Raw genomic sequence first — 56470 nt, forward strand, 5'->3', positions numbered from 1 at the left:
GAGCATGCCGAGCAGCGCGTCCAGGGCGGCGGCGCGTTGGAGGGCGCTGGCGAGGAGGGCGAGGTCGGTGGGGCCGTTGCCGAGTTCGCGGACCGGGCGGCGGGCCGGCGGGGCGCCGAGCTGGAGCGGGTCTATGGCGACGACGGTGGGCCGCAGGGTGGCGGTGCGCGGGATGCGGCCGCTGATCCGGGCGGTCTGGAAGGCGGTGACGCCGCCGTCCGGGAGGCGGAGGTAGCCGCGGCCGGGGGTGTCTTCGGGCAGGGCCGCCGCGTCGCCGAGGTGGATCAGCAGGTCGGAGTCGGCCGGGTCGTCGGTGCGCAGGGCGATCCGGAGCAGCGCGGCCTCGTCCACCTCGGTGCCGGCGCTCTCCTCCGGGCGGCCGGTGGCGACGGCGAGGTGCACGCCGAGCGGTCCGCCGCGGCGGGCGACGGCGGCCAGCGCGCGGGTGAGCGGGCGGCCGGCGGCGGAGGTGGGGGAGAGCAGCGCGTCGTAGTCGTCGACGACGACGACCAGCCGGGCGGGCGCGGCGGCGGGTCCGGTCGGGCGGGGGCCCTCCGCGCTGCGCGGCGGGATGATCCGGGGTGTGGTGGCCGCGCCGCCGCCGACGGCGGCGGGTACCGGGACCCTGGGGTGCTCCGCGTGCGCCTCCCGCCCGTCCGGGCCCTGTTCGTCGAGGATCCGTGCGGCGTGCCAGGAGGCGAAGTCCAGCCCGTCGAACAGCCGCTCCCGCAGGGCGAGTTCGTCCTCCAGTGCCTCGGCGGCGAGCAGTGCGGCGCGCGGGTCGGCGGCGGCGTTCACCCGGCCGGTGACGTGCGGCAGGTCGGTGCAGCCGTCGAGGCCGTCCTGGCCGTCCGGGGTGGCCCGGCCCTCGATGATCGTGACGGTCAGCCGCTCGGGCCGTTCGGAGACGGCGAGCGAGGCGACCAGGGTGCGCAGCAGTTCGGTCTTGCCGGAGCCGCGGGCGCCGCCGATCAGCAGGTGCGGGCCGCCCGGGTCGGGGGAGGGGAGGGTGAGTTCGGGGTCGGCCAGGTCGAGGGTGCAGAGCTCGTCGCGGGTGGTGCCGAGCAGGGCGGTGGCGGCGCCGATGCCGCCGGCGTGCGCCTCCCAGCGGGCGGACAGCTTGGCCGGGGTGACGGTGTCGAGCTGGAGCAGGTCGAGCAGCCGCAGGACGTCGGGCAGCGGGCCGCGGGCGGCCGGGACGGCCTCGCGCAGCGGGGCGAGGACGCGGGCCAGCCGTTCGGCCCAGGCGTCCGAGACGGCGTCCAGCGAGACCTCGTGGAGGGCTTCCCGGCCGCGGGCGACCGGGCGGTTCAGCGAGAGCTGGGTGCCGACCTCGCCGGTGATCAGGGCGGTGGCGCCGAGGCCCCGGGGGAGCAGTTCGGGCTGCTCGGCGAGGCAGATCGGGAAGATGCCGACCGCCGGGCCCTGGCGCAGCAGCAGGTCGAGTGCCTGGCGGGCGGCTTCGGTGGCCGGCCGGCCGGCCACCACGACCACGGTCGCGGGGTGGCCGCCGAGGCCGCTGGGGCCGCTGAGCCGGGCGGTGAGCTCGGTCAGCCGGGCGGTGGCCTGTTCGTCGTCGAGGCCGATCAGCAGTCGGCAGTCCTGGCCGTCGACCGGGCGCAGGTGGGGCAGCCACAGGGCCCAGGCCCAGGTGTCGGCGCGCTCCTCGGCGGTGCGGGTCTGGTCGGCGTCGACCACGACCAGGCTCAGCCCGGTCGGCGGGTGCAGCGCGGCGAGCTGGGCGACGACGGCGCGGGTGAGCGCGTCCAGGCGCTCGCGCGGGCCGCTGAGGCCGAGGCTGCCGGCGGTCTGGAGGTCGAGGGTGACCGGGACGGCGGGCAGCGTGGTGCCGGGTGTGGTGCCGGGGCCGCCGGGGCGGTCGGCGGTGCCCAGGCGCAGGGTGAGCGCGTCGGGGTGGCCGGGGCCGCGTTCCCAGAGGCGGGGGCCGGGGCCGACGGCGTTGAGCAGCAGGGTGGCGAGGTCGGGCCAGCGTTCGCGCTGGGCGGCGGTCTGGCGCAGCCGCACCGCGGCGTGGTGGCGTTCGGCGCTCTCCTGGCCGGGCGGTTCGGCGGTGCGGCCGGGCAGCAGGGAGAACAGGCCGCGGCCGCGGCCGGGGGCCGGTTCGGGGGCGGTGGGCGGCTCGACCACGGGCGGCGCGGGCCGGGCCGGGCCGGGGGCGGCGAGCTGGAGGTGGCCGTTGCCGTCCGGCAGGGCGGCGCGGGTGGTGCCGGCGGCCTCGGCCGGGTCGGGGGCGGTCACCTGGAGGGTGGATTCGCCGATCCGCAGCACGGCGCCGGGCTCCAGCGGGACGGCGGCCTCCGGCGGTCCGGGCGGGACGAGGCGGCCGTCCAGCGTGGTGCCGTTGGTGGAGCCGAGGTCGCGCGCGGAGACCCGGCCGTCCTCGGCGAGGTGCAGGGAGAGGTGGAGCCGGGAGACGTCCGGGTCGTCGAGCGGGACGTCGGCCTCGGCGGAGCGGCCGACCCGGATCTCCCGGCCGTGCAGCCGGTGCACGCCGCCGGCGTCGGGGCCGCCGACCACGCGCAGTTCGGCGGCGGCAGGGGCGTCGTCGGGGTCGTCGGCGGTCGGGTCGGGCTCGTTCAGGCTGAGGACGGCGCCGTCGAGCAGCGGGGGGTGGCCGAGCAGGGTGTGCTCGTCGACCCGGTGCGCCCCGGCGTACAGGTGCACGTGGGTGGCGGCCCGTGGCCCGCGCACGCCCACGGCGCCGGCGAGCGCACCCGCGATGGCGCCGAGTGCGGTGCCGACGGGCGCGGTGACCAGCACGTCCACGTAGGGGATGGCGGAGCCGGCGGCGGCCGGGCCGCTGCGCGGTCGGAGGACGGTCAGCCGGATCTGCATCTCGCCCGCGGGTCCCTTCTGCTGATGTGAACCTGGTACCGCTGCCCGGTGCCGTGGGCACCGTTGGGCCACACGAGTGGCGAGTGTCCATCCTGCCATCCGTCGAGGACGGTCCGCGCACGGTACCGGATTTGACGATCTTGCGATCGGCACCGTGACGGGGCGACGGGGAGTCAGGGCCGACCGCCTCCTCGCGGGGTGCCCGGGACCTTCCCTAGGGGATGTCCCCCAACCCTTCCCCAGACCGTACGGATGGCCTACCGGCCACCCCGAAAACCCGAACCGGCACCGTTAGAGTGGCCGCAGACACGGGCCCGGCAGGCTCACCGCACCGGCGGAGGAGCGCCCCGCGCGGGCGGCACGGCGAGGAGTGCGACAGGTGCGGCCAGTCGGCAGCAAATATCTGCTGGAGGAGACCCTCGGACGGGGTGCGACCGGGACCGTCTGGCGCGGCGTGGTGCGCGAGGACGCGCAGGTGCCGGGCTGTGCGCCCGGGCAGCGGGTGGCGATCAAGGTGCTGCGCGAGGAGCTGGCCGCCGACCCCGACGTGGTGATGCGCTTCCTGCGCGAGCGCTCGCTGCTGCTGCGGCTGACCCACCCCAACATCGTCCGGGTCCGGGACCTGGTCGTCGAGGGCGAGCTGCTGGCCCTGGTGATGGACCTGGTGGAGGGCCCCGACCTGGCCCGCTACCTGCGTGCCAACGGCCCGTTCAGCCCGATCGCCGGCGCCCTGCTGATGGCCCAGGTCGCGGACGCGCTGGCGGCCAGCCACGCGGACGGGATCGTCCACCGCGACCTCAAGCCGGCCAACGTGCTGCTCGCCTCCACCGTGGTGGACGGCGCCGAGCGGATGCACCCGCTGCTGACCGACTTCGGCATCGCCCGGCTCGCCGACTCCCCGGGCGTCACCCGCACCCACGAGTTCGTCGGCACGCCCGCCTACGTCGCGCCGGAGTCCGCCGAGGGCCGCCCGCAGACCTCCGCGGTGGACGTGTACGGCGCCGGGATCATGCTGTACGAGCTGGTCACCGGCCGGCAGCCGTTCCAGGGGGACAGCGCGCTCGCCGTGCTCCAGGCCCACCTGGCCCACGAGCCGCAGCGGCCCAGCACGATGCCCGAGCCGCTCTGGACGGTGATCGAGCGCTGCCTGCGCAAGGACCCGGCCCAGCGGCCCGGCGCCACCTCGCTGGCCCACGCGCTGCGGGTGGTCGCGGCCGGCGTCGGGGTGCACGCCTCCCCGCCGGCGGTGGACGAGGCGCTGGCGGTCGGTGCCCTGCTGCTGCCGGACCCGCAGCCGACCGCGGTCCCCACCACGATGGCGCCGATGTCGCCGATGGCGACGATGCCGGGCGCCGTGGCCCCGGGCACCGAGGACCGCACCCAGGTGCTGCCGCCGACCCCGGCCGGGTCGTTCGACCCGGCCGCGGCGACCCGGGTGATGGGCACCCAGCCGTCGCCGGCGCCCCCGCAGGGCGCCGCGGACCGCACCCGGGTGATGCCGCCCGTCGCGGTGCCGCCGCCCCCGCCCGTCGCGCCGCCGCAGGAGGAGGCGCCGCACCCGTGGCAGACCCAGCTGCGCGCGGCGCGGGACCGCAACCAGCAGACCCAGGTCGGCTACTTCGGTCCGGAGGACTACGAGGGCCACTCGGAGCCGCAGGTCGCCCCGCCGCCCTACCAGGCCGGCCAGGGGGGCCACGCCGGCCAGGGGCACCGGCCGGGCCAGGGCGCCCCGGGCGGCCCCGCCGGGCCGCAGCAGCCCGGCGGCTACCGCCAGTCCCCGCCCCCGCCCGGCTACGCCCAGCGTCCGCCGGTGGCCCCGCCGCCCTACCAGGCGGGCCGGGGCGGCCAGGGCGGTCAGGGGGGCCAGCGGGGCCAAGGAGGCCAGGGCGGCCAGGGCGGCCAGGGCGGCCGTCCGCAGCCGCCCGGTGGCTACCGGCAGGCCCCGTCCGGGTACGGGCAGTCGCAGGGCGGCTACCCGCCGCCGCCCGCGCCCGCCCCGGTGGCGCGCCGGGCCGAGCCGCCCGCGCCGCAGTACCGGGAGGCCCCGCCGCAGCGCCGCGAGGAGCCGCCGGCACCGGCCCGCCGCGAGCCCGCGCCGGCCCGTGAGCCGCGTCCGCGCAGCCGCAACCGGATGTACATTCCGGGGCTCGGCTGCCTCAAGGGCTGTCTGATGGTGCTGCTGGTGCTCGCCGTGGCGGGGCTGGCGCTGTGGAACTTCACGCCGCTGCCGCAGTACTGGGACAACGTCGTGGGCTGGTTCGACTCGGCGCGCGACTGGGTGAACGGCCTCGTCGGCAGCTAGCGCCGCCGCGGGCCGGGGCCGGAGCCGATCCGGGCCCCGGCCCGCCCCGGGCGGCAATTTTGACGCTATGTCGACAATTCGCGAGATTTCTCGGCCGGGACTCCCGCTCCGGGCCCCTCGGGCGGCCCGCGCAGGGCCTCCGGGCGCGTAGGTTGGTCGCTGTTGTCCCGCCCCACCGAGCGCGCCGGACCCCCGGAGCGCTCCCGCGCCGCCCACGGAGCAGCATTGGCACGCAAGATCGGCAGCCGGTACACCGTCCACCAGGTGATCGGCCGGGGTTCGGCCGGCACGGTCTGGCTCGGTGAGGGGCCCGACGGCCCGGTGGCGGTCAAGCTGCTGCGCGAGGACCTCGCCGCCGACCAGGTGCTGGTCGGCCGCTTCGTCCAGGAGCGCACCGCGCTGACCAGCCTCGACCACCCCCGGGTGGTCGGCGTGCGCGACATGGTGGTGGACGGCAGCGACCTCGCCCTGGTGATGGAGCTGGTCCAGGGCACCGACCTGCGCTCCCGGCTGGAGCGGGACGGCGCGCTGCCGCCGCAGACCGCCGCCTCGATCATCGCCGACGTCGCCGACGGCCTGGCCGCCGCGCACGCGGCCGGCATCGTCCACCGCGACGTCAAGCCCGAGAACGTCCTGCTCGACCTCGCCGCCGCCCCCGGCCCGGGCGGCGCCCCGCGCGCCAAGCTCACCGACTTCGGCGTGGCCCGCCTGGTCGACGCCCCCCGCCGGACCCGGGCCACCCGGATCATCGGCACCCCCGACTACCTCGCCCCCGAGATCATCGAGGGCCTGGAGCCGCGCGCCGCCGTCGACATCTACGCCCTCGCCACCGTGCTGTACGAGCTGCTGGCCGGCTTCACCCCCTTCGGCGGCGGCCACACCGGCGCGGTGCTGCGCCGGCACGTCACCGAGCAGGTGCCGCCGATCCCCGGCCTGCCGGACGGGCTGTGGCGGATCATCTCCGAGTGCCTGGCCAAGGCCCCCGCCTCCCGGCTGCGCGCCGCCGAGCTGGCCTCCCGGCTGCGCGAGCAGCTGCCCTCGCTGGCCGGCCTGCCGGTGCTCGCCGTGCCCGGCCAGGGCCGGGCCCCGGTCGAGGAGCAGCTGACCCCCGGCGAGGCCGTCTACGCCGAGATCGACGCCGGCCCCGGCATCCACAAGCGCCGCCGCGGTCCGGCCGTCCCGCTGGTGCCGGGCGCCGCCCCGGACTCCACCCGGGACACCCACACCAGCCTGCGCCGCCCGTCCGCCGACGAGCTGGCCGCCTACGCGCTGGAGTCCCGCGCCCAGCGCGCCGCCCCGGGCCACCGCCGGGACCGCCAGGCCCTGCTGCGCCGCCGCCGGATGCTGGCCGTCCTGATCGCCACCGTCCTGCTGCTGGCGGGCGCCGCCGCGGCCTGGACGGCGTTCGCGGCCACCGTCCCGGACGGCGGCCACCCGGCCCGTCCGGCGGTGTCGGGCACCGGCCCGCGGGCCCCGCAGCCGGAGCCGCCGGCGCGGCCGTGACGGCGGCCGTGACCCCCGGGGAGCCGGGGGTGTCGTCATGACCACTCCCGGAACCATTACCCTGGGGGCGTGGCAGCCGTCGATCCTTCCGAAGAGCTCAAGAACCTCGATACGACCATGGGGTCGATCGAGGCCGTCCTCGACCTGGACAAGATCCGGGCCGACATCGCGGTCCTGGAGGAGGAGGCAGCCGCCCCCACCCTGTGGGACGACGTCGCGAACGCGCAGAAGGTGACCAGCCGGCTCTCCTTCCTCCAGGGCGAACTGCGCCGGGTCGAGGGCCTGCGCAGCCGCATCGACGATCTGGGCGTGCTGTTCGAGCTCGCCGAGGCCGAGGACGACGCGGACACCCGCGCCGAGGCCGAGACCGAGCTCGTCTCCCTCCAGAAGGCCGTCGAGGAGCTGGAGGTCCGCACCCTCCTGTCCGGCGAGTACGACGCCCGCGAGGCGCTGATCAACATCCGTGCCGAGGCCGGTGGCGTGGACGCCGCCGACTTCGCCGAGCAGCTCATGCGCATGTACCTGCGCTGGGCCGAGCGGCACGGGTACCCCACCGAGGTGTACGACACCTCGTACGCCGAAGAGGCCGGCATCAAGTCCGCGACCTTCACCGTGAAGGCGCCGTACGCCTACGGCACCCTCTCGGTCGAGCAGGGCACCCACCGCCTGGTGCGGATCTCGCCGTTCGACAACCAGGGCCGCCGGCAGACCTCCTTCGCCGGCGTCGAGGTCCTCCCGGTCGTCGAGCAGTCCGACCACGTCGACATCGACGAGGGCGAGCTGCGGGTGGACGTCTACCGTGCCTCCGGCCCCGGTGGCCAGGGCGTCAACACCACCGACTCGGCGGTGCGCATCACGCACATCCCGACCGGCATCGTGGTCTCCTGCCAGAACGAGCGCTCGCAGATCCAGAACAAGGCGTCCGCGATGAACGTCCTCCAGGCCAAGCTGCTGGAGCGGCGCCGCCAGGAGGAGAAGGCGGCGATGGACGCGCTCAAGGACAGCGGCAGCTCCTGGGGCAACCAGATGCGCTCCTACGTGCTGCACCCGTACCAGATGGTGAAGGACGTCCGCACCGCGTACGAGGCCGGCAACCCGCAGGCCGTGCTGGACGGCGACATCGACGGCTTCATCGAGGCCGGGATCCGCTGGCGCAAGCAGCGCGAGACCAGCGCCGAGTAACGGCCGACATCGACGAAGGGCCCCGACCGCAGCGGTCGGGGCCCTTCGTCGTACGCGTCGTGGGTCGTCAGGCCAGTGCCTGCCGGGCGATCAGCGCCACCGCGAGCAGTCCGGCCAGCAGGGCCAGCAGCATCGCGGGGGAGAGCGCGGCGAACGGGCTCTGCTGCTCCTGAAGCCGGGCCCGGTTGGCCCGGCACACCGGGCAACGCCCGTCGCTGACGCGGCCGTTGCAGTTGGCGCACACCAGATGGTCGCAGGTCATGCGATCTCCTCCTCGCTGCTACAGCCAACGCACCGGACGGGGCTTTGGTTCCATGCACTGCCCTGTACGGGGGAGCGGCCGTGACACGGTCGCCCACCTCCACTCTGCCAGGTTCCGGCAGTTCCGGCTTCCGGGCTGTGAGATGCCTCGCAATATTCGGGGCATAAGCGGACATTCTCCCGCAGAGTCCGGCCGTTGTCACGGGCGGCCCCTGCGGGCCGGTCGCCGATTCGCGTATGGTCCCAGACCGGGAGCAGCCCACCGCGCTCCTTTCGCCCGCCCATGGACCGGGCCTCCGGGGCGGATCGACCGAGGACTGGCGCCGCCTAGGATGGCCTCCGTGATGCAGCCGTGATCAGATTCGACAACGTCTCCAAGACCTATCCCAAGCAGAACCGTCCCGCCCTGGACAACGTCTCGCTGGAGATCGAGAAGGGTGAGTTCGTCTTCCTGGTCGGCTCGTCCGGCTCGGGAAAGTCCACCTTCCTGCGCCTGTGCCTGCGCGAGGAGCGTCCCAGCACGGGCGCGGTGCACGTACTGGGCAAGGACCTCGGCAAGCTGTCCAACTGGAAGGTGCCGCACATGCGCCGCCAGCTGGGCACCGTCTTCCAGGACTTCCGCCTGCTGCCGAACAAGACGGTCGCGCAGAACGTCGCCTTCGCCCTGGAGGTGATCGGCAAGCCCAAGAGCGCCATCAACAAGGTGGTGCCCGAGGTGCTGGAGCTGGTCGGCCTCGGCGGCAAGGAGGACCGCATGCCGGGCGAGCTGTCCGGTGGTGAGCAGCAGCGCGTGGCCATCGCCCGCGCCTTCGTGAACCGTCCGATGCTGCTCATCGCCGATGAGCCCACCGGCAACCTCGACCCGCAGAACTCGGTCGGCATCATGAAGCTGCTCGACCGCATCAACCGCACCGGCACCACGGTGCTGATGGCCACCCACGACCAGGCCATCGTCGACCAGATGCGCAAGCGCGTCATCGAACTCGACAAGGGGCTGCTCGTCCGCGACCAGGCCCGCGGCGTCTACGGATACCAGCACTGACCGACCAGCGCTGACCCGTGGGGCCGCCGGCCCGACCCGCCAGACCAGAGCAGTACCGACCCTGGAGTTGTATCCCGCATGCGTGCCCAGTTCGTCCTGTCGGAGATCGGTGTGGGTCTCCGACGCAACCTGACCATGACCATCGCGGTCGTGGTCAGCGTCGCGCTCTCCCTCGCCCTCGCCGGTTCCTCGCTCCTGGTCCGCGACCAGGTGAACTCCATGAAGGGGTACTGGTACGACAAGGTCGAGGTGAGCATCTACTTCTGCACGAAGGCGGACGCCCGCAACTCGCCCCAGTGCGACAAGGGCGCGGCCACCGACCAGCAGGTCCAGGACATCAAGGACCAGCTGGACAAGATGACCTCGGTGGTCCAGTCGTCCACCTACGAGAGCTCGCCCGAGGCGTACAAGCACTGGAAGGAGATGAACCCGGACAACCCGCTCATCTCCGTCCTGGGTCCGGACGCCATGCCGCAGTCCTGGCGGGTCAAGCTCAACGACCCGACCAAGTACGACGTGATCCAGAGCGCCTTCGCCGGCAAGCCCGGCGTCAAGTCGGTCGAGGACCAGCGGAAGATCCTGGAGAACCTGTTCGGCCTGCTCAACGGCCTCCAGACGGCGGCCTTCGTGATCATGGTGCTGATGCTGTTCGTCGCCCTGCTGCTGATCGTCAACACCGTCCGGGTGTCGGCGTACAGCCGGCGGCGCGAAACCGGGATCATGCGCCTGGTCGGTGCCTCGAACTTCTACGTCCAGATGCCCTTCATCGCCGAGGCGGCCTTCTCGGCGCTGCTGGGCGCGGCGATGGCCTCCGGACTGCTGATCGGCGGGCACTTCTTCGTCCAGAACTGGCTGGCCGACCGGGTGCAGTTCATCCACTTCATCGGGCTCGGCTCGGTGCTCGCGGTGATACCGCTGCTGATCGTGGTGGGTATGGGCATGGCCGGCGTCGCGGCCTTCTTCACCCTGCGCAAGTACCTCAAGGTCTGATTCCCGCAGGCCCGACGGCCCCGTACGGCACTGCGCCGTACGGGGCCGTCGGCGTTCCGCGGTCCACCGTTGCGGTTCGTCCCGCGCGCGGCGGTGTCTACACTCCGGTGCCATGCTGCAAACTCCGCGCAGGGCCCGCCAGGTGACCGTGCTCAGCCTGGTGTTCGGCGCCGTGCTGCTGGCCGGCGCGGCCACCGGCGCCTGGGGCGACCCGGGCGACCCGCCGCACCGGTCCTCCGCCGACACCGCCCGGGCCGCCGGCGGGCTCCCGGCGGACCCGGCCGGTGCCACCCTGTCGGAGCAGCAGGCCGAGCACCTGCTGGCGGCCGGCGGCGACCGCTGGGGCGCGTACTACAGCGCCCAGGAGTACGCGGAGTTCAGCCAGGGGCTGGACGGCCGCTACCCGGGCGTCGGCCTCTCGGTCGGCCGCGGCCAGGACGGCGTCACCGAGGTCTCCCAGGTCGCCCCCGGCGGCCCGGCCGCCGCGGCCGGGATCGCCCCCGGCGACCGGCTCGTGCGGATCGGTCAGGACCAGGCCGACCACCTGCCGGTCACCGAGGTGGTCGCGCGGCTGCGCGGCCGGGGCGAGGAGCGCCGGGCCGGCTCCGAGGTCACCCTGGCGGTCCGGCGCGGCGGGGCGGAGGAGCGCGAACTGCGGCTGCGGCGCGTGCTCCTGGACAGTCGGCAGGTCACCGCGGAGCAGCTGGGCAAGGGCGTGCTGCGGGTGACCGTGCGCGCCTTCACCAGCGGCGTGGCCGACCAGGTGCGCGCCGCGCTGCGCGCCCCGCACACCGGCGTGGTGCTCGATCTGCGCGGCAACTCCGGCGGGTTGGTCGACGAGGCGGCCGGCACCGCCGGGATCTTCCTGGACGGCGGAACGGTCGGCTCGTACCAGGAGCGCGGCGAGACCAGGGAGTTGACCGCCCCGCCCGGCGGCGACCAGCGCACCCCGCTGGTGCTGCTGGTGGACGGCGGCACGATGAGCGCCGCCGAACTGCTCGCCGGGGCCCTCCAGGACCGCAGCCGCGCCGTGGTGGTGGGCTCGCGGACCTTCGGCAAGGGCACCGTCCAGCAGCCCAGCCGGCTCGCCGACGGCGCCGTGCTGGAGCTGACCGTCGGCCGCTACTACACCCCGGCCGGACGCTCCCCGGACGGTACCGGCCTGACGCCCGACGTCCCGGCCGGTTCGGGCGAGGAGGCCGACGAGCTCGCCCTGCGGGTCCTCGCGGGGCTCGGCACCCGTGCCTAAAGCAGCTGCCCCATCCGGCCCCGAAGTGCGAGAATGACCGGGTTATGGCAAAGGAAACCGGACAGAAGCTGATCGCGCAGAACAAGAAGGCGCGACACGAGTACACGATCCTCGACACCTACGAGTGCGGCCTGGTGCTCACCGGCACCGAGGTCAAGTCGCTGCGCGAGGGGCGGGCCAACCTGGTCGACGGCTACGCGTACATCCAGAACCACGAGGCGTGGATCGACAACGTCTTCATCCCCGAGTACACCCAGGGGACGTGGACCAACCACGCGGCCCGGCGCAAGCGCAAGCTGCTGCTGCACAGGATGGAGATCCAGAAGATCGAGACCAAGGTCCGCGACGCGGGCCACACCCTGGTCCCGCTCTCGCTGTACTTCAAGGACGGCCGGGTGAAGCTCGAACTGGCCCTCGCGGTCGGCAAGAAGCTCTACGACAAGCGGCAGACCCTGCGCGAGAAGCAGGACACCCGCGAGACGGCCCGCGCCGTGGCGGCGGCCCGGCGGCGCCAGAGTTAATCGGCTGGACCCCCGCTGGTCGCCTCGCGTAGTATGGCGCCAGCAACAAGGACGGTCACCGTCCGAGCTGTTTCTCAACAAAACATGGGGATGATCGGTTTCGACAGGGGATGTTGAAACAGGGGAAGCGAGCCGAGGAACGCGGCAATGATCTCGTTAACCACGTGTCGCAAAAAAATAATCGCCAACTCTAAGCGCGATTCCCAGCAGTTCGCTCTCGCTGCCTAATAAGCACCGATAGCGCTTGGGTGTCAGACCGGGGAGTTCCCGACCCGGACCCTGGCATAATCTAGGGAACTCAACCGTCCGCCCGGGCTGCGAGGGTGGATGGGAAATCAAACAGCAGCTGGGCCTGTTGGCGGCTTGTCCGTGTGACCGCCAGGGCCGAGAAAAGCACAGCGGACTGCGCTCGGAGAAGCCCTGAATTAACTCCACTGGACCCGGGTTCGATTCCCGGCATCTCCACCACCCCATGTTGACTCGAAGGGCCGCCCTCCGCTCCGCGGAGGGCGGCCCTTCGATTTTTGTACGTTCCGGAGCAGCGCGGCCCGGGGGTCGCGGCGTAGGATCATCCGTCCGCTCGTTTTCCGGAGCGGGATTCCGCCGCAACCACCGAGGCCATGCAGAGCAACACGCCCACCACCCCCGCCACCGACCACGAGACCGTCCGCGCGCGCGAGATCGCCGGTGAGCAGCAGCACCTCGACACCGTCTACCACCGGTTGGAGGAGAAGCTCGCCGAGGCCGAGTACATCCTGGAGGACGCCGCCAAGCGGGTCCAGGTCGGCACCCCCGGCGCGCTCGCCGAACGCGACGCCCAGGTCTACCGGGCCGGCGCCCACCTCCACCGACTGAACAGCGAGTTCGAGGACTTCCTGTTCGGCCGGATCGACCTCCAGCGGGCGGACGCCCCGGAGGAGCACGGGATCCCGTCGGACACCCCGCTCGACCCGGCCGACCCGGCCGTCGCCGAGACCCTCCACATCGGCCGACTGGGCGTGCTGGACGCCGAGTACGGACCGCTGGTCATCGACTGGCGCGCGCCCGCCGCCGCCCCCTTCTACCGCGCCACCCCGGTCGAACCGGGCCGGGTGATCCGTCGCCGGGTGATCCGCTCCAAGGGCCGCAAGGTGATCGGCGTCGAGGACGACCTGCTGCGTCCGGACCTCGCCCCGACCCTGGACGGCGAGGAGCTGGCCGTGGTCGGCGACGGTGCGCTGATGGCCTCGCTGGGCCGCGCCCGCAGCCACTCGATGCGCGACATCGTCTCCTCCATCCAGAAGGAGCAGGACGAGGTGATCCGCGCCGCCGCCGCGGGCGCCACCCTGGTCACCGGCGGCCCCGGCACCGGCAAGACCGCCGTGGCCCTGCACCGCGCCGCCTACCTGCTCTACCAGGACCGCCGCCGCTACGCCGGGGGCATCCTGGTGGTCTCGCCGACCCCGCTGCTGGTGTCCTACACCGAGGGCGTGCTGCCCGCGCTGGGCGAGGAGGGCCAGGTCGCCATCCGGGCGGTCGGCTCGCTGGTGGACGGCATCGAGGCCGGCACCTACGACACTCCCGAGGCGGCCCGGGTCAAGGGCTCGGGCCGGATGGTGCAGCTGCTGCGCCGGGCCGCCCGCGCGGCGCTGGAGCTGGGCGCGCCGCAGGAGCTGAAGGTCGTCGCCCGCGGCGAGGTGCTGAAGCTGGACGCCTCCCGGCTGAAGGCCGTGCGCGGCAACGTGGTGGGCTCCGGCGGCACCCCGCTGAACCTGCTGCGCCCGCGGGCCCGCCGGCTGCTGCTGGACGCCCTGTGGCAGCAGGCCACCAGGGACCTGCCGAAGCCCGCCGACCACTACGCCCGCGAGCAGCGCCAGGAGGAGAAGGAGTCCTTCGACGAGTACGTCTCGGACGAGGCGTCGTTCCTGGACTTCCTGGACGCCTGGTGGCCGGCGCTGAGCCCGCGCCGGGTGCTCGGCACGCTGCGGCAGCACCGGCACACCAACCGGATCGCCCGCCGCGCCGTCACCCCGGACGAGGCCAGGCTGCTGGCCGCCTCCTGGCGCCACCTGTCCGCGGAGGGCGCGGGCGCGCTGTCCGCGCACGACGTCGCGCTGATCGACGAGCTCCAGGTGCTGCTGGGCGAGCCGGCCCGCCCGAAGGTCCGCGAGGTGGACGCGGTGGACCTGCTGAGCGGCCTGGAGGAGGTCACCACCTTCGCCGACCGCTCCACCCGCCAGCGCGACCGCCAGCCGGTCGAGCGCAGGGAGTACGCGCACATCATCGTGGACGAGGCGCAGGACCTCACCCCGATGCAGTGGCGGATGATCGGCCGCCGGGCCCGGATGGCCACCTGGACGATCGTCGGCGACCCGGCGCAGTCCTCCTGGCCGTTCCCGCAGGAGGCCCAGGCCGCACTGGACGACGTGCTCTCCGGCAAGCCGCGCCGCCGCTTCACGCTGACCGTGAACTACCGCAACCCGGCCGAGATCGCCGAGGTCGCGGCGAAGGTGCTGGCGCTGGCCGCGCCGGGCACCCCGTCACCGAGCGCGGTGCGCCGCGTCGGCGTGGAGCCGCGCTTCGCGGCCACCACCGACCCCTCGCCGGAGGCCTTCGGCGAGGCCGCCCGGGCCGAGCTGGAGCGGCTGCTGACCGAGGTGGACGGCACCGTGGCGATCGTGGTGCCGATGGACCGCCGGGACGAGGCGGCCGGCTGGGCCGAGGGCCTGGGCGGGCGCGTGGTGGCGCTGGGCAGCCTGGAGGCCAAGGGCCTGGAGTACGACGCGACCGTGGTGGCCGACCCGACCGGCATCGCCGGCGAGTCGGAGGCCGGGCTGCGGGTGCTGTACGTGGCGCTGACCCGCGCGACCCAGCGGCTGACCGTGCTCTCCGGTCCGGACGACCTGCCGGACGCGGACGGCGTGCCCGCGCTGTTGCACGGCTGACGGCCCGTCGGGTCCCGACGGCACTCGTCGGGACCCGACGGAAGAAGGCCCCTCACCGGACGGTGAGGGGCCTTCAGACGTTTACGACACCGACCCGCCATGCTCGCCTCGCGGCAAGTGGTCCCTCGAAGGGACGAAGGTTGGGCCCGGGGGCTTGGATCGAGCCGGTGTCCCGTCCAATGTAACGCATCGGCCGGGAGAGGCAAGGAGTGAGCGGCGGGGACCGGCGGCCATTGGGCGGGATTGTCGGGTCCGCACACTCAATGAACGTTATTTCTGGCTACCCCTTGGAAGGTGCGACGATCGAGGTCTAGCATGCGCGGGCGATGCCTTCAACAAAATGTTGAGCCTGCGGGACAGACGGAAGAAGGAAGCGTCGATGGCGACGGTGCCCAGTGTCTCCAACTCGATCACGGTACGGCTGGAGGTCCCGGCCCGGGGCAACGCCGTCAGTGCGATCACCACGGCCGTGGAGTCCTCCGGCGGGTCGGTGACCGGTCTCGACGTCACCGCCTCCGGCCTGGAGGCGCTGCGGATCGACGTCACGGTGGCGGCTTCCTCGGTCGCGCACGGCGAGGAGATCGTCGAGAAGCTGCGCGCGATCGACGGCGTGTCGATCGGCAAGGTCTCGGACCGCACTTTCCTGATGCACCTCGGCGGCAAGATCGAGATGTCCTCGAAGCTGCCGATCCGCAACCGTGACGACCTCAGCATGATCTACACCCCCGGCGTCGCCCGGGTCTGCATGGCGATCGCGGAGAACCCCGAGGACGCGCGCCGCCTGACCATCAAGCGCAACAGCGTCGCCGTGGTCACCGACGGCTCGGCGGTGCTGGGCCTGGGCAACATCGGCCCCGAGGCCGCGCTGCCGGTCATGGAGGGCAAGGCGGCCCTGTTCAAGCGCTTCGCCGGGATCGACGCCTGGCCGATCTGCCTGGACACCCAGGACACCGACGAGATCGTCGCCATCGTCAGGGCGATCGCCCCGGGCTTCGCCGGGATCAACCTGGAGGACATCTCCGCGCCGCGCTGCTTCGAGATCGAGGCCCGGCTGCGCGAGGCCCTGGACATCCCGGTCTTCCACGACGACCAGCACGGCACCGCGATCGTGGTGCTGGCCGCCCTCACCAACGCGCTGAAGGTGGTCGGCAAGCGGATCGCCGACATCCGGGTGGTGATGTCGGGCGCCGGCGCCGCCGGCACCGCGATCCTCAAGCTGCTGATGGCGGCCGGCGTCGAGCACGCCACCGTGGCGGACGTGCACGGTGTGGTCCACCTGGGCCGCGGGGACCTCAACGAGAACCTGCGCTGGATCGCCGAGCACACCAACCGCTCGGGCCGCACCGGCAGCCTCAAGGAGGCCGTGGCGGGCGCCGACGTCTTCATCGGCGTCTCGGCCCCGAACGTCCTGGACGGCGACGACCTGGCCACCATGGCGGAGGACTCGATCGTCTTCGCGCTGGCCAACCCGGACCCGGAGGTCGACCCGGCCATCGCCCGGCAGACCGCCGCCGTGGTCGCCACCGGCCGCAGCGACTTCCCGAACCAGATCAACAACGTGCTGGTCTTCCCGGGCGTCTTCCGCGGCCTGCTGGACGCCCAGAGCCGCACCGTCAACACCGAGATGATGATCGCCGCCGCCCGGGCGCTGGCCACCACCGTGGCGGACGACGAGCTGAACGCGAACTACATCATCCCGAGCGTGTTCCACAAGGACGTCGCCAAGACCGTCGCCTCCGCGGTGCGCGAGGCGGCCCTGGCGGGGGCCCAGGAGGACCCCGCGCCGGCCCGTCCGACCCCCGGCATCGTCGGCACCCTGGACACCGCCGCGTTCCCCGTCGTCAAGCTCTGACGACCGGGTCGGGCGACGTGTCACAGATCGCTCAAATGTACGAATGAGGGCCATACCCGCCCAGCCCGCCCCGAACCCTTGCGACACAAGGGCGAGGGGCGTGTTTGGGCTTGTCAGTCCTAGGGCGTACCGTAGCCCTGCACGGGGCAGGCGTGTCCGACAAGTACGGAACGTCCCCCTGGTCTTCCGGCGTGTCGTCCCGACCGCCGCCCGCGCCCGGTCCGCCGGAGCCGACGGAGCGTCACACCTCCAGCGAGCGGGCGATGTTCGGGTGGCTCGCCCGGGGCCCGATTGGCTTTCTCGGGGCCGGTCGGGGCAGGATTCGTATCCAGGCGGGCGGGTGGGCCTTCGACGGCTCCGGCGCGCGGCATCGGGTACGGACCCGGCCTGCGACCACGCATTGCCTGCATGAGCACAGTGTGCGGACCTGCGGCCCATCCGGGTGCCCCCCGGTGGGAGCACCGATGGGCCCCCGCGCACCGCAAGCGAACAGACCACAGGAGTACACATGAACCGCAGTGAGCTGGTGGCCGCGCTGTCCGAGCGCGCCGAGGTGACCCGCAAGGACGCCGACGCCGTTCTGGCCGCCTTCGCCGAGATCGTCGGCGAGGTCGTCGCCAAGGGCGACGAGAAGGTCACCATCCCCGGTTTCCTGACCTTCGAGCGCACCCACCGCGCTGCCCGCACCGCCCGCAACCCGCAGACCGGCGAGCCGATCCAGATCGCCGCGGGCTACAGCGCCAAGGTGAGCGCCGGCTCGAAGCTGAAGGAAGCCGCCAAGGGCGCTGCCTGAGCCACCCCTTGAACGCCCGAGAGGCCGGGCTCCCCGCTGGGGAGCCCGGCCTCTCGCCGTTGGGACCGGACCGTCAGGCGTCGACCAGCTGCTCGCTGGGCAGCTCGACGTGGGCGCCCAGGTCGCGCAGCTTGTCCATGAAGTTCTCGTAGCCGCGGTTGATCAGGTCGATGCCGTGCACGGTCGAGGTGCCCTCGGCCGCCAGCGCCGCGATCAGGTACGAGAAGCCGCCGCGCAGGTCCGGGATGACCAGCTCGGAGCCGATCAGCTTGGACGGGCCGGAGACGACCGCGGAGTGCAGGAAGTTGCGGGCGCCGAAGCGGCACGGCGTGCCGCCCAGGCACTCGCGGTAGAGCTGGATGTGCGCGCCCATCTGGTTCAGCGCGCCGGTGAAGCCGAGCCGCGACTCGTACACCGTCTCGTGGACGATGGACAGGCCGGTGGCCTGGGTCAGCGCGACCACCAGCGGCTGCTGCCAGTCGGTCTGGAAGCCCGGGTGCACGTCGGTCTCCAGGGCGATCGCCTTGAGCTCGCCGCCCGGGTGCCAGAAGCGGATGCCCTCGTCGTCCACCTCGAAGGCGCCGCCGACCTTCCGGAAGGTGTTCAGGAAGGTCATCATCTCCAGCTGGCGGGCGCCGCGGACGTAGATGTCGCCCTTGGTGGCCAGCGCCGCGCAGGCCCAGGAGGCCGCCTCCAGGCGGTCCGGCAGCGCGCGGTGGTTGTAGCCGTTCAGCTCGTCCACGCCGGTGATCAGGATCGTCCGGTCGGTGCCCAGCGTGATGATCGCGCCCATCTTCTGCAGCACGCAGATCAGGTCGACGATCTCCGGCTCGATGGCCGCGTTGCGCAGCTCGGTGACGCCCTCGGCGAGGACGGCGGTGAGCAGCACCTGCTCGGTCGCGCCGACCGAGGGGTAGGGCAGCTCGATCTTGGTGCCGCGCAGCCGCTGCGCGGCGACCAGGTAGGTGCCCTGCGGGTGCTTCTCGATGGTGGCGCCGAACTGGCGCAGCACCTCGAAGTGGAAGTCGACGGGGCGGCCGCCGATGTCGCAGCCGCCGAGGCCGGGGATGAAGGCGTGGCCGAGGCGGTGCAGCAGCGGGCCGCAGAACAGGATCGGGATCCGCGAGGAGCCGGCGTGCGCGTCGATGTCGGCGACGTTGGCGCTCTCGACGTGCGAGGGGTCGAGGATCAGCTCGCCGTCCTCGTCACCGGTGCGCACGGTCACGCCGTGCAGCTGCAGCAGGCCGCGGACCACCTTGACGTCGCGGATGTCCGGGACGTTGCGCAGTCTGCTGGGGCCCTGCCCGAGGAGGGCGGCGACCATGGCCTTGGGCACCAGGTTCTTCGCACCGCGGACGCGGATCTCGCCTTCGAGCGGATTTCCGCCATGGACCAGCAGGACGTCGTCGGTCATCGTTCTCGCAATCCGGGGTGCCAGAGGAGTCGGAAAGGGCGGCTCCGGGAGAGAGCCGGTGGTGGACCGTTCGTACGGGCGCGTTCGGGCCCCCGGCGAAACCGAGTCGGCACCGTATGGGCGTCCACCAGACGTAGATGGTAGTAGGCGCTCCGTTGGTTCCCGTGAGCCTCTCCCGTGATGGTGCTCTCTCCGGGCCCGCGCCCGCCCCCCGGTGCGGCCGTACGGGTGTTCGTCCGGCGTGGGGGTTTCCGGGTGTTGCGGTGTCCGAGCGGTGCCGTTCTGCGGGATCATGTGGGCATGACGGCGGCCCATTCGCACGGAGGCCGGTCCCACACCGGCTGTCTGCTCGTCGCGACGCCCCTGCTCACCGACCCGAACTTCGCGCGGGCGGTGGTGCTGCTCCTCGACCACGACGTCGAGGGGGCGCTCGGCGTGGTCCTCAACCGGCCGACGCCGGTCGAGGTGGGAAGCGTGCTGGACGGCTGGAACAGACTCGTCGGACAGCCGGCCGTGGTGTTCCAGGGCGGCCCGGTGGCGCTGGACTCGGCGCTCGGCCTCGCGGTGGCACCGGGGGAGCCGGGCACCGGCGAGCCGCTCGGCTGGCGCCGGGTGCACGGCGCGATCGGCCTGGTGGACCTGGAGGCGCCGCCCGAGGTGCTGGCCGGGGAGCTGGGCAGCCTGCGGATCTTCGCCGGGTACGCCGGCTGGTCGCCGGGGCAGCTGGAGGCGGAGCTGGAGAGCGGCGCCTGGTACCTGGTGGACTGCGAGCCGGGGGACGTCTCCAGTCCCGAGCCGGAGCGGCTGTGGCGTGCGGTCCTGCGCCGCCAGCGCGGCCCGCTCGCCCTGCTGGCGACCTACCCGGACGACCCCACGATGAACTGAGCCGACCGGCCCCGCGCCGCGACACTGGCCGGGTTTCCGGAGGCCCCCATAGACTTGGCACCCATGAGCACTCTTGAGCCCGAGCGCGGCCTCGGCACCGGCACCCTGGTCGAGCCCGTCCCACAGGTGTCCCACGGGGACGGCGACCACGAGCGCTTCGCGCACTACGTCCAGAAGGACAAGATCATGGAGAGTGCCCTCTCCGGGTCTCCCGTGGTGGCGCTCTGCGGCAAGGTGTGGGTGCCCGGGCGCGACCCGAAGAAGTACCCGGTCTGCCCCATGTGCAAGGAGATCTACGACGGCATCGGCAAGCCGCAGGGCGGCGACGGCGACAACAAGTAGTCCGCGGCGCCGCGCACAACGCCGTTTTGCATAGCACCAGGGTTTCCCCGGTGGTCTATGCCAATCGTCGGGGCGTGGGCAGGATGTCGGAATGGACCTCATTCCCGCACCGTCGAGTGCCGTTCGCCGCCCGGACGAGGACTACCCGCTCGACTCCGCCACCACGCTGACCGCACCCCCCGCGCTGGCCGACGCCGAGCGCTGGCTGCGGACCACACTGTCCGCCGCCACCGGGCTGCCGCTCGGCCCGGGCCGGCCGGGTTCGGGCATCGAGCTGGTCGAGGACCGGACGCTCGCCGCCGAGGCGTACCGGATCACGGTGCGCCCCGGCCACGCCCTGCTCGCCGCGGGCGGCCCGGCCGGAGCGCTGTGGGGCGCGCAGACCCTGCGGCAGTTGCTCGGGCCGGACGCCTACCGCCGCTCGCCGCTGCGCCGCGAGGGCTGGGTCCTGCCCGGCGCCGACATCGCGGACGCCCCCCGGTTCGGCTGGCGCGGCGCGCTGCTCGACGTCGCCCGGCACTTCCTGCCCAAGTCGGACGTGCTGCGCTTCGTCGACCTGCTGGCCGCGCACAAGCTCAACGTGCTGCACCTGCACCTGACCGACGACCAGGGCTGGCGGGTGGAGATCAAGCGCTACCCGAGGCTGACCGGGCGCGGCGCCTGGCGGGAGCGCTCGATGGTCGGCTACCGGGCCGGGCAGCGCCGCGACGACCGCCCGCACGGCGGCTACTACACCCAGGACGACCTGCGCGAGATCGTCGCCTACGCGGCCGCCCGCGGGGTCACCGTCGTCCCGGAGATCGACCTGCCCGGCCACACCCAGGCCGCCGTGTCCGCCTACCCCGAGCTGGGCAACACCGACGTGGTGGACACCGCCGCGCTCGGGGTCTGGACCGACTGGGGGGTGAGCCACAACGTGCTCAACGCCTCCGAGGAGACCCTGCGCTTCTTCGAGGGCGTGCTGGAGGAGGTCCTGGAGCTCTTCCCGTCCGAGTTCATCCACCTCGGCGGCGACGAGTGCCCCAAGGAGCAGTGGAAGGACAGCGCCGCCGCGCAGGCCCGGATACGCGAGCTGGGCCTGGCCAACGAGGACGAACTGCAGAGCCACCTCATCCGGCACTTCGACGGCTGGCTGGCCGACCGCGGCCGCCGGCTGATCGGCTGGGACGAGATCCTGGAGGGCGGGCTCGCGCCGGGCGCCGCCGTCTCCTCCTGGCGCGGCTTCGGCGGCGGGGTCGCCGCCGCGAAGGCCGGGCACGACGTGGTGATGTGCCCCGAGCAGCACGTCTACTTCGACCACCGGCAGGCGGACGGACCGGACGAGCCGATCCCGGTCGGATTCGTGCGCACGCTGGAGGACGTCTACCGGTTCGAGCCGGTCCCCGAGCAGCTGGACGAGGCCGCCGCCCGGCACGTGATCGGCACCCAGGCCAACCTGTGGAGCGAGTTCATGGACAGCGCCCGGGACATCGACTACCGGGCCTTCCCCCGGCTGGTCGCCTTCGCCGAGGTCGCCTGGTCGGAGCTGCCCGCCGAGCCGGCCGAGCGGGACTTCGCCGGTTTCGAGCAGCGGCTGGCGACGCACCTGAGGGCGCTGGACGCGCTCGGCGTCGAGTACCGCCCGGCCGACGGTCCGCACCCGTGGCAGCGCCGCCCCGGGGTGCTCGGCCGGCCGATCGAGGGCCCGCCGCCGGTGCGGTAGGGGGTGTCCCGCGGGGCCTGCCGGACCCGGCGAAGACCCGCGGGAAACGCCCCGGTCCTACCCGCGGGGAACTTCTGAGCGGTCGTCCGACGTCAAGAACTGATGAACATCTGCCCTGGCCCGGAGCGGGTCGGGGCAGATACCGCCCGGTATCAGTCCCAATCGGGCAGTCCCGTTCACCGGTCCCGAAATGATCATCGAGCATTGTGTGCCAGAGTTGCCCAACCCGGCCCGATCGCCCGTACCCTACGGGCCAGGCCGGGCTGCTGACGCAGGACAGTACGGCCGAAGGCCGGCGGGCGGCAGGCGATCGATGAGCAAGTGGAGCACGGTGGGACCCAGGTGAACCGGACGATCATGCTGCCGGCCTCCCTCGACGAGGCCGTCGACGCGCTGGCCGCCGCCCCGGCCGCGGTACCGGTGGCCGGAGCCACCGACCTGATGGAGGCCGTCAACGCCGGCCGACTGCGCCCCGCCGCCCTGGTCGGCCTCGGCCGGATCACCGAACTGCGCGGCTGGCGCTACGAGGACGGCGGCACGGCCGTGCTCGGCGCCGGACTAACCCACGCCCGGATGGACCGCCCCGACTTCGCGGCGCTCATCCCCGCGCTCGCCGACGCCGCCCGCACCGCCGGCCCGCCGCAGGTCCGCAACGTCGGCACCCTCGGCGGGAACATCGTCACCGCCGCCCCGGCCGGCGACACCCTCCCGGTGCTCACCGCGCTGGAGGCCAGCATCACCCTGGCCCGGGCCGGGGGCACCCGCGAGGTGCCGGTCAGTCACCTGCTCACCGGACTCGACCCGGTGCGCCCCGGCGAACTGCTCACCTGGGTGCGCGTCCCGCTGCTGCACGCCCCGCAGGTCTTCCTCAAGGCCACCGGCCGCAGCGGACCGGCCCGCGCCACCGCCTCCGTCGCCCTGGTCCTCGACCCGGCCCGGCGCTCGGTGCGCTGCGCCGTCGGGGCCGTCGCGCCGGTGCCGCTGCGCCCGCTGGAGGCCGAGGCCTGGGTGGCCGGCTGCATCGACTGGGACGGCAGCCGGGAGATCGACCCGGCCGCGACCGCCGCCTTCGGCGAGTACGTGGCCGCCGCCTGCGTCCCCGACAACTACGGCGCCGAGGGCGCCTGGGAGGCCGTGACCGAGGGGCCGACCGCGGCCGCGGTTCGGTTGCGGCGTACCGTATCGGTGCTGGCCCGACGGGCACTGGGAAGGGCGCTGAAGTGACCACAGACCCCATCGAGACCCTGGACGCCGACCCGCTCGGCCTCTCCCCGCAGGTCAGCCGCGAGCTGCGCCCGTGCGCCTCGTACACGCTGCGGGTCAACGGTTTCGAACGGCCCGTCACCGACGCGTGGATCGGCGAGAGCCTGCTCTACGTGCTGCGCGAGCGGCTCGGCCTGGCCGGCGCCAAGGACGGCTGCGAGCAGGGCGAGTGCGGGGCCTGCTCGGTGCAGGTGGACGGCCAGCTGGTGGCCGGCTGCCTGGTGCCAGCCGCCCTGGCCGCGGACAGCGAGATCAGCACCGTCGAGGGCCTGTCCGCCGCCGGCGGCGCGAGCGCCGTCCAGCAGGCGCTGGCCGCCTCCGGCGCCGTCCAGTGCGGCTACTGCACCCCCGGCATGGCGATGGCGGTGCACGACCTGCTCCAGCGCAACCACCGGCCCACCGAGGTGGAGGCCCGTCAGGCGCTGTGCGGCAACCTCTGCCGCTGCACCGGCTACCGGGGCGTGCTGGCCGCCGTCCAGACCGTCGCGGACGCCCGCGCGGCGGAGGCCGAGGAGGCGGAGGAGGCCGCCGCGCTCGCCGAGGCCGCCGCGCAGGCCGCCGGGCCCGCCCCCGGGGGACCGGCCGAGCCGGTCGCCGAACCGCCCGCCGACGTGCCGGTGGACGCGCCGGTCGAACCCGGGCAGGCCGTCGAGCCGCCGGTCTACGCCGACGCCGACGCCTGGATCGAGCACGTCCCGCAGCAGCCCGTCGAGGCCCACCCGGTCACCCACCCGGCGGAGCATTACCACCCGGAGCAGCACGCCGCCGAGCAGCACCACCCGGCGCAGCCCGCCGTGGAACAGCACGCCATGGCACAGCCCGCCGTCGAGCAGGCCCCGGCCGGGCTGCCGTACGGCGACCCCCAGGGCGGCTACGACACCGGCGTGTACGACACCACCGTGCTGGCCCCGATCCGGGACGACATCCCCGCCCGGATCCCCGCCCAGGCCGCCGACGACCAGGTGTACTACCCGCCGCAGGGCTACCCCGAGCAGCCGTACCAGGCCACCCCCGCGCACGGCACCTACGTGCCCTACCCGGACGGCCACCAGCAGCAGAACGGCTACGACACCGGGTACGACGCCCCGGTCTACGAGCCCACCCCCGCGCACGGGACCCCGCTGCCCGGCTCCGTCTACGACGGCACGCCGCCGCACGGCACCCCGTACGCCGCCCCGCACCCGCACGGTGCCCCGGCCGAGGGCGGCGCCCCGGCCGGTGTCCCGTACGGTGCCACCCCCGCCCACGGCATCCGGCTCCCCGAGGACGACCACGCATCATGACGTCGCCTACCGACATCGGCGCAGCACTCCAGCAGGACGGCGGCGAGGGCGGCGCACCGGAGCCGATCGGCCTGGGCAGCTCCCCGCTGCGCAGCGACGCGCTGCCCAAGGCGCTCGGCATCTACCCGTACGCGGCCGACCTGTGGGCCGAGGGGCTGCTGTGGGGCGCGGTGCTGCGCTCTCCGCACCCGCACGCCCGGATCCGGGGCATCGACACCTCGGCCGCGCTGGCGCTGCCCGGCGTGCACGCCGTGGTCACCGCCGCCGACCTGCCGCCCGGACCGGACGGCACCCCCGACGGCGCCCCGGCCGGGCCGATCGTCGCCGACCGGCCGGTGCTGGCCGCCGGCGTGGTGCGCCACCACGGCGAGCCGATCGCCGCGGTGGCCGCCGACCACCCGGACACCGCCCGGCTGGCGGTCGGCCTGATCGCGGTCGACTACGAGCCGCTGGAGGCCGTCACCGACCCGGAGCAGGCCTTCACCGCGCCGCCGCTGCACCCGGACGGCAACCTGTTCCGCCACCTGCCGCTGCGCACCGGGGACCCGGACGCGGTCGGCGAGATCGTCGTCGAGGGCCTCTACCAGGTCGGCCGGCAGGACCCGGCCCCGCTCGGCGCCGAGGCCGGGCTGGCCGTACCGCGCCCGGACGGCGGCGTCGAGCTGCACCTGTCCTCCACCGACCCGCACGGCGACCGCGACCGCACCGCCGCCTGCCTGGGCCTGGAGCCGGACCGGGTCCGGCTGGTGGTCACCGGCGTGCCCGGCGCCACCACCGACCGCGAGGACCTCTCGTTCCAGGTCACCCTGGCCCTGCTGGCGCTGCGCACCGGGCGGCCGGTGAAGATGACGCTCACCCGCGAGGAGTCCTTCCACACCCACGCCTCGCGCCACCCCGCGCTCCTGCGCTACCGCCACCACGCCGACGCCGAGGGCACGCTGGTGAAGGTCGAGGCGCAGATCCTGCTGGACGGCGGCGCCTACGCGGACGTCTCCGCCGAGGCGCTGGCCGCCGCGACGGCCTTCTCGGCCGGTCCGTACGTCTGCCCGAACGTCTTCGTGGACGCCTGGGCGGTGCGCACCAACAACCCGCCGGCCGGCCGGATGCGCGGCGAGGGCGCCCTGCAGGCCTGCTTCGCGTACGAGTCGCAGCTGGACCAGCTGGCCGCCCGGATCGGCGTGGACCCGGTGGAGATCCGCCGCCGCAACGCGATGTCCACCGGCGACCCGCTGCCCACCGGTCAGGCCGTCACCTGCCCGGCGCCGGTGCGCGCCCTGCTGGACGCGGTCGCCGCCGAGCCGCTGCCGGCCCTGCCGGTGGACGACCCGGACGCCGAGTGGCTGCTGCCCGGCGGGCCCGGCGGCGCGGGCGACCCGGCGGCGGTGCGGCGCGGGATCGGCTACGCCGTCGGCATGGTGCACATGCTGGGCGCCGAGGGCGAGGACGAGGTCTCCACGGCGACCGTGCGGGTCAGCGGGGACCACGCCACGGTGATCTGCGCGGCGGTCGACGCCGGGCAGGGCTTCGCCACGCTGGCCCGGCAGATCGTGCAGACCGTGCTGGGCGTCAGCGAGGTCTACATCGCCCCGGCCGACAGCGACCAGTCGATCGCCGGGCCGTCCGCCCGCGGCCGGCACACCTGGGTCTCCGGCGGCGCCGTCGAGCGGGCCGCGCTGATGGTCCGCCACCAGCTGCTGCAGCCGATCGCGGCGAACTTCGGGATGTCCGCGGAGCTGCTCCAGATCGCCGACGGCAAGATCACCTCGTACGACGGGGTGCTCGGCATGCCGGTCGCCGAGGCGCTGGAGGGCAAGGAGCTCTGGGCCACCGCGCAGTGCCGCCCGCACCCCACCGAGCCGCTGGACGAGGCCGGGCAGGGCGACGCCTTCGTCTCCATCTCGTTCTGCGCGATGCGTGCGGTGGTGGACGTGGACATCGAGCTGGGCGCCGTGCGGGTGGTCGAGATGACGGTCGCCCAGGACGTCGGCCGGGCGCTGAACCCGCGCCAGATCGAGGACCGGATCGAGGCGGGGGTGGCCCAGGGAGTGGGCCTGGCGCTGCTGGAGGACCTGCGGACGGAGGGCGGGGTGCTGCTGAACCCCTCGCTCACCGGCTACCGGCTGCCCACCGCGCTGGACACCCCGGAGGTGCGGATCGCCGCGCTGCTGGAGGAGCGCGACGTGGTGGCCCCGTTCGGCGCGAAGGCGGTCGGAGCCGTGCCCGCGGTGGTCGCCCCGGCGGCCGTCGCCGCGGCCGTGCGCGCCGCCACCGGCCTGCCGGTCGGCCGGCTGCCGATCCGGGCGGAGGACGCCGTCACCGCCTGACCGGGAGCTCCCGGGACGGACCGGGAGCTCCCGGAAAAGGCGGAAAGCAGGGAAAGGAAATTGCCGGCCGACTTTCGGAGTCGACCGGCAATTCCCTTTTCCGGTGAGGCCATGGCGGGAATCGAACCCGCGTGCACCGCTTTGCAGACGGTTCCCTAAGCCACTCGGGCACACGGCCAGTGAATTCATAGTGGCCGATCCGGGGGAGAGGGGTCAATGCCCTTATGTAAATTCTGTATGGCAAGGTGTGCTACCGTCGGGGACAGGTGGCGGTATTTCCGCCACCCCGGACGAGCGCGTCGTACCCGGTGACGACAAGACGGCGCAGTTCAGCGGCAATCCGGCCGCTGTGGACTGCGGAGGTACCACCGTCATGGCCTGGCTCGTTCTGATCGTCTCGGGTGTCCTGGAGACCGTTTGGGCGGTCGCCCTGGAATCGTCCAAGGGCTTCACCCGCCTCGTTCCCAGCCTCGTCTTCGGCATCGCACTGCTGTTCAGCATGGGCGGCCTGGCGTACGCGATGCGCACCATTCCGATCGGCACCGGCTACGCCGTCTGGGTGGGCATCGGAGCGGTCGGCACCGCGGTCTACGGCATGGCTGTCCTGGGGGATGCGGTGACCATGGCCCGGATCGCCTGCCTGCTGCTGATCGTCTCCGGCGTGGTGGGCCTCAAGGTGCTGCACTGACCTCCGCCGCGGTCCCGGCCGGGGCCCGTCCTGGGTCCCGGGGCCCGTCCTAGGCCTTGCGGCCGAGGAGATCACCGACCGGGGTCAGGGGTCATCGGGGCAGACGGCTCTTACGATGTTACGTATGACCACTGCCTCCCCCACCTCGGTCGACCCCGTACCGATACCCCTCGACGACGACCCCGGTGGTGGGGTCCTCGGCGGCCGCTACCGTGCCCTGACGCTGGGGATCGTCTCGGTGGTCCTGGTGATCGCCTTCGAGGCGACGGCCGTCAACACCGCGATGCCGACCGCGGCCCGCGAGCTGAACGGGCTCGGGCTGTACGCGTTCGCCTTCTCCGGCTACTTCACCACCACCCTGTTCGCCCTGGTCGTCTCCGGCCAGTGGTGCGACCGGAGCGGCCCGCTGCGGCCGCTGTTCAGCGGCATCGCCGTGTTCGGCGTGGGGCTGGTGGTGGCCGGGACGGCACCCGGGATGTGGGTGTTCGTGGCCGGGCGGGCCATCCAGGGCCTCGGCGGCGGGCTGGTGATCGTCGCCCTGTACGTGGTGGTCGGCCGGGCCTACCCGGAGCGGCTGCGGCCCGCGGTGTTCGCGGCCTTCTCCTCGGCCTGGGTGCTGCCCTCGATCATCGGTCCGCTGGTCTCCGGGGCCGTCACCCAGCACCTGGGGTGGCGCTGGGTGTTCCTGGCCGTGCCGGTGCTGATCCTGCTGCCGCTGGCCGTGATGGGCCCGGCACTGGCCCGCACCGAGCGGGAGCACCCGGTGGCCAGGGGCGCGGCCTTCGACCGCCGTCGTACCCTGCTGGCCGCGATGGCGGCGGTCGGCGCCGGCCTGCTGCAGTACGCGGGCCAGCGGCGCGACCTGATCGGACTGGTCCCCGGGATCGCCGGGGCGGCGCTGCTGGTGCCGGCGGTCCTCGGCCTGCTGCCGGCGCGGACCCTGCGGGCCGGCCGGGGACTGCCGGCCGTGATCCTGCTGCGCGGGGTGGCCGCGGGGGCGTTCTTCGCCGCCGAGGCCTTCATCCCGCTGATGATGACCACCCAGCGTGAGCTCTCGCCGACGCTGGCCGGCCTGACCCTGACCAGCGGCGGTCTCACCTGGGCGCTCGGCTCCTGGCTCCAGGGCCGGCCCGGGGCGGAGCGCTACCGCACGGCGATGATCCGGGGCGGCTTCGTGCTGACTGCGGTGGCGATCTCGGGCGCCGCGCTGGTGCTGTTCCCGGCGGTGCCGGCCTGGGCCGCGTCGGTGGCCTGGGGCGTCGGCGGCGTCGGGATGGGGATGGCCATCGCGAGCGTCAGCGTGCTGATGATGAAGCTCTCCACGCCGGAGGACGCCGGGGCCAACTCGGCCGCGCTCCAGATGAGCGACGCGCTGGGCAATGTGCTGCTGACCGGTCTGGCCGGGGTGATGTTCGCGGCGCTGGGCGGCGGCTCGCTCGCCGCCGCCCACGGGGGCGGCGGGGAGGCCGGCTCGCCCGGCGCCTTCGCGGTGATCCTGCTGTCGATGGCCGGGGTGGCGCTGCTCGGCGCGGTGCTCTCCGGCCGGGTGCGGACGAAGGCCTGACGGTCAGCCGGCGGTGGCGCCGGCGGGGGCCGTGGCGGGGGCCGTGGCGGGGGGCGCGGCCCCCGCCGGGGCGCCGAGGAAGGCCTCCCAGCCGCCGGCCGGGGACTGCCCCGGGGCGAGGGTCTGGAGCTTGCGCAGCACCGCCGGGTCCTGGGCGTCCAGCCAGTCGACCAGCTGCCGGAAGGAGACCAGCCGGACCTCCGGCTTGTCCGCGATGGTCCTGAGGACGTCCTCGACGGCGTTCATGTAGATGCCGCCGTTCCACTCCTCGAAGTGGTTGCCGATGACGTACGGCGCCCGGTTGCCGTTGTAGGTGCGGTCGAACCCCATCAGGTAGGCGTCGCGGGCCTGGGTCTGGAAGCCGGGGTGGAGCGCCGGGTCGGCCTTGGTGTTGGGGCCGCACTGGTTGTACATGATGTTGTAGTCCATCGAGAGCACCTGGAAGGTGTGCCCGGGGAACGGGATGGACTGCAGCGGGAGGTCCCACAGCGCGCCGCCCTGGATCTTCTGCGGCCACACCTGGGTGCCGTTGCCGCTGCTGTCGTAGCGCCAGCCGCGCCTGACCGCGGTGGGCAGCAGGTTGCGCTGGCCCTCCAGGCAGGGGGTGCGGCTGCCGATCAGCTCCTTGCGGTAGTCGAAGGGCAGCGCGGGCAGGTCGGTGAAGCCGGTGTTGGTGCGCCAGTTCGTCACGAAGTCCATCGCCTGCTGGATCTCGCTGTCCCACTCCTCCGGGGACCACGCGCCGACGCCCGTGGAGCCGCAGAAGTGGCCGTTGAAGTGGGTCCCGATCTCGTGGCCCTCCAGCCAGGCCGCGTGCACGTTCTCCAGGGTGTCGCGGATGTGCTGGTCGCTCAGGTAGCCGATGTCGGAGGCGCCGGCCTTGTGCTGCGGCGGGCGGTAGAGGTCCTTCTTGGACTCGGGCAGCAGGTAGAGGCCGCTGAGGAAGAAGGTCATCTTCGCGTCGTGGTCCCGGGCCAGTCGGCGGAAGCGGGCGAACAGGCCGTTGTCGAGCTCGCCGGCGCCGTCCCAGGAGAAGACCACGAACTGCGGCGGGCGCTGGCCGGGCTGCAGCCGGTCGGGGACGGGCTGGTGCGGCTGGGCGCCGGTGTCCGAGGTGGAGCCGTCACCGATCAGGACCGGCTGCGGCCGGGGGAGCGGGGCCGGGGCCGGAGTGGCGCCCTGCTCGTCGGCCGCTCCGGTGGCCGGCGCGGTGCTGCCGGTCGCCCGCTCCTCGCCGGTGGCGTGGTTGCTGCCGCACCCGGCCGCCAGGGTGGCGGCGGTGGCGGCGCCGGCCGTCAGCAGGGTGCGGCGTGAGAGGGCTTCCATGGTCACTCCGTTCGTGGGGCGGGCGGGCGGGCGGCGTGCGGGAGTGCGGAGTCCGGTCGGACAAGTGGGTGATACAACCCGTAACCGGGTCAGCATGGCACGAGGGCGGGGCCGGTCGAAGAGGCGCAGCGCGAGCTCGTGAGTGATCGCTCGAACGACGCAACCGATCGGGTCCGTTGAACCGTCGGTAGCTCGTGTCGGGCGTGCACCCGCGGCGATCGTGCGCGGGGGGCGGCCGTCGCGCTCCGCGACCGGGCGCCCACGCGGCGCAGAAAAGAGGCCGTCCGCCCTGCCGATCGGCGGGTGCCGGTACGACCGTCGTATGGACGTGCCTTACAGTCCGTTCCGGTTGAATTGTTCCCAGGAAACTCCCAGGAAGCGGGGTTCCGTCGGCAGAGGGGAGCGCCCATGGGCGTCCAGCAGAGCAGGGGCCCGTGGCCGGGCACCCTGGCGGCCGGGGCCGCGCTGGTCCTCGGAGCCTGGCTGCTGCACGACGGAGGTTCGTCGCTGCCGCCCGCGCCGGGGGCCGGCCAGGCCCAGGCCGGGATCGCGCCGGTCTCGATCGTGCCGCCGCTCGGCCCGTCCGCGCCGACCCGGATCCGCATCCCGGCGGTGCGGCTGGACGCCCCGGTCACCGCGCTCGGGCTGGACGGCGCCGGCCGTCTCCAGACCCCGCCCGAGGCGGACCGCAACCTGGCGGGCTGGTACCGCGGCGGGGCCAGCCCCGGCCAGCGCGGCACCGCGATCCTGGCAGGACACGTCGACAACAAGGCCGGCCCCGCGGTCTTCTATCATCTGGGCGCGCTCCGTCGCGGGGATCGGATCGAGATCGCCCGGGCGGACGGCGCCACCGCCGTCTACCAGCTCTACGCCATCGAAGTGCACGACCGAAAGGACTTCCCGGACGACCGGGTCTATCGTCAGGCCGCTGACGCACAGCTGCGGGTCATCACCTGCGGCGGTTCGTACAGTGAGGAACACGGCTACGACGGCAACGTCGTCGCCTACGGTTTCCTGGCCGACACCACCCCGCCGGGCAAAGCCGCATGACCACGCTGACCCTTGCCTCCCGCTGGAACCCGATCGACTGGCCGCTCACCGAGGGCCTGATCCCGCACGCCGTGCTGGCGGCAGGCTGGGCGGCGCTGTTCGCGCTAGCCATCGGCCGCGGCCGCAGCTGGTGGCGGGTCCGCCTACCCGCCGCACTGTTCACCGCGGCCGCGCTCAGCTGGCTGCTGGACGTGGTGGTCGACGGCTGGTGGCACCCCTTCCCCGAGGGCACTCCCCGGTACGTCACCTGGTGGATAGCCGTCGCCCTGCTCGGGCTCTGCCTGGTCGGCTACCGGCTGCGCCGGCTCACCTGGCGGCGCCGGGGGCTCGCACTGGGCCTGAGCGGCCTGGTGCTGCTGATGTCCTCCTCCGAGGTCAACATCGGCTTCGGCCAGTTCCCGAGCGGGCGCGTGATGCTGGCGCCCTGGCTGACCAGGACCGACGGGCTGGTCGCCACCAAGGCGGGCCAGATCATGAGCGCCCCGCCCGGCAAGTCGCTGGAGGAGGTCTGGAAGCCCCCGGCGGACCTGCCCGAGAAGGGCACCGTCTCGGTGGTGCCGATCCCCGGCACCAGGTCGGGCTTCAAGGCCCGCGACGCGTACGTCTACCTGCCGCCCGCCTACCAGGCCACCCCGCGGCCGCTGCTGCCGGTGGTCGTGATGATCACCGGCCAGCCCGGCGTCCCGGGGGACTGGGTGCTCTCCGCGCAGATCAACGAGGCGCTGGACGCCTTCGCCGCGGACCACGGCGGCCTCGCGCCGATCGTGGTGATGCCCGATCAGCTCGGCTCCACCTGGGCCAACACGCTCTGCCTCGACTCCAAGATCGCCAAGACCCAGACGTACCTGGCCGTGGACGTGCCGGACTGGGTCCACCAGAACCTCCAGGCCGCGACCGGCCGCACCGCGTGGGCGATCGGGGGCGCCTCGATGGGCGGCACCTGCGCGCTCCAGCTCGGCGTCAACGCGTCCGACGTGTACGGCACCGTCCTCGACATGTCCGGGCAGGAGGAACCGACCCTGGGCAGCCGGGAACAGACCGTCAAGGCCGCCTTCGGCGGTGACGAGAAGAAGTTCGACGCGGTCGATCCGCTCCAGGTGATGGCCCGCAGGAAATTCCCGGACACCAACGTCGCGTTGGTCGTCGGCGAGACCGACGAGGAGTTCAGACCGCAGATGGAGAAGGTCTACCGGGCCGCGCAGGCGGCCGGAATGAAGTCCAAGTTCGACCTGATGCCGGGCGGCCACGGCTGGGTCGTCTTCCGCCCCGGCATCGTCCAGCAGCTCCCGTGGCTCGCCCAGCAGACCGGGCTGACGCGGTGACCGGGGCGGGAACCGCGCTGGCCACCGTCGGCGAGCAGCGCAAGCCGGGGCCGGAGGCGGAGCGCACGGCCGGGCGAAGCACCGACCGGGCCCCGGTCACCCGCACCGCGGAGCCGCGCCCGCAGCGGGTCCGGCGGGCGGCCAGGGCGCTCGGCTCCCGGCTGCGCTCGGCGCCGCTGACGCTGACCCTGCTGGCCGGGCTCTGGCTGCTCGGCGCGGCCACCGGGAGCCTGGGCCACGGCCCGTCCGAACGGCTGCTGGACCGGGCCGGGATCGGCCTGCCCACGCTGGCCGAGGGCCACTGGTGGACGCCGGTCACCTCGATGTTCTGGTGCTCCGGCAGCGGCTCGTACGTGTTCACCAGCCTGCTGCTGCTCCTGGTCGGCCCGGCCGCCGAGCACCGGCTCGGGCGGCCGCGCACCCTCGCGGTGCTGGTCGGCGGGCAGGTCGTCGGCACCCTGCTGGGCACCGCGCTGGTCGCCTTCGGCTCCTCGGCGGGGGAGCAGTGGACCGCCTCGGTGGCCGACCAGATCTCGGTCGGCCCCGGCGTCGGCGTGTTCGCGCTGGCGGGGGTGCTCGGGTACCGGCTCACCGTGCTCTGGCGCCGCCGGCTGCACCTGCTGGTGCTGCTCGTCCCGCTGGTGATGACGCTGTACGTGGGCCACCTGCAGAGCGTCCAGCGGTGCGCCGCCGCGCTGGCCGGGCTCGGCCTGGGCGCGCTGGTCAGCCGGGGCCGCCCGCACCTGCGCACGCACCGCTCCTCGCACTCCGAGACCCGGGTGCTGGTCGCGCTCTGCCTGGTCGCCGCCGCCTTCGGGCCGCTGCTCGCCTCGCTGTACGACAACGCCAGCGGACCGTTCAACACCTTCTCCGAGCTGTACTTCTCGCACCGGCTCAGCCCGGACGAGGTCGCCGACTTCTGCGCGCTGTCGGCGCACGACTGCGCCCGCGCGCACGCCGTCGTCCGGATCTTCGACACCCCGGGCCGGATGATGGCCGCGCTCTTCCCGGCGCTGCTGCTGGTGCTCGCCGAGGGGCTGCGCCGGGGGCTGCGGCTGGCCTGGCTGGTCACCGTGGCCACCGAGCTGCTCTGGGCCGCGCTGCTGTGCTGGCTGTACCTGGACGCCGGGCCGGTGAGCCGGGACGTGGTGCAGTACTTCGTCGAGGCGCTGCTGCTGCCGCTGCTGACCACCGCCCTGCTGGTGGCCACCCGCAAGCGCTTCCCGCTGCGGCTGTCCGGCAGCTCGGTGCGCCGGCTGGCCCTGGTGCTCGGCGGCGCGGCGCTCGCCTCCGCGGCCACCTACGTGGGGGTCGGGCGGCTGGCGGCCGGGGAGTTCGAGCCGGGGGCGACCGCCCGCCGGCTGGTGGCCGGGCTGCCGGCCCAGTTCCTGCCGCCCGCGTACAACGACCTGCTGCCGGACTACCCGATCGCGGTCGGGCCGGTGGCGCGGTTCCTGGAGACGTACTGCGGGCTGGCGTTCTGGGCGGTCGCGCTGGCCGTGCTGCTCTCCGTCTTCCGCCGTCCGGTGCTGCACACCGACGCGGCGGCGGCCGGACGGGCGCGGGCGCTGCTGACCGAGCACGGCGGCGGGACGCTCTCGTTCATCGCCACCTGGGACGGCAACCACTACTGGTTCGACGAGCAGGGCCGGGCGGCCGTCGCCTACCGGGTGGTGGGCACCGTCGCGCTGACCACCGGCGACCCGTTCGGCGCGCCGGAGGACCGCGCCGGGGCGGTGGCCGGCTTCGCCCGGTACTGCGACGCGCGCGGCTGGACGCCGTGCTTCTACAGCGTCTGCGGCGAGACCAGGGACGCCGCCGCGCGGCTCGGCTGGCGCTCGCTGCAGGTCGCCGAGGACACCGTGGTGCCGCTGCCCGAGCTGGCCTTCACCGGCCGCAAGTGGCAGGACATCCGCACCGCCCTCAACAAGGCCGGCAAGCAGGGCATCTCCGCGGAGTGGTGGGCGTACCACGAGGCGCCGCTCGCCCTGCGGGAGCAGATCCGGGCGATCTCCGAGGAGTGGGTCTCCGAGAAGGGCCTGCCGGAGATGGGCTTCACGCTCGGCGGGCTGGCGGAGCTGGACGACCCGGACGTGCGGGTGCTGATCGCGGTGGACGAGCAGCGGGTGGTGCACGGGCTGACCAGCTGGATGCCGGTGTACGAGGACGGCGTGCCGGTCGGCTGGACGCTGGACTTCATGCGCCGGCGCTCGGACGGCTTCCGCGGCGTCAGCGAGTTCCTGATCGCCTCGGCCGCGCTCGGCTTCAAGGAGGAGGGCGCGCGCTTCCTGTCGCTGTCGGGCGCGCCGCTGGCCCGCACCGGGCAGGACGAGGAGCCCACCGGGCTGCAGCGGATGCTGGACTGGATGGGCAAGGTGCTGGAGCCGGTGTACGGCTTCCGCTCGCTGCTGGCCTTCAAGGCGAAGTTCCAGCCGGAGTACCGGCCGATGTACATGGCGTACCCCGACCCGGCCGCGCTGCCCGGCATCACCCGGGCGATCGGCAAGGCGTACCTGCCGCACCTGACGGCGGCCCAGGGCGTCCGGCTGATGCGCAAGCTCTCTAGCTGATCCGCCCCGGGGCGGGCGGGCGACCGCACGGGCTTCCCGGGCCCCGGACCCGGGTTGCCGCCGACGGACGCGGGTGGCCGGAAGCGCGGGGGCGCTTCCGGACGCCGCCGCCCGTCAGCCGAGCAGCTGGGCGAGCGCGCGGTCGGCGTCCAGGTGCAGGTGCTCCTCGCCCTCGGGGACGAGCAGCCGGCTGCGCCACAGGAAGCGGCGCAGGTCGGTCGTGTCGAACTGGAGCAGCGCGGTGCCCTCGGGGGCCCGCAGCTCGACCATGGTGCGCCGGCCGACCGCGGGCCGGACGTGGACGTCGCCGACGCCGGCCGGCAGCTCGATGCCGGCCGAGAGCAGCTGGCGCGCGAAGATCCAGACGATGTCCTCGGAGTCCCGGCGTTCGGCGGGCTCGTCCAGCGAGAACTCGGCGGGGAAGGCCATCCGGACGGCCAGCGGGTCCTCCGGCAGGTAGGAGAGCACCACCCGCAGCCGGACCGAGCGGTGGGGGGAGAGGATCAGACGGGCCTGGACGGGCTCTTCGACGGTGCGCACGGGTGGGTCCCTTCGGTTCGGTGCGAGGCCGCGGTGCGGCAGGTGGGGTCGGTGCGGCCTCACCCTGGTGAGAGTCCCGGGACGGGTGGCGATTACCGGGTTTCACGAGATATCGGATGTGATCCGGGTCACATCGATTTCCGGCCGCGCGGGCCGGGCGCGGCGCCTCGCCCGGAGGCCCGAACGGCGCCGGACCCGGTACGCTGGGCGGGTTGTCCGATCGCCGCCCGACCGCGGGGCGAGGCCGCTAAACCGCCTCTGACCTGCGATGATCCCCCCTCGGAGACCGTGAGTACTGCCGCCGCCTCCTCGATGCCGCTGTTCTCCGACGCACCGGAGTCTCAGGCGCCCGCCCGATCCGCCGGCCATGGCACGCCCGCCGGTTCGCACCACCTCTCCCCGGCCTTCCCCGGCCGCGCCCCGTGGGGCACCGCGGGCAAGCTGCGGGCCTGGCAGCAGGGCGCGCTGGACAAGTACATCGAGACGCAGCCGCGCGACTTCCTCGCGGTCGCCACCCCGGGCGCAGGCAAGACCACCTTCGCGCTCACCCTGGCCTCGTACCTGCTGCACAACCACCTGGTGCAGCAGGTGACCGTCGTCGCGCCGACCGAGCACCTGAAGAAGCAGTGGGCCGAGGCCGCCGCGCGGATAGGCATCAAGCTGGACCCGGCGTACTCCTCCGGGCCGCTGTCCCGGGAGTACCACGGCATCGTGGTCACCTACGCGGGCGTCGGGGTCAACCCGATGCTGCACCGCAACCGGACCGAGGCCCGCAAGACCCTCGTGATCATGGACGAGATCCACCACGCCGGTGACTCCAAGTCCTGGGGCGAGGCCTGCTTCGAGGCCTTCGAGCCGGCCACCCGCCGACTGGCGCTGACCGGTACGCCGTTCCGCTCCGACACCAACCCGATCCCGTTCGTGGCGTACGAGGCGGGCGGCGACGGCATCCGCAAGTCCGTCGCCGACTACACCTACGGCTACGGGCACGCGCTGGCCGACCACGTCGTCCGCCCGGTGATCTTCCTCAGCTACAGCGGCAACATGCGCTGGCGCACCAAGTCCGGCGACGAGCTGGAGGCCCGGCTCGGCGAGCCGATGACCAAGGACCTGATCGCCCAGGCCTGGCGCACCGCGCTGTCCCCGCAGGGCGAGTGGATCCCGGCCGTGCTCCAGGCCGCCGACCGGCGCCTCACCGAGGTCCGCAAGGCGATCCCGGACGCCGGCGGGCTGGTCATCGCCACCGACCAGAACGTGGCCCGGGCCTACGCCAAGATGCTGCGCGAGATCAGTGGCGAGAAGGTCACCCTGGTGCTCTCGGACGAGGCCGAGGCGTCCAAGCGGATCTCCGACTTCGCGGAGGGGACCTCGCGCTGGATGGTCGCCGTCCGCATGGTGTCCGAAGGCGTCGACGTGCCCCGGCTCAGCGTCGGGGTGTACGCGACCTCGATCTCCACCCCGCTGTTCTTCGCCCAGGCCGTCGGCCGCTTCGTGCGCGCCCGCAAGCGCGGCGAGACCGCCTCCGTGTTCCTGCCGACCATCCCGCTGCTGCTGGGCTTCGCCAACGAGATGGAGCTCCAGCGCGACCACGTGCTGGACCGGCCGAAGAAGGAGGGCGAGGGCCTCTTCGACGAGGAGGACCGGCTGCTCGCCGAGGCCGAACGGGCCAACGACGGCCCGGACGGCGCCGGCGGCGAGGAGTTCTCCTACGAGGCGCTGGGCTCCGACGCGGTCTTCGACCGGGTGCTGTACAACGCCATGGAGTTCGGCATGCAGGCCCACCCGGGGAGCGAGGAGGAGGAGGACTACCTCGGCATCCCGGGCCTGCTGGAGCCGGACCAGGTGCAGATGCTGCTCCAGAAGCGCCAGCACCGGCAGATCCAGCGCAGCAAGACCAAGCCCGCCGAGGAGGCCGACCTGCTGGAGCTGCCGGCCGAGCAGCGGCCGGTGGTCACCCACCAGGAACTGCGGGAGCTGCGCAAGGAGCTGAACACGCTGGTCGCCGCCTGGCACCACCGCACCAGCCAGCCGCACGGCACCATCCACAACGAGCTGCGCCGCCAGTGCGGCGGGCCGCTCACCGCGCAGGCCACCGTCAACCAGCTCAACGCGCGGATCGCGAAGATCCGGGAGTGGGCCAAGTAGCGGAGCCGCGAGCGCGCCCGGCCGTCGGACCGGGGGCGCGTCCGGTCATCGGACCGGGGGCGCTCCAGTGCCCCGATGCACCCGGCGAATCGCGGGGGTTTGTCCGGAATTCGAGCCGGTGTTGAAGTTGATCACGCCCGAATTTTGGACAACCACTTCCGTCGCGTCATTTCCTTCACTACCTTTCCCCCACGCTCTTCCGCCGGGCAACCCCCGCGGGACGGCGTCGCGGGGCCGTGCGCGTCAAGGACGACGCCGTGCGGCCCGAGCGCGGCCACCCCCACCTGCGCGCGACACCGACCTTGGAACGGCGCCGCCCGCCCTGCGAGCGCCGCGGAAAGGATTGCCCGTCGTGACTGCCGAGACCTCCCAGACCCTGGACCGCGGCGTCCGGGTCCTCAAGCTCCTCGCCGACTCCGAGCGAGGGCTCACCGTGACCGAGCTGGCCGCCCGGCTGGCCGTCAACCGGACGGTGGTCTACCGGCTGCTGGCCACCCTGGAACAGCACGGCCTGGTCCGCCGGGACATCGGCGGGCGCGCCCGGGTGGGCCTCGGCGTGCTGCGCCTCGCGCACCGGGTGCACCCGCTGCTGCGCGAGGCCGCGCTGCCGGCCCTGCGCAGCCTCGCCGAGGACCTCGGCGCCACCGCCCACCTGACCCTGGTGGACGGCAACGAGGCGCTGGCCGTCGCCGTGGTCGAGCCCAGCTGGACCGACTTCCACGTCGCCTACCGGACGGGCCTGCGCCACCCGCTCACCGAGAGCGCGGCCGGCCGGGCGATCCTGGAGGCGCGCACCTTCCCCAGCCAGCGCCGGCCCGAGCAGGGCTTCGTCATCACCCGTGCGGAGGAGCAGTCCGGGGCGAGCGGGGCGGCCGCCGCACTGGTCGGGCTGAGCGGCATCGAGGGCAGCGTCGGCGTGGTGATGCTGAACGGCATGGTGCCCGAGCGGGTCGGCCCCCGGGTGGTGGAGGCGGCGACCGAGGTGGCCGACGCCCTGAGGTAGCGCCCGCACACGGTGTCGGGTGTGTTTGGATTCCCCTTGTGTCCGACACCAAGCTCCCCAAGGCCCTCACCACCCCGCGGACCCGCGCGCTCGCGCTGTGCGGGGTGCTGGTCGCCGCGCTGTTCGGCGTGGCCGCCTTCGTTCCGCTGCCGTACACCCTCACCTGGCCGGGCCTGACCGCGGACACGCTGGGCTCCTACCAGGGCAAGCCGGTGCTCACCATCACCGGGGCGCCGCTGCGCACCACCGAGGGCGAGCTGCGGATGGTCACCATCACGGCGACCAACGCTGGGCAGAAGAACACCTTCTGGCGCTCGCTGCAGGCGTGGTTCGACCCCAAGGAGGCGGTGCGCCCGACCGAGACGGTCTACCCGGAGAGCAACCCGGTGAAGGCCGACGAGGCGACCGCCCAGCAGATGGCCGAGTCGCAGGACGCCGCGACCGCGGCCGCGCTGGGCTACCTCCACCTGTCGCCGGACCAGGTGAAGGTCAAGGTCGACCTCGGCGAGGTCGGCGGGCCGAGCGCCGGCCAGATGCTGGCGCTGGGCATCGTCGACAAGCTGGCCGGCGACGGCAAGGGCGGCGACCTCACCGGCGGGCTCACCGTCGCCGGCACCGGCACCATCGACAAGGACGGCACCGTCGGCCCGGTCGGCGGCGTCCCCCTGAAGACGCAGGCGGCCGCCCGGGACGGCGCGACGGTGTTCCTGCTGCCCAAGGACGAGTGCGCGGACGCCAAGGTGAACACCCCGGCCTCGCTGCGTCTGGTGCCGGTCGGCACCCTCGCCGAGTCGGTCTCCGCCCTCCAGGCGCTGAGGAGCGGCGGCAGCGTCCCCTCCTGCTGACCGGGCGCCGCCCCTCCCGCACGGGGCCGGCCCGGTCGGCGGGGTCAGACCCCGAAGGCCATCTCGGCGAAGTCCTCGCCCACCCGGGTGCTCAGCCGGGCGGCGATCCCGGCCAGCCGGTGGGCCTGGGCCATCGGCAGGGAGACCGAGATCGCGCCGATGCCGGTGCCCGCGACGACCGGCACCGCCGCACCCGCCGTGCCGAGCGCGTACTCCTGGAACTGGGTGATCGGGACGGCCCGCCGCGGGCCCTGGCGCGGCAGCAGCGGCAGGCAGGCCGGGTCCCGCAGGGTGTACGGGGTGAACGGCACCATCGGGTAGCGGGCCAGGTGGGCCCGGCGCTCCTCGGCCGTCATCAGGGCCAGCAGGGTCTTGCCGGCCGCGTGGGCGTGCGCGCCGGCCCGGAAGTCGTGCCGGTCGACCAGCGGCGCGCCGGGGGCCTCGGCGGCCTCGACCAGTTCCACCTCGCCGTGCCGGTACCAGGTGAAGTAGACGGCGGCGGACAGTTCGTCGGCGAGCACGCCCAGCAGCGTCCGGAGCCGGGCCCGGCCGGTCGCCGGGCCGTCGTCCCGGATCAGCCCGGCGACCGCTGGGCCGGTCCGGTAGAGCCCGCTGCGGCGTTCCAGGTAGTGGTCGTGCACCAGGGTGCGCAGCAGGTGGTAGGCGGTGCCCAGGGCGAGATCGGTGTCCCGGGCGAGCTGCTTGGCGGTGGCGCCCTTGGGGTATCGGGCGGCCGCCTCCAGCAGGCGCAGGGCGCGCTGGGCGGAGGCGATGAGGGTGGGGGCGGTACCGACGGCCGCGACCGCGTTCGTCATGCCGGGGCCGACCCGGCGCGGGGCGCGGCTGCCGCGGGTATCAGCGGACCGGAGGGCGGCGCGAGAGGTAGTAGAACGTTCATATAGAAATCTTGCGGCCGTCGGCGCCTCACGCATATGCCCGAATCGGCGCGTCGGACCGATCCGATCCTCCTACTCGGCGGCGGCCTGGTCGACCAGCGGCAGGATCCGGTACGGCACCGGGTTCTCCAGCACGATCGCCGTGGACGAGCGGACGATCCCGTCGAAGCCCAGCACCCGGTCGATCACCCGCTGCAGATCGGCGTTGGACCGGGCCACGATCCGCACCAGCATGTCCCCGATCCCGGTGATGGTGTGCAGCTCCAGCACCTCCGGCACGCTCGCCAGGTGCGCCCGCACGTCCGCGCCCTGGCCCTGGGAGATCTCCAGCGTGGCGAAGGCCGTCACCGGGTAGCCGATCGCCGCCGGGTCCACCTCCGGGCCGAACCCGCCGATCACGCCCTTGGCCTGGAGCCGGTCCAGCCGGGCCTGCACGGTGCCCCGGGCGACCTGCAGCCGGCGCGAGCACTCCAGCACCCCGATCCGGGGCTCCTCGGCGAGCAGCCGGATCAGCCGGCCGTCCAGGAGGTCGATGGCGTCGTTGGTGCTGCCCGCCGGGGCGGCGGACGGGCCTTGCGGGGCGGCGGAAGATCCCTGCGGAGCGGAGGAAGATCCCTGCGGAGCGGCGGAGTTGGGCGAGCCGGGGGAGCTCGGGACGTGAGCGGGGGGCATCGACGGCACCGTCCTGTGGTGGGCATTCTGTACAGCGGCGCGGCCGATTCTCCCGTTCCGGGGCACAGCTTGACCAGGAGGAAACGGAACAGTTGCGCGCAGGTCGGACCGGCGCCACCCTCCAGCCACACCCCCGTGCGCAGGGCCCCACCCCCGGTGCCCGGGACGGCCAGGATGGTCCGTACGCCTACCGGGAGGGCAGTCATGACCGACACCGCCGCCGAACCCGTCCTGTTCGGGGCCGGCCTCGTACCGGACCCCGCGGAGGAGGGGCCGCTGCCGATGGGCCGCGCCGACGCGGTGGTCTTCGCGGTCGCCGACGCCGAGCGGGCGGCCCGCCGCTACTGCGCCGCGCTCGGGCTGCGCTGTACCGCGTACGCCGGGCCGCGGACCGGGGACCCGGAGACCCTCTCGTACGTGCTCGCCGCGCCGGGGACGCGGATCGTGCTCACCTCCCCGGTGCGGACCACCGGCCCGCGCGGCCGGGAGCTGACCGCGTACCTCGACCGGTACGGGGACGGGGTGCTGGACCTCACCGTGAGCGTGCCGGACGTCTACTACGCCTATGACTACGCGGTGGACCGGGGCGCGCTGTCGCTGACCGAGCCCTACGAGGCGCGGGACGACTACGGCGCGGTGGTGCTGGCCACCATCGGCGTGCCGGGCGGGACCAGGCACACGCTGGTGGACCGGGCGGGGTACGTGGGGCCGTACCTGCCGGGGTACGTGCCGTGCGACGGCTTCTGACGGCGCCCGCCGTGCGGCCGTCCGCCGTCCGACCGCTCGCGGTGCGACGGCCGGCGGTGCCGCCGCCCGTCGCCTGACGGGGTGTCGGGGTGGCGGGGTGTCGGGGCCCGCGCGTCAGCGGACCACCGTCTCCACGATCGGCGCGTGGCCGTTCCAGGAGGCGAAGACCGAGTTGGCCTCGTCGCCGCGGGTGAAGTCGACCCGCAGCCACTGGCCGTCGGTCCACACCTGCATCTGCCAGCCCGGGTCCGGGGCGGCGGACACCAGGGTGGCCCGATCCGGCTTCAGGTCCAGCGCGACCTTGCCGCCGGGGATCGGGTAGCTCTTCACCGTGGACGTCGCGGCGGCGGTGGGGGCGGGCCGGCGGCCGGGCGTCGTGGCGGCGGTGGCGGGAGCCGGGCCGTGCGGGGCGGTGGCGGGGGTGGTGGTCGGGGAGGCCGCCGGGGAAGGGGTCGTGGACGGTGCGGTGGAGCGCGGCTGGTCCGGCGTGGCGGGCGCGGAGTGCGGCGTGCCCTCGGCCTTCGGGGAGGGCAGCGCGATCGCCGTGGGCTGCTCGAACGCGGCGCCGGTCAGCACCGCGTGCACGCCGAGCCAGGACAGCGCCACCGCCGCCCCGGTGGCCGCCGCCCAGGCGCCGAGCTGTACCAGTCCGTTCCGCATCGTCCGCACATCCTGCCGTATTTCCAAACGGATGGAGACCGGCACCCCCGGTATTCGGCAGGGCAGTTGCACAATGTCCGGACCCACCCCCGAGGTACAGACCACTGACCGGCGATGGCGTACCGTGCAGGCCCATGGCAACAGTGCTCGTGGTCGAGGACGACCCCTTCGTACGCTCCGCCCTCATCCGCCACCTGACCGACACCGGTCACGCGGTCCGCAGCGTGGGCACGGCTCTGGAGGCGCTGCGGGAGGTCGCCCAGGTCGGCTGCGACCTGGTGATCCTCGACCTCGGACTGCCCGACCTGGACGGCAGCGAGGCGCTCAAGATGATCCGGGGCCTGACCAATGTGCCGGTGATCATCTCCACCGCCCGGGACGACGAGGCCGAGATCATCCGGCTGCTCAACGACGGCGCCGACGACTACTTGGTGAAACCTTTCTCCGGGGAGCACCTCAGCGCCCGGATGACCGCCGTGCTGCGCCGCTTCGGCAGCGGCGCGGCGCCCGTCGCCCAGGTGCTGCGGGTCGGCGGACTGGCCATCGACCTCCAGCGGCGGGAGGCCGCGCTGGACGGGAGCCCGCTCGACCTGACCCGCCGTGAGTTCGACCTGCTGGCCTTCCTGGCGGCCCGGCCCGGCGTCGTGGTGCCCCGCAAGGAGATCCTCGCCGAGGTCTGGCAGCAGACCTACGGCGGCGACCAGACCATCGACGTCCACCTCTCCTGGCTGCGCCGCAAGCTCGGCGAGACCGCCTCCAACCCCCGCTACCTGCACACCGTCCGGGGCGTCGGGGTCCGGCTGGAAGCCGTCGGGGGCGCGGCGGAGCACCGGACATGAGGCGGTTCGGGCGCTCGCTGCGCTGGGCCCTGATCAAGGCCGCCGTCGCCGGGACCACCATGGTCGCGCTGGCCTTCCTGATCCCGCTCGGACTGATGGTCCAGCAGACCGCGCGGGACCGGGCCTTCACCGCCGCCGAGCGGCAGGCCGCGGCGCTCGGGCCGGCCCTGGCGATCACCACCGACGAGGACGCGATCACCCGGGCGCTGGCCAGTACGGACGCCGGCGGGCAGGGGCGGATGGCGGTGCACCTACCGGCGGCCGGGCAGCCCGCCGGGGCGGGTGGCGGCGGCGCGCTCCACGGTGGCGCGGCAGCCGGCGGGGGAAGTGGAGCCGGCGGAGGAAGTGGAGCCGGCATCGCGGCAGCCGGTGGCGGGAGTGGAACCACCGGTGGGAGCGGAGGCGGCGACGCGGCCCACGCCGTCGAGGGCGACGGAGCAGGGCCGGGCGGAGGCGGCCCCGGGACGGCGGCCGCCGGGACCGGCGAGCCCGGGGGCCCGATGCTGGGGGAGGGGCGCGCCACCACGGCCGACGTGGCCACGGCCGGCGGGCAGGGCCGCTCCTTCACCGTGAAGGTGCCCGGCGGGTACGCCCTGCTCCAGCCCGTCGCGGTGGACACCGGGCGGACCGCGGTGGTCGAGGTGTTCGTGGCCGAGAGCGACCTCACCCGGGGCGTCGCCACGGCCTGGCAGGTGCTCTCCGCCGTGGCACTCGGCCTGGTCGCCATCTCGGTGCTGGTCGCCGACCGGATGGGCAGCCGCATCGTCGCCTCCGCGCGCAAGCTCGCCGCCGCCGCCCGCTCGCTCGGCGCCGGGAACCTCTCCGTGCGGGTCCCGGTGGAGGGCAAGCAGGTCGACGGCAGCCCCGAGGAACTGCGAGAGGCCGGCCACGCGTTCAACACCATGGCCGACCGGGTGGTCCAACTCCTCGCCGCAGAAAGGGAACTGGCCGCCGACCTGTCGCACCGGCTGCGCACCCCGCTGACCGTGCTGCGGCTCAACGCCGCCTCGCTCGGCGAGGGCGACGCGGCCGACGCCACCCGGCACGCGGTCGCCCAGCTGGAGCGCGAGGTCGACCAGATCATCCGCTCGGCCCGCCGCGCCCCCGAGGACGCGCCCGCCGTCGCCGTCGGCTGCGACGCCGCCGAGGTGGTCCGGGAACGGGTCGCCTTCTGGTCGGCGCTGGCCGAGGACGAGGGGCGCCGCTGGCAGCTGACCGGCGCCGAGCGGGCGGCGCCGGTGCCCGTCCAGCGCGGGGACCTCGCGGCCGCCGTCGACGCGCTGCTCGGCAACGTCTTCCGGCACACCTCCGTCGGGACCGCCTTCTCGGTGGACGTGCTCGCCACCGACTGCTCGGTGATCGTGCTGGTCGGCGACGCCGGACCGGGGTACAGCGACCCGGCCGCCGCCCTCAAGCGCGGCGAGGGGCACGGCGGCGAGGGCTCCACCGGCCTCGGCCTGGACATCGTCCGCAAGCTCGCCGAGTCCACCGGCGGGGACGTCGCGCTCGGCCGCTCCGCGGTGCTCGGCGGCGCCGAGACCCGGCTGCGGCTGCGCACCGGGCCCCAGGAGGCGGAGCCCGCGCGGGGCGGACGGCGGCGGAGCCGGGGCGCGCTGTTCCAGAGGTGAGGGGGCGACCGCCGTCCGGGTTCCGACCGTCCGGGTTCCGACCGTCCGGTTCCCGCCGTCAGGGTTCACGCCGTCAGGGTTCAGGCCGTCCGGGTTCCGGCCGTTCGCGCTCCGTCCGCGACGGAGTGCGGCCGGTCAGAGCCGCTTTGTCACGCTGGGTAGTTGATCGTGTCCGGTTCCGTTCGGACGGCATCCGGTATCGTCGCTGGTTGGCCGAGCCGTGGACGGAGTGGACAGTGACAGCGGTGCAAGACGAGCGCAGCCCGGTGCGGACCGCACCCGACCCCTCGCCCGCCCCCCTGTCGGACCGGCTGCGCCGGTCCCTCGGCGCCCCCGTCCGGGCGCTGCGCGAGGCCCCCCGGCGCCCGCTGCTGGCGGCCTCCGCCGTGGCGCTGCTGTCCCTGCTGGTGTACGCGGTGGTCCGCCACTTCGTCCACACCTCGATGGTGGACATGATCGTCTACCGGGCCGAGGGCGCCGCCGTGGCCAACGGCACCGACCTGTACGCGCTGCGCGTCACCGAGTGGAACCTGCCCGCGACGTACCCGCCGTTCGCGGCGATGCTGTTCGTCCCGACCACCTGGTTCCCGGTGCCCTTCCTCCGGGTGGCGATCACTCTCGGCAACGTCGGGCTGCTCGCCCTGCTGACCCACCTGTCCTTCAAACTGGTCGGCTGGCCGCGCCGCGAGCTGCGGCCGATCGGCGTGATCCTGGCGACCGGCCTCGGGGTCTGGCTCGAACCGGTCTTCACCACGCTCCGCTACGGCCAGATCAACCTCGCGCTGGCCTGCCTGATCCTCTGGGACCTCACCCGTGCGGACGGGCGGCGGAGCAAGGGCGTGGCGATCGGCATCGCCGCCGGCATCAAGCTCACCCCCGGCCTGTTCGCGGTCTACCTGCTGATCACCGGTCGGATCCGGGCCGCCTTCGTGGCGGGCCTCACCTTCCTCGGCACCTTCCTGCTCGGCGCCCTGGTCCTGCCGGACGCCACCTGGGGCTTCTGGACCAAGTACCTCTACGACTCCTCCCGGGTCGGCAAGACCTGGATCGTCGACAACCAGTCGATGCGCGGCGCCTTCGCCCGCCTGCTGCACAGCGCCGACCCCGGCACCGTCGCCACCCTCGGGGCCGGCCTGATCGCGCTGGCGGGCCTCGCGGTCTCCGCCTGGGCCGCGCGCAGCGGCCGCTGGCTGCCCCGGGCCGAGGCCTGGGGCGTCTGCTGCGCGGCCGTCACCGCCGTCCTGATCTCGCCGATCAGCTGGACCCACCACTGGGTCTGGTGCGTGCCGATGCTCGTCCTGCTCGCCGCCGAGGCCTCGGTCGAGCGCGCCCGCCCGGCCGGCGTCCGCCGGCTGCGCTGGCGGGCCGTCTTCTGGGCCACGCTGGTCGCGTTCCTGTCCTTCGCGATGTGGGCCGCGAAGCCGGTCGGCCTGGCCGTCCTCGACATGTCACCGTGGCGCCAGCTGCCGACCTCGGTCTATCCGTGGGTCGGACTCTGCTTCCTGCTCGCCGCCGCCGTCCGGATAAGGGCCCGACGGCGTTCGGCCGGCGCGCCGCTGGTCCGGCTGCCCGGACAGCGGGACGCCGGGGGGCCGGACACCGCCCGCGGTCGTCAGCAGGCCCCCGCGGCCCGCTGAGCCGGCGGGGGCGCCGCTCCTGCTTCCCCGCTCCCGTTGCCGCCGCTGGTCCTTGCGGGCGTGGTCGCGTTCCTGGGGGAGTTCGTCCGGGTGCTGATACTGGTGCTGGTGCTGCTGGTTCGGGTGCTGATGCTGGTGCTGGTGCACGAGCCGGTGCACGCTGCGGCGCATGCCTAGGCGAGCAGTTCGGCGAGCGAGCCGTCCATGTCCAGCGCGGCCAGCTCGCTGCCCGGGGGAACCAGCCGGTGCGCCCGCTCCAGCCAGGCCGCGACGGCCGGCAGCGGGGCCTCCAGCAGGGCGTCCCCGGCGGGCGAGCTCAGCGCCAGACAGAGCACGCTGCGCCGGCCCGAACGGGTCGGCCAGATCCGCACGTCACCCTGGCCGCACGGGCGGAAGGTGCCCTCGACCAGCAGCTCGCGGGCGAACACCCAGGTCACCGGCGAACCGGTGTCCAGGTGGAAGGTGATGTACACCGCGTACGGGTCGTGGCTGCCGTAGGACAGCCGGGCCGGGACGGGGACGCTGTGCTCCGGCGAGAGCACCAGGTTGAGCTCCAGCTCGTGCTCGACGACGCTGACGGGACGCTCCATGATCGTCTTCCTCTCTGCCTTCGGGCGGTGCCCGGTTCCGGGCCCCTGTGACCTTTGAGAGGGCGGTCCGCACCGGCTCTTACACACGTTTCCGGGATTTCTTCGGGAAGTTTGGTGAGGGTGGTGAACGGCGGGTGGCACGGCGCGCGAGCAAAAGTCGTGCGCTGGGTTCCCTACCTTGAGCTACCCCCTGTTGTCCGGGGAATCGCGAACTTTCCGTCACGGCTTCGGTGAGGTACTACCCTTTGTGACTGTCCGGCGACTGTCCGCCCATCGGTGGCGCCCCCACGCGCGCCGAGCGCAGGGCGCGCGCCGGGTCGTGCGCGCGTGTGGACGCGTCTGCGGTGGTCGGGCCCGGTCGGCCCGCGCCGTCCTCGTCAGGACCTGCCAGGAAAGAAGACCCCCATGACGGACCGCCCCTTCGCCGCCGACGGCGACCCGGCCGTCGCACCCGAGCCCGGCTACTACCCCGACCCCTCCATCCCCGGCTTCGTCCGGTACTGGGGCGGCTCGGCCTGGGTGCCCGGCACCAGCCGGCCCGCGCCCGCCGGGGGCGAGGTGCTGCAGCCGCCCCGGTACGCGACGCGGCGGTCCGCCCCGGGCGGTGCGGCGGTGCGGCCGGTGCGGTCGCCGGTGGTGCCGGAGCCGGCCGGGCTCCCGGAGGTGGCAGCGGCGCCGGAGCCGGTGGCCCCGGAGCGGATGGCCCCGGAGCCGGTGGTGCCGGGGGCGGTGGCGGAGGTCCGGGTCGGGCCGCCCGCGGGTGGGGGTGACACCGGGCCGGTGTACTTCGACCAGACCTCGGGCGGGGCGTCCTTCGTGCTCGGGCCGCGGGTGGCGGAGGTGATCGGCGGGCCGGTGTTCCGGACGGTCGACGGGCCGGGGGTTTCGTCGGGCGTTTCACCGGGCGTTTCATCGGGCGTTTCGCCTGGGGGTTTGCCAGTGGTGCCGTCGGGCTTCGCCGGCGCCGGGCTGCCCGGGCCCCTGGAGGAGCCGGTGGCCGTCGGTGCGGTGCCCGAGGCGGTCCAGGGGATGGGCGCGGCCCTGGGTTCGGGGTCGGGCTCGGGGTCGGCCCCGGCGCCCATGGTCGGGGAGTCCGGGTGGCAGGCCGACCCCCGGGCGCAGCCGGGCCTGATGGAGACGGGCGACGCGCCGCGTTGGGTCTCCTGGGGGGTGCTTCCGGAGGCGCTCGATGCGGAGGAGGGGTGCGCGGAGCCCGAGCGCGCTCCGGCTGCCGTCGAACTGGCCGCGGCCGGCGCTCCCGCCGCGGCGGTGACCGTGCGGGAGGCGCCGGTGCCGGCCGTCCTGGCCTCGGGCCCGGTGCCGGTGGTCGGCGAGAGGGCGATTCCAGCCCCGGTCCAGACCCCGGCTGCGACCCCGGCTGCGGTCGCCGTGACCGCCGGGACCATGGCGGCCTCCGCCGCCCCGCTGCCCGCCGTACGGACGGTGCGGGAGACCGCCGTCCAGCCCCGACCTTCCGCCGCCGCCCCCGCCGTCACGGCTGCCACCGCGTCCTCCCGGGCGGCCGGCGTCACCCGTCCCGCCCGTCCCGCCCGGACGGCCCGGACCGCCCGGGTCGCCGTGCCGGCCGGCCTCGGCCGTCGCCTGGCGGCGCGGACGGTGGACACCGCCGTGCTGCTGGTGGTCGCGGTCGCCGCCGGGATTCCGCTCGGCCGCTCGGTGACCGACCACCTCCAGCAGAAGGTCGACCAGGCCCGGATGGCCAGCGCCCTCAGCCGGCGTCAGATCCAGGTCTGGCTGGTGGACGACGTGGTGCTGGGCAAGATCGCCGTCCTGATCGGCATCCTGCTGTTCGTCAGCCTGCTCTACGAGGTGCTTCCGGTCGCCCGCACCGGCCAGACCTTCGGCAAGCGGCTGGCCCGGATCCGCGTGGTGGACACCGCCGCCCCGGCCGGCCGGACCAGGCTGAGCCTCGGCCGCTCGCTCCTCCGGTGGGCGGTGCGGCAACTCGGCACGGTGCTGCTGCTCGGCCTGGTCTGGCCGGTGTTCGACCGGACGGCGCGGCGGGGGTGGCAGGACCGCGCGGCCCGCACCCGGGTGGTGCGCGGCTGAGGGCCGGTAGGCCCAGTGCAAAACGGACAGAATGTCCCAAACATCGAGAATGTGTGATGTTCTACTCGGGGTCATGAGCACCCACGACCCCTCAGGCCCCCAGCCGGAGGGGGGCGGCAAGCCCTCCTTCGACAAGCAGCCCCCGCAGTCGGGCGGCGGCACGCCGGAAGGCGAGCCGTCGGGCCCGACCCCGTCCCCCGAGCCGTCCCCCGAGCCGTCCCCCGAGCAGCCCCACGAGCCGTCCGGCAGTCCCGGCGCCTACCAGGGCACCTACGGCGGAAGCCCGTACGGCGAACCGACCCCCGGTCAGAGCCCGTACGGCCAACCCCCGTACGACCGGACGCCGCCCGGGTACGGCCACGGCTACGGCCCCGGCGCGTACGGCACCCCCGGCGCCGGCCCCGTCCCCGGCATGCCGCCGCTCGGCACCTGGCCCAAACGGATCCTCGCCCGGCTGATCGACTACCTCCTGGTGCAGGCCGTCGCCGTGATCATCGTGGGACCCTTCGTCGACCTCGGCACGCGCAACGGCTCCACCGAGGCGTTCTGGCTCGGCTGCGCCATCTACCTCGTCTACGACGCCCTGATGCTCAGCCGGGACGGCCAGACCCTCGGCAAGAAGGCGACGAAGGTCCGCGTCGCCATGCTCGTCGACGGGAACAAGCCGACCCCGGCCGCCGCCTGGACCCGCGCAGCCGTCTTCATCCTCCCGGCCGTGCTCTGCTGCGCCGCGCTCTGGTGGATCATCGACGGGTTCTTCGGCGTCTTCGACAAGCCCTACCGGCAATGCCTGCACGACAAGGCCGCGAAGACCGTGGTGGTCACCACGGAGGTCTGAGCGGCGGCGCAGGACACACCGGCGCCCGGCGGCGGATCAGCGCTGCCGGGCGTACGCGTGCCCGGTGGCGGCCGCAGCGGGGCGGGGCGCCCGCGCCGGGTCCGCGGCGCCGTCCTCCACGGTCGCGGCCTCCACGGTCGCGGCCCCCGCGGCGGCGGCCCTCGCGGTGGCGGCGGACATCGAAAGCACCGTCACCACGGTGCCGAGCACCAGCGCGAACCCCACCAGCACCGCGACCGCCAGGACGCCCGAAGCACCCGAAACGGCCAGCAGCACCACCGTGGTGGCGACGACGGTGAACGAGCCGAGGCAGACCTGGGCGACGGAGGGGCGCGGCATGGCGGAGGTCCTTCGCACGTCGGGGGAAACGGGCGGGAATGGTGCCGGGTTCCAGTGCTCCTACCCCGCGGGGAGACGGGTACGTCCAGGCTAGCCCCCGAACGCGGGGGCACGGGGGGCGCACGGGCTCACCCCGGGGTCGTCCGGCCCGGTCGGTACGGTGAGGCGAAACCCGTCCACACCACGCACCGCCGCACACCACCGCACCCGGGGGAACCGACCATGCCCATCCCCGCCGACTGGCCCACCACCGAGGCCGAGGCACTCGCCGAACAGGAGCGGCTGCGCCCGCTCGTCCAGGCCCACGACGACGAGGCCCCCGGCGACCCGGGCCCCGACGCGCTCGTCGCCGGCGTGGACGTCGCCTACGACGACGACCACGACCTCGTCGCCGCCGCGGCCGTCCTGCTCGACCGCGACACCCTCGCCGTCGTCGAACAGGCCACCGCCGTCGGCCGGATCGCCTTCCCGTACGTCCCCGGACTCCTCGCGTTCCGCGAACTCCCCGCCGTCCTCGACGCACTGGCCGCACTCACCCGCACCCCCGACCTCGTCGTCTGCGACGGCTACGGCCTCGCCCACCCCCGCCGCCTCGGCCTCGCCAGCCACCTCGGCGTCCTCACCGGACTGCGCACCCTCGGCGTCGCCAAGACCCCCTTCACCTTCGACCACCACGAACCCGACGCGCCCCGCGGCTCCTGGACCCCGCTCACCGACCCCGCCACCGGCGAGGAGGTCGGCCGCGCCGTCCGCACCAGAGAAGGCGTGAAACCCGTCTTCGTCTCCGTCGGCCACCGCACCGGCCTCGACACCGCCGTCCGCACCACCCTCCAACTCGCCCGCCACTACCGCCTCCCCGAAACCACCCGGCACGCCGACTCGCTCTGCCGACGCGCCCTCACCGACGCCCGACGGACCGGGACGACCGCGAACTGACCAAGCCCCGGGCGGGATTCGGGCCCGGTGTGTTAGACATGAGACACCGGGGCCCGGCCCCGACCGCCAGGGACGGACGCACGGGGGAGGCGCCGAAATGGGATCAGGGACCACCGGAACCGGATCGACCGGCGGAGCCGGACAGGGCTACCGCATCGAAGTCGAACAACTCCGCGCCTTCGCCGGCCAAGTACGGCTGCTGCTCGCCGACTTCCAGAAACACGCCGACGGCAGCGACACGCACGGCCGCAGCGGCATCGGCAAGAACGCCTTCGGCACCTTCGCCGAAGCCACCGAGATCCACGGCCGCTACGGCACCATGCGGGACGCGCTGCGCGACGTCCTCAACCAGCTCCAGGAAGCCGTGAACGAGGCCCAGCAGAAGGCCGACCTCACCGCCGCCAACTACGAGGAGCAGGACCAGCACGCCGCCGCGAAACTCAAACTCGGCGACGACGGCTGGTCCGTCGCCCACCCCTCCGCCGGCAGCCAGGCCGCGGCCCAGCAGAACCTCACCCCGTCCACCCGCGGCAACGCCACCGTCTGACCGCCGCCCGCCCGGACCGAACGGAGGCCGACCGCCCGTGGTCTACACCGACTTCACCAAGTACAGCCACGCCCAGCTCCGCACCATGGCACAGGCCCTCGACCCCGGCGCGGTGATGGCCGCCGGAGACCCCTGGCGCAAGGCCGCCGACACCCTCAAACAGATCCGCCAGACCCTCACCAAAGCCAGCACCGAAGCCGCCACCTCCTGGGAAGGCACCACCAGCGACGCCTTCCACACCCGCATGCTCACCCTGGCCGCCAGCATCAACAACGCCGCCGCCTACGCCAACGACGCCGCCAACATCCTCCACACCGCCTCCGAAGCCATGGCCAAGGCCAAACGCGACATGCCCGAGGAACCCGGCAACTGGGACAAGGTCAAGGACACCGTCGGCGACGCCCTCTTCGGCGACGACGACGAACACCTCCCCCTCGCCGACCGCAAGAAGGCCGAAGCGGCCGCCATCATGCAAACCCTCGCCATGCACTACCGCATCGCCACCCCGGCCCTGAAGCCCCCGCCGTCACTGGATCTGAGACCGCGACAGCCGATCCGAGACGACCCGACAGATGGGTCTCAAGGCGATCCGAGCGGGGCCGCGGCGACAGCGGCCGCGATGGTGTCGGGCACCTCGGTGGGGGCGGCGGGAGCATCGACAGGGGCAAGGACTGCTCCGCCTCCTCAACGCAAGTCCTCCGAGCCGCCGATGACGGCTCGGTTGGTGGCGAGGAGCGCCCCGGCTCCGACGGACTCGGGGATCAAGGGCGGCACGGCGCAAGCTCCTCCGAAGTCAGTGGCCTCTCCGAGTCGCGGTTTCGGAGATGGCATCTCCGGCAGGCCGGTGGTCCCCACAAGTGGAAGCATGCCGAATCCTGGGCTTGCCGGGACACAGACCTCGGGAGTGGATCTCGTGCAGACCGGGGGTCCCGCCGCCGGGCCGTTCGGGGGTGGCAACGGTCCGGAGGCCCCTCGTACGACCGGTCCGACGACCGCTTCCCCGAGTGGGCCGATCGTCGGTCCGGGGAAGCTCGGCACCGGCGGTAGGGATATTTCGGGTGGTGCGACGCCGGTCGAGAGTTTCGGGCCGCGTGGCGCCCGGACTCTTGGCGGTTCCGGTGAGGCTGCCCCCGGCATCGGTGCCGGGGGCCGGGGAGCGCTTGGCGGAAAGCGGCCCGGGGGGTCCTTGGCGCGACCCGGCGGAGCCGCCGGAGACACGGCGAAGCCTGGTGCGGTACAGGGCAAGCAGGCATTCACCGAGGGTGGGTCCGGCCTGGGAGCGCGAAGCCGGCTCCGGGGTGAGCCGGGCGTTGCGGGCACGAGCGGTGTGTCCTCGGGTGTCCCGCTGAGTGGGGCGCAAGGACATAAGAAGGACCGGGGGCGGGAAGGCAAGCGCCCCGACTACCTCGTTGAGGACGAGGAGACCTGGGCGTCGGACAAGCCCGCGAATCCGAACGTGGTGGAATGAAAAACCGGTCCGTTAGCGGACAACGGTTCTGATCGCATCCCGCAGGTCGGCGACCTGCGGGATGCCGCGCTGAGTGGGGTGACCAGGCTTGACGAGCCGCCGATTGACACGCGGTACGGCGGCCTTTGCTGCCGGAGCACTGATCTGGGGTGTCGCCGCGCCGGTGGCATCGGCCGATCAAATCAGGGATCAGCAATGGGCTCTGAAGTCGTTCGAGGCAGAGGCGAAAGTCTGGCCGACGAGCCAGGGCGATGGTGTGATTGTCGCGGTGATCGACACGGGAGTGAACCAGGACCAGCCGGATCTGACCGGGCAGGTGCTTCCTGGAGGCGACTTCTCCGGTGGCAATACGGACGGCCGGGTGGACAGCGACGGTCACGGCACCGGGATGGCGAGCCTGATTGCAGGGCACGGGCATGGTTCCCAGGAAGGGATCATGGGCCTTGCCCCGAAGGCGAAGATTCTGCCAGTGAAGATCAAGTCTGGTGGTGACGGCCCGGACTCCCAGGCAACCCTGGACTCGCAGCCAACCCCTGATCCTCAGCAGAACGACTTGGCGGATGCGATTCGCTTCGCGGCGGACCACGATGCGAAGGTTGTCAACATCTCCCTCGGAGGCTATTCCCGCTACGATTCGAAGCTGCGGAAGGCGGTCAATTATGCGGTTTCCAAGGACATCGTGTTGGTCGCCAGTGCGGGTAACAGCGGGTCCGGCTTGGGCGTCGAGTACCCGGCTGCTTTCCCGGGTGTCGTAGCAGTGGGAGCCGTGGACTCCAACGGGATTGTGTGGGAGCGTTCCACGCCGGGCGTCGAGACAACGCTCACCGCGCCCGGTGTAGGGATCTACCGTTCCGCGCTGAAGTCCTCGACAGGCTACGAGCGGAGGAACGGCACTTCGGATTCCACTGCCTATGTCTCTGCGACTGCGGCGCTCATCCGTGCCAAGTACCCGAACCTGTCCGCCGGGCAGGTGATCAATCGAATGATCAAGTCGGCCACACGCCCCGCCGGTGGACCGACGGTACCCAACAACCAGTACGGCTACGGGCTCGTCGCGCCGGCGAAGGCCCTGGAAGCGAATCCCGCCGTGGACAACGGGTCTCGGGAGAATCCCCTGATCGGGCGAATGGAGGCGAAGGGCACCCCGCCTCCGGTGGCTGAGGAGAGCGACGAGCCCTCCGTGGAGCCGATGGTCCCCGAGGGGGACCGCGGGAGCAGCGGGAGCGGGGTGGGGGTCGTGGTGGGGGTGGCGGCCGGGGGTTTGGTGTTGGTGGTCGGTGGTGTCGTGGCGCTCGTGGTGCGGGCGCGGCGGCGGGGGGCGGCGGGTGGGGGTTCGTATCAGTGAGTGGTGAGCCATTCGTCGCGTAGGGCGGCCATCTGGAGGACGTCCCAGTAGCGGTTGTCCCAGTGGTGGGCCTGGCGGGAGCGGCCTTCGAGGGTGAAGCCGGATTTGCGGTAGGCGTGGGCGGCGCGTTCGTTGTACTCGAAGACTTCGAGGTGGACGCGGTTGAGGCGGATGGTCTCGAAGGCGTGGCGCAGGACCAGGAGGGTGGTCTCGGTGCCGATGCCGCGGCCGGTGCTGTCCGGGGTGAGGGCGATCCGGAAGCTGGCGGAGGAGTTGTCGGGGTCGACGTCGGTGAGGGCGGTTTCGCCGAGGAAGCGGCCGGTGGTGGGGTCCTCGACGGCGAGGTCGAGGCGGTCGGGCTGGTCGGGGCGGGTGGCGCACCATTGGTGGATCCGGTCGCGGGTGAAGGCGGTGCGGGTGCCGGTGAGCCGGTTGGTCGTCTTGTCGGTGCAGAGTTCCCACATCGGGTCGGTGTGCCGTTCGTCGAGGGGGACGAGCCGGATGGTGGGGCCGTGCAGGGTGGGTTTCACGGCGAGGGCGGCGAGGTCGGCGGGGTTGGTGGTGTCGGCGGTCATGGCGTTCAGGATGGCGGGCCGGTTTCCGGTTCGTCCACGTATTTGATCCCGGTGGTGCGGGTGCGCATCGGGTTGGTGTGCGCGCGGGGATGGGGGCGTGTGATGAGGGAATGCGCCGGTCGGTGCGCCGGGGGTGGCAGCATTTCGGCGATCGCTGGCGTCATTGCCACTGGTGGGGCTTGTCGGGTGGTGGAGATGCTGGGCCCATGAGCGCTTCTGAGAGCACGCCGGTCGAGAGCACGTCGATCGCCGCCACCGACAGCACCGACGCCGGGATCGTCCCGGACACCAAGGACTGGACCTGGGTGTTGGAACGCCCGTGTCCCGACTGCGGGTTGGACACTCCGCGGGTGGTCCGGGAGGACGTTGCGGGGATGGTCCGGGCCAATGCGGAGGGCTGGCTGACGGTGCTGGCGGGGGAGGCGGACGGACTGCGCCGCAGGCCCGCCGCGGGGGTGTGGTCGGACCTGGAGTACGCGTGCCACGTCCGGGATGTCTTCCGGCTGTTCGAGGTCCGGCTGGGCCTGATGCTGGACCGGGAGGACCCGCTGTTCCCGAACTGGGACCAGGACGACACGGCCGTCGCAGAGCGCTACGGGGAGCAGGACCCGAAGGTGGTGGCCGGGGAGCTGGCGGAGGCCGCGGAGAGGCTCGCAGGGGCCTTCGAGCGGGTGGCCGGCGAGCAGTGGGGGCGGACCGGGAACCGCAGCGACGGGGCGCGGTTCACGGTCGAGTCGTTCGCCCGGTACCTGATCCACGACCCGGTGCACCATCTGTTCGACGTGACGGGCGAACGGGTCTGAGGCCGGGCCGGGGGCGGCGGGGGCGCGGGGTCACCAGCCGGAGGCCTCGCGCAGCATGGTGCGGCGCAGCCGTCCGGCCACGCTGGCGGCGTCGGTGCCGATGACGTCGGCGATCTCGGGGGCGGCGAGGCCGACGACG

At 73.7% G+C, this 56470-nt stretch carries 47 protein-coding genes, 1 tRNA gene, 1 other RNA gene and 1 riboswitch (1 of these 50 cut by a window edge); of the genes, 36 read left to right on the plus strand and 13 right to left on the minus strand.

Annotation, left to right across the window (positions count from 1 at the left end; translation table 11 throughout):
• On the minus strand, positions 1-2856 hold a 2856-nt coding region (locus ACFVHV_RS17450), incomplete at its 3' end, for an FtsK/SpoIIIE domain-containing protein (RefSeq protein ID WP_380351901.1).
• Between the two features lie 379 nt (positions 2857-3235).
• On the opposite strand from ACFVHV_RS17450, the gene ACFVHV_RS17455 reads away from it, so the two are divergent.
• The 3 genes from ACFVHV_RS17455 to prfB all read left to right on the plus strand — a co-directional run bounded on the left by ACFVHV_RS17455 (position 3236) and on the right by prfB (position 7843).
• Positions 3236-5158, plus strand: a complete 1923-nt coding sequence (locus tag ACFVHV_RS17455) for a protein kinase (RefSeq protein ID WP_380351902.1) — start codon at positions 3236-3238, stop codon at positions 5156-5158.
• Positions 5159-5383: 225 nt separating this feature from the next.
• On the plus strand, positions 5384-6661 hold the full coding sequence (locus ACFVHV_RS17460) for a serine/threonine-protein kinase (protein ID WP_359904260.1): 1278 nt from the start codon (positions 5384-5386) through the stop codon (positions 6659-6661).
• A 69-nt stretch (positions 6662-6730) separates the two neighbouring features.
• Complete coding sequence (gene prfB / locus ACFVHV_RS17465; RefSeq protein ID WP_359904258.1) at positions 6731-7843, plus strand: peptide chain release factor 2; 1113 nt, start codon at positions 6731-6733, stop codon at positions 7841-7843.
• Between the two features lie 67 nt (positions 7844-7910).
• Here the strand turns inward: prfB and ACFVHV_RS17470 are convergent, their stop codons facing one another.
• On the minus strand, positions 7911-8105 hold the full coding sequence (locus tag ACFVHV_RS17470) for a hypothetical protein (protein ID WP_359904255.1): 195 nt from the start codon (positions 8103-8105) through the stop codon (positions 7911-7913).
• A 351-nt stretch (positions 8106-8456) separates the two neighbouring features.
• Between ACFVHV_RS17470 and ftsE the strand changes: the two genes are divergently transcribed.
• The 8 genes from ftsE (at position 8457) to ACFVHV_RS17510 (ending at position 17475) form a co-directional block, all read left to right on the plus strand.
• A complete protein-coding gene (gene ftsE, locus ACFVHV_RS17475) occupies positions 8457-9146 on the plus strand; it encodes a cell division ATP-binding protein FtsE (RefSeq protein ID WP_030059730.1) in 690 nt (229 codons plus the stop codon).
• Between the two features lie 78 nt (positions 9147-9224).
• Positions 9225-10136 carry a permease-like cell division protein FtsX gene (ftsX, locus tag ACFVHV_RS17480; RefSeq protein WP_359904252.1) on the plus strand — a complete coding sequence of 304 codons (912 nt, stop codon included), beginning with the start codon at positions 9225-9227 and terminating at the stop codon, positions 10134-10136.
• Between the two features lie 112 nt (positions 10137-10248).
• A complete protein-coding gene (locus ACFVHV_RS17485) occupies positions 10249-11385 on the plus strand; it encodes a S41 family peptidase (RefSeq protein ID WP_359904249.1) in 1137 nt (378 codons plus the stop codon).
• A gap of 44 nt (positions 11386-11429) precedes the next feature.
• Positions 11430-11906: an SsrA-binding protein SmpB gene (gene smpB / locus ACFVHV_RS17490; protein WP_359904247.1), complete on the plus strand. Its 477-nt coding sequence runs from the start codon at positions 11430-11432 to the stop codon at positions 11904-11906.
• 86 nt (positions 11907-11992) lie between these two features.
• Positions 11993-12374, plus strand: a transfer-messenger RNA (tmRNA) gene (ssrA, locus tag ACFVHV_RS17495).
• Positions 12375-12526: 152 nt separating this feature from the next.
• Positions 12527-14830: a UvrD-helicase domain-containing protein gene (locus ACFVHV_RS17500; RefSeq protein ID WP_359904244.1), complete on the plus strand. Its 2304-nt coding sequence runs from the start codon at positions 12527-12529 to the stop codon at positions 14828-14830.
• A gap of 379 nt (positions 14831-15209) precedes the next feature.
• Positions 15210-16682 carry an NAD-dependent malic enzyme gene (locus tag ACFVHV_RS17505; protein ID WP_359904241.1) on the plus strand — a complete coding sequence of 491 codons (1473 nt, stop codon included), beginning with the start codon at positions 15210-15212 and terminating at the stop codon, positions 16680-16682.
• Between the two features lie 508 nt (positions 16683-17190).
• On the plus strand, positions 17191-17475 hold the full coding sequence (locus tag ACFVHV_RS17510) for an HU family DNA-binding protein (protein ID WP_030242980.1): 285 nt from the start codon (positions 17191-17193) through the stop codon (positions 17473-17475).
• 73 nt (positions 17476-17548) lie between these two features.
• Here the strand turns inward: ACFVHV_RS17510 and murA are convergent, their stop codons facing one another.
• Positions 17549-18889, minus strand: a complete 1341-nt coding sequence (gene murA, locus ACFVHV_RS17515; protein WP_359904238.1) for a UDP-N-acetylglucosamine 1-carboxyvinyltransferase — start codon at positions 18887-18889, stop codon at positions 17549-17551.
• Positions 18890-19189: 300 nt separating this feature from the next.
• Between murA and ACFVHV_RS17520 the strand changes: the two genes are divergently transcribed.
• From ACFVHV_RS17520 to ACFVHV_RS17545, 6 genes are all read left to right on the plus strand, one after another.
• On the plus strand, positions 19190-19774 hold the full coding sequence (locus ACFVHV_RS17520; RefSeq protein ID WP_359904235.1) for a YqgE/AlgH family protein: 585 nt from the start codon (positions 19190-19192) through the stop codon (positions 19772-19774).
• Positions 19775-19837: 63 nt separating this feature from the next.
• Positions 19838-20116 carry a DUF3039 domain-containing protein gene (locus ACFVHV_RS17525; protein WP_359904233.1) on the plus strand — a complete coding sequence of 93 codons (279 nt, stop codon included), beginning with the start codon at positions 19838-19840 and terminating at the stop codon, positions 20114-20116.
• Between the two features lie 91 nt (positions 20117-20207).
• Positions 20208-21818 carry a beta-N-acetylhexosaminidase gene (locus ACFVHV_RS17530; protein ID WP_359904230.1) on the plus strand — a complete coding sequence of 537 codons (1611 nt, stop codon included), beginning with the start codon at positions 20208-20210 and terminating at the stop codon, positions 21816-21818.
• Positions 21819-22175: 357 nt separating this feature from the next.
• Positions 22176-23042 (plus strand): FAD binding domain-containing protein, encoded by an 867-nt coding sequence (locus ACFVHV_RS17535; protein ID WP_380351942.1) that lies wholly within the window; start codon positions 22176-22178, stop codon positions 23040-23042.
• Positions 23039-24364: a 2Fe-2S iron-sulfur cluster-binding protein gene (locus ACFVHV_RS17540; protein ID WP_380351907.1), complete on the plus strand. Its 1326-nt coding sequence runs from the start codon at positions 23039-23041 to the stop codon at positions 24362-24364. The genes ACFVHV_RS17535 and ACFVHV_RS17540 overlap by 4 nt, the downstream gene beginning before the upstream one ends.
• A complete protein-coding gene (locus tag ACFVHV_RS17545; protein ID WP_359904227.1) occupies positions 24361-26688 on the plus strand; it encodes a xanthine dehydrogenase family protein molybdopterin-binding subunit in 2328 nt (775 codons plus the stop codon). Before ACFVHV_RS17540 ends, ACFVHV_RS17545 begins: the two co-directional genes overlap by 4 nt.
• Before the next feature lie 106 nt (positions 26689-26794).
• On the opposite strand, the gene ACFVHV_RS17550 is transcribed toward ACFVHV_RS17545, so the two are convergent.
• Positions 26795-26866, minus strand: a tRNA-Cys gene (locus ACFVHV_RS17550).
• 85 nt (positions 26867-26951) lie between these two features.
• Positions 26952-27017, plus strand: a riboswitch (guanidine-III (ykkC-III) riboswitch).
• 44 nt (positions 27018-27061) lie between these two features.
• On the opposite strand from ACFVHV_RS17550, the gene ACFVHV_RS17555 reads away from it, so the two are divergent.
• Positions 27062-27376 carry an SMR family transporter gene (locus tag ACFVHV_RS17555; protein ID WP_359904224.1) on the plus strand — a complete coding sequence of 105 codons (315 nt, stop codon included), beginning with the start codon at positions 27062-27064 and terminating at the stop codon, positions 27374-27376.
• 124 nt (positions 27377-27500) lie between these two features.
• Positions 27501-28940, plus strand: a complete 1440-nt coding sequence (locus ACFVHV_RS17560) for an MFS transporter (RefSeq protein WP_380351909.1) — start codon at positions 27501-27503, stop codon at positions 28938-28940.
• 3 nt (positions 28941-28943) lie between these two features.
• Here the strand turns inward: ACFVHV_RS17560 and ACFVHV_RS17565 are convergent, their stop codons facing one another.
• Positions 28944-30266, minus strand: a complete 1323-nt coding sequence (locus ACFVHV_RS17565) for a hypothetical protein (protein WP_380351911.1) — start codon at positions 30264-30266, stop codon at positions 28944-28946.
• A 408-nt stretch (positions 30267-30674) separates the two neighbouring features.
• Between ACFVHV_RS17565 and ACFVHV_RS17570 the strand changes: the two genes are divergently transcribed.
• The 3 genes from ACFVHV_RS17570 to ACFVHV_RS17580 are packed head-to-tail and all read left to right on the plus strand — an operon-like array spanning position 30675 to position 35208.
• Complete coding sequence (locus tag ACFVHV_RS17570; protein WP_380351913.1) at positions 30675-31316, plus strand: class F sortase; 642 nt, start codon at positions 30675-30677, stop codon at positions 31314-31316.
• Positions 31313-32638: an alpha/beta hydrolase-fold protein gene (locus ACFVHV_RS17575; RefSeq protein ID WP_359904212.1), complete on the plus strand. Its 1326-nt coding sequence runs from the start codon at positions 31313-31315 to the stop codon at positions 32636-32638. The genes ACFVHV_RS17570 and ACFVHV_RS17575 overlap by 4 nt, the downstream gene beginning before the upstream one ends.
• Positions 32635-35208: a rhomboid family intramembrane serine protease gene (locus ACFVHV_RS17580; protein ID WP_380351914.1), complete on the plus strand. Its 2574-nt coding sequence runs from the start codon at positions 32635-32637 to the stop codon at positions 35206-35208. The genes ACFVHV_RS17575 and ACFVHV_RS17580 overlap by 4 nt, the downstream gene beginning before the upstream one ends.
• A gap of 114 nt (positions 35209-35322) precedes the next feature.
• Here ACFVHV_RS17580 and ACFVHV_RS17585 read toward each other — a convergent pair whose 3' ends face one another.
• On the minus strand, positions 35323-35748 hold the full coding sequence (locus ACFVHV_RS17585; RefSeq protein WP_359904206.1) for an SsgA family sporulation/cell division regulator: 426 nt from the start codon (positions 35746-35748) through the stop codon (positions 35323-35325).
• A 312-nt stretch (positions 35749-36060) separates the two neighbouring features.
• Here ACFVHV_RS17585 and ACFVHV_RS17590 point away from each other — a divergent pair, with 312 nt between their 5' ends.
• The 3 genes from ACFVHV_RS17590 (at position 36061) to ACFVHV_RS17600 (ending at position 39741) form a co-directional block, all read left to right on the plus strand.
• Entirely contained in the window at positions 36061-37893 is a 1833-nt protein-coding gene (locus ACFVHV_RS17590) for a DEAD/DEAH box helicase (RefSeq protein ID WP_359904277.1), read from the plus strand.
• Between the two features lie 352 nt (positions 37894-38245).
• Positions 38246-38896 (plus strand): IclR family transcriptional regulator, encoded by a 651-nt coding sequence (locus ACFVHV_RS17595; RefSeq protein WP_049654777.1) that lies wholly within the window; start codon positions 38246-38248, stop codon positions 38894-38896.
• A gap of 38 nt (positions 38897-38934) precedes the next feature.
• Positions 38935-39741 carry a S16 family serine protease gene (locus ACFVHV_RS17600; protein WP_380351916.1) on the plus strand — a complete coding sequence of 269 codons (807 nt, stop codon included), beginning with the start codon at positions 38935-38937 and terminating at the stop codon, positions 39739-39741.
• A 44-nt stretch (positions 39742-39785) separates the two neighbouring features.
• On the opposite strand, the gene ACFVHV_RS17605 is transcribed toward ACFVHV_RS17600, so the two are convergent.
• Entirely contained in the window at positions 39786-40556 is a 771-nt protein-coding gene (locus ACFVHV_RS17605; protein ID WP_359904201.1) for a helix-turn-helix domain-containing protein, read from the minus strand.
• Between the two features lie 153 nt (positions 40557-40709).
• On the minus strand, positions 40710-41171 hold the full coding sequence (locus ACFVHV_RS17610) for an Lrp/AsnC family transcriptional regulator (RefSeq protein ID WP_359904275.1): 462 nt from the start codon (positions 41169-41171) through the stop codon (positions 40710-40712).
• A 342-nt stretch (positions 41172-41513) separates the two neighbouring features.
• Here ACFVHV_RS17610 and ACFVHV_RS17615 point away from each other — a divergent pair, with 342 nt between their 5' ends.
• Positions 41514-42056 carry a VOC family protein gene (locus tag ACFVHV_RS17615; protein ID WP_380351918.1) on the plus strand — a complete coding sequence of 181 codons (543 nt, stop codon included), beginning with the start codon at positions 41514-41516 and terminating at the stop codon, positions 42054-42056.
• 114 nt (positions 42057-42170) lie between these two features.
• On the opposite strand, the gene ACFVHV_RS17620 is transcribed toward ACFVHV_RS17615, so the two are convergent.
• The gene (locus tag ACFVHV_RS17620; RefSeq protein ID WP_359904195.1) at positions 42171-42716 is read right to left on the minus strand and encodes a hypothetical protein; all 546 of its coding nucleotides are present in this window, start codon (positions 42714-42716) and stop codon (positions 42171-42173) included.
• 134 nt (positions 42717-42850) lie between these two features.
• Between ACFVHV_RS17620 and ACFVHV_RS17625 the strand changes: the two genes are divergently transcribed.
• The 3 genes from ACFVHV_RS17625 to ACFVHV_RS17635 all read left to right on the plus strand — a co-directional run bounded on the left by ACFVHV_RS17625 (position 42851) and on the right by ACFVHV_RS17635 (position 46820).
• Positions 42851-43555: a response regulator transcription factor gene (locus tag ACFVHV_RS17625; protein ID WP_359904192.1), complete on the plus strand. Its 705-nt coding sequence runs from the start codon at positions 42851-42853 to the stop codon at positions 43553-43555.
• Positions 43556-43614: 59 nt separating this feature from the next.
• Positions 43615-45183, plus strand: coding sequence for a sensor histidine kinase (locus ACFVHV_RS17630; protein ID WP_380351944.1), 1569 nt, complete (start codon positions 43615-43617; stop codon positions 45181-45183).
• Positions 45184-45419: 236 nt separating this feature from the next.
• Positions 45420-46820 (plus strand): glycosyltransferase 87 family protein, encoded by a 1401-nt coding sequence (locus ACFVHV_RS17635; protein WP_359904187.1) that lies wholly within the window; start codon positions 45420-45422, stop codon positions 46818-46820.
• 173 nt (positions 46821-46993) lie between these two features.
• On the opposite strand, the gene ACFVHV_RS17640 is transcribed toward ACFVHV_RS17635, so the two are convergent.
• Positions 46994-47410, minus strand: coding sequence for an SsgA family sporulation/cell division regulator (locus tag ACFVHV_RS17640; RefSeq protein ID WP_097237712.1), 417 nt, complete (start codon positions 47408-47410; stop codon positions 46994-46996).
• Positions 47411-47815: 405 nt separating this feature from the next.
• On the opposite strand from ACFVHV_RS17640, the gene ACFVHV_RS17645 reads away from it, so the two are divergent.
• Together ACFVHV_RS17645 and ACFVHV_RS17650 are read left to right on the plus strand one after the other, a co-directional pair.
• Positions 47816-49480: an RDD family protein gene (locus ACFVHV_RS17645; RefSeq protein WP_380351921.1), complete on the plus strand. Its 1665-nt coding sequence runs from the start codon at positions 47816-47818 to the stop codon at positions 49478-49480.
• Between the two features lie 73 nt (positions 49481-49553).
• Entirely contained in the window at positions 49554-50318 is a 765-nt protein-coding gene (locus ACFVHV_RS17650) for an RDD family protein (protein ID WP_380351922.1), read from the plus strand.
• 36 nt (positions 50319-50354) lie between these two features.
• Here the strand turns inward: ACFVHV_RS17650 and ACFVHV_RS17655 are convergent, their stop codons facing one another.
• Positions 50355-50657 (minus strand): hypothetical protein, encoded by a 303-nt coding sequence (locus tag ACFVHV_RS17655; protein ID WP_380351923.1) that lies wholly within the window; start codon positions 50655-50657, stop codon positions 50355-50357.
• Between the two features lie 222 nt (positions 50658-50879).
• Here ACFVHV_RS17655 and ACFVHV_RS17660 point away from each other — a divergent pair, with 222 nt between their 5' ends.
• From ACFVHV_RS17660 to mycP, 4 genes are all read left to right on the plus strand, one after another.
• Positions 50880-51593, plus strand: a complete 714-nt coding sequence (locus ACFVHV_RS17660; RefSeq protein ID WP_359904176.1) for an endonuclease V — start codon at positions 50880-50882, stop codon at positions 51591-51593.
• Positions 51594-51690: 97 nt separating this feature from the next.
• Positions 51691-52140, plus strand: coding sequence for a hypothetical protein (locus tag ACFVHV_RS17665; RefSeq protein WP_359904173.1), 450 nt, complete (start codon positions 51691-51693; stop codon positions 52138-52140).
• Positions 52141-52177: 37 nt separating this feature from the next.
• Entirely contained in the window at positions 52178-53608 is a 1431-nt protein-coding gene (locus tag ACFVHV_RS17670; protein ID WP_380351925.1) for a WXG100 family type VII secretion target, read from the plus strand.
• An 88-nt stretch (positions 53609-53696) separates the two neighbouring features.
• On the plus strand, positions 53697-54953 hold the full coding sequence (gene mycP, locus ACFVHV_RS17675) for a type VII secretion-associated serine protease mycosin (protein ID WP_380351927.1): 1257 nt from the start codon (positions 53697-53699) through the stop codon (positions 54951-54953).
• Here the strand turns inward: mycP and ACFVHV_RS17680 are convergent.
• Positions 54947-55528 carry a GNAT family N-acetyltransferase gene (locus tag ACFVHV_RS17680; RefSeq protein WP_380351929.1) on the minus strand — a complete coding sequence of 194 codons (582 nt, stop codon included), beginning with the start codon at positions 55526-55528 and terminating at the stop codon, positions 54947-54949. The genes mycP and ACFVHV_RS17680 overlap by 7 nt on opposite strands.
• A gap of 206 nt (positions 55529-55734) precedes the next feature.
• On the opposite strand from ACFVHV_RS17680, the gene ACFVHV_RS17685 reads away from it, so the two are divergent.
• Entirely contained in the window at positions 55735-56331 is a 597-nt protein-coding gene (locus ACFVHV_RS17685) for a DinB family protein (RefSeq protein WP_359904161.1), read from the plus strand.
• Between the two features lie 30 nt (positions 56332-56361).
• On the opposite strand, the gene ACFVHV_RS17690 is transcribed toward ACFVHV_RS17685, so the two are convergent.
• A protein-coding gene (locus ACFVHV_RS17690; RefSeq protein WP_359904158.1) for a hypothetical protein crosses the window boundary here: on the minus strand, positions 56362-56470 show its final stretch. Its footprint extends 332 nt past the window's final position; the window shows 109 of its 441 coding nt (coding positions 333-441); its start codon lies beyond the right edge, outside the window; its stop codon occupies positions 56362-56364.

It is taken from the genome of Kitasatospora sp. NPDC127116 (genome assembly GCF_042677365.1).
GTDB classification, from domain to species: domain Bacteria; phylum Actinomycetota; class Actinomycetes; order Streptomycetales; family Streptomycetaceae; genus Kitasatospora; species Kitasatospora lactacystinica.

What these genes read in the sequence shown, in the direction of transcription:
- ACFVHV_RS17650 (WP_380351922.1), top strand. Translation starts at nt 49,554, where the DNA reads ATGAGCACCCACGACCCCTCAGGCCCCCAGCCGGAGGGGGGCGGCAAG.
- ACFVHV_RS17615 (WP_380351918.1), top strand. Translation starts at nt 41,514, where the DNA reads ATGACCGACACCGCCGCCGAACCCGTCCTGTTCGGGGCCGGCCTCGTA.
- ACFVHV_RS17620 (WP_359904195.1), bottom strand. Translation starts at nt 42,716, where the DNA reads ATGCGGAACGGACTGGTACAGCTCGGCGCCTGGGCGGCGGCCACCGGG.
- ACFVHV_RS17505 (WP_359904241.1), top strand. Translation starts at nt 15,210, where the DNA reads ATGGCGACGGTGCCCAGTGTCTCCAACTCGATCACGGTACGGCTGGAG.
- ACFVHV_RS17605 (WP_359904201.1), bottom strand. Translation starts at nt 40,556, where the DNA reads ATGACGAACGCGGTCGCGGCCGTCGGTACCGCCCCCACCCTCATCGCC.
- ACFVHV_RS17680 (WP_380351929.1), bottom strand. Translation starts at nt 55,528, where the DNA reads ATGACCGCCGACACCACCAACCCCGCCGACCTCGCCGCCCTCGCCGTG.
- ACFVHV_RS17545 (WP_359904227.1), top strand. Translation starts at nt 24,361, where the DNA reads ATGACGTCGCCTACCGACATCGGCGCAGCACTCCAGCAGGACGGCGGC.
- murA (WP_359904238.1), bottom strand. Translation starts at nt 18,889, where the DNA reads ATGACCGACGACGTCCTGCTGGTCCATGGCGGAAATCCGCTCGAAGGC.
- ACFVHV_RS17510 (WP_030242980.1), top strand. Translation starts at nt 17,191, where the DNA reads ATGAACCGCAGTGAGCTGGTGGCCGCGCTGTCCGAGCGCGCCGAGGTG.
- ACFVHV_RS17625 (WP_359904192.1), top strand. Translation starts at nt 42,851, where the DNA reads ATGGCAACAGTGCTCGTGGTCGAGGACGACCCCTTCGTACGCTCCGCC.
- ACFVHV_RS17655 (WP_380351923.1), bottom strand. Translation starts at nt 50,657, where the DNA reads ATGCCGCGCCCCTCCGTCGCCCAGGTCTGCCTCGGCTCGTTCACCGTC.
- ACFVHV_RS17645 (WP_380351921.1), top strand. Translation starts at nt 47,816, where the DNA reads ATGACGGACCGCCCCTTCGCCGCCGACGGCGACCCGGCCGTCGCACCC.
- smpB (WP_359904247.1), top strand. Translation starts at nt 11,430, where the DNA reads ATGGCAAAGGAAACCGGACAGAAGCTGATCGCGCAGAACAAGAAGGCG.
- ACFVHV_RS17535 (WP_380351942.1), top strand. Translation starts at nt 22,176, where the DNA reads ATGCTGCCGGCCTCCCTCGACGAGGCCGTCGACGCGCTGGCCGCCGCC.
- ACFVHV_RS17660 (WP_359904176.1), top strand. Translation starts at nt 50,880, where the DNA reads ATGCCCATCCCCGCCGACTGGCCCACCACCGAGGCCGAGGCACTCGCC.
- ACFVHV_RS17570 (WP_380351913.1), top strand. Translation starts at nt 30,675, where the DNA reads ATGGGCGTCCAGCAGAGCAGGGGCCCGTGGCCGGGCACCCTGGCGGCC.
- ACFVHV_RS17530 (WP_359904230.1), top strand. Translation starts at nt 20,208, where the DNA reads ATGGACCTCATTCCCGCACCGTCGAGTGCCGTTCGCCGCCCGGACGAG.
- ACFVHV_RS17665 (WP_359904173.1), top strand. Translation starts at nt 51,691, where the DNA reads ATGGGATCAGGGACCACCGGAACCGGATCGACCGGCGGAGCCGGACAG.
- ACFVHV_RS17565 (WP_380351911.1), bottom strand. Translation starts at nt 30,266, where the DNA reads ATGGAAGCCCTCTCACGCCGCACCCTGCTGACGGCCGGCGCCGCCACC.
- ACFVHV_RS17590 (WP_359904277.1), top strand. Translation starts at nt 36,061, where the DNA reads ATGCCGCTGTTCTCCGACGCACCGGAGTCTCAGGCGCCCGCCCGATCC.
- ACFVHV_RS17560 (WP_380351909.1), top strand. Translation starts at nt 27,501, where the DNA reads ATGACCACTGCCTCCCCCACCTCGGTCGACCCCGTACCGATACCCCTC.
- ACFVHV_RS17555 (WP_359904224.1), top strand. Translation starts at nt 27,062, where the DNA reads ATGGCCTGGCTCGTTCTGATCGTCTCGGGTGTCCTGGAGACCGTTTGG.
- ftsX (WP_359904252.1), top strand. Translation starts at nt 9,225, where the DNA reads ATGCGTGCCCAGTTCGTCCTGTCGGAGATCGGTGTGGGTCTCCGACGC.
- ACFVHV_RS17470 (WP_359904255.1), bottom strand. Translation starts at nt 8,105, where the DNA reads ATGACCTGCGACCATCTGGTGTGCGCCAACTGCAACGGCCGCGTCAGC.
- ACFVHV_RS17630 (WP_380351944.1), top strand. Translation starts at nt 43,615, where the DNA reads ATGGTCGCGCTGGCCTTCCTGATCCCGCTCGGACTGATGGTCCAGCAG.
- ACFVHV_RS17520 (WP_359904235.1), top strand. Translation starts at nt 19,190, where the DNA reads ATGACGGCGGCCCATTCGCACGGAGGCCGGTCCCACACCGGCTGTCTG.
- ACFVHV_RS17685 (WP_359904161.1), top strand. Translation starts at nt 55,735, where the DNA reads ATGAGCGCTTCTGAGAGCACGCCGGTCGAGAGCACGTCGATCGCCGCC.
- ACFVHV_RS17500 (WP_359904244.1), top strand. Translation starts at nt 12,527, where the DNA reads ATGCAGAGCAACACGCCCACCACCCCCGCCACCGACCACGAGACCGTC.
- ACFVHV_RS17640 (WP_097237712.1), bottom strand. Translation starts at nt 47,410, where the DNA reads ATGGAGCGTCCCGTCAGCGTCGTCGAGCACGAGCTGGAGCTCAACCTG.
- ACFVHV_RS17525 (WP_359904233.1), top strand. Translation starts at nt 19,838, where the DNA reads ATGAGCACTCTTGAGCCCGAGCGCGGCCTCGGCACCGGCACCCTGGTC.
- ACFVHV_RS17575 (WP_359904212.1), top strand. Translation starts at nt 31,313, where the DNA reads ATGACCACGCTGACCCTTGCCTCCCGCTGGAACCCGATCGACTGGCCG.
- ACFVHV_RS17485 (WP_359904249.1), top strand. Translation starts at nt 10,249, where the DNA reads ATGCTGCAAACTCCGCGCAGGGCCCGCCAGGTGACCGTGCTCAGCCTG.